This is a genomic window from Bifidobacterium sp. LH_558 (genome assembly GCF_056356295.1).
This window is the reverse complement of the sequence record NZ_JBKETZ010000001.1, coordinates 518,809-576,479: the sequence shown is the minus strand read 5'-3', so window position 1 is coordinate 576,479 and position 57,671 is coordinate 518,809. Positions and strand designations below refer to the sequence as shown.

At 63.1% G+C, this 57,671-nt stretch carries 48 protein-coding genes and 1 tRNA gene (2 of these 49 only partly in view); 41 read left to right on the top strand and 8 right to left on the bottom strand.

Annotated features, from left to right (window positions below; translation table 11 throughout):
• From AC1AV0_RS02715 to AC1AV0_RS02670, 10 genes are all read left to right on the top strand, one after another.
• Positions 1 to 108, top strand: partial view of a cystathionine gamma-synthase gene (locus AC1AV0_RS02715; RefSeq protein ID WP_476570860.1) — the final stretch only. 1,077 nt of this gene lie to the left of the window's left edge; 108 of the gene's 1,185 nt are visible here — the last part of the coding sequence; its start codon lies off the left edge, out of view; the stop codon is at positions 106 to 108.
• A 168-nt stretch (positions 109 to 276) separates the two neighbouring features.
• Positions 277 to 1,407 (top strand): LacI family DNA-binding transcriptional regulator, encoded by a 1,131-nt coding sequence (locus tag AC1AV0_RS02710; RefSeq protein WP_476570859.1) that lies wholly within the window; start codon positions 277 to 279, stop codon positions 1,405 to 1,407.
• A gap of 216 nt (positions 1,408 to 1,623) precedes the next feature.
• The gene (locus AC1AV0_RS02705) at positions 1,624 to 2,949 is read left to right on the top strand and encodes a gluconate:proton symporter (protein ID WP_476570858.1); all 1,326 of its coding nucleotides are present in this window, start codon (positions 1,624 to 1,626) and stop codon (positions 2,947 to 2,949) included.
• Between the two features lie 147 nt (positions 2,950 to 3,096).
• On the top strand, positions 3,097 to 3,846 hold the full coding sequence (locus AC1AV0_RS02700; RefSeq protein WP_476570857.1) for a sugar phosphate isomerase/epimerase family protein: 750 nt from the start codon (positions 3,097 to 3,099) through the stop codon (positions 3,844 to 3,846).
• A gap of 82 nt (positions 3,847 to 3,928) precedes the next feature.
• Positions 3,929 to 4,897 (top strand): sugar kinase, encoded by a 969-nt coding sequence (locus tag AC1AV0_RS02695; RefSeq protein WP_476570856.1) that lies wholly within the window; start codon positions 3,929 to 3,931, stop codon positions 4,895 to 4,897.
• Positions 4,894 to 5,505: an orotidine 5'-phosphate decarboxylase / HUMPS family protein gene (locus AC1AV0_RS02690; protein ID WP_476570855.1), complete on the top strand. Its 612-nt coding sequence runs from the start codon at positions 4,894 to 4,896 to the stop codon at positions 5,503 to 5,505. The genes AC1AV0_RS02695 and AC1AV0_RS02690 overlap by 4 nt, the downstream gene beginning before the upstream one ends.
• A complete protein-coding gene (hxlB, locus tag AC1AV0_RS02685; protein ID WP_476570854.1) occupies positions 5,502 to 6,089 on the top strand; it encodes a 6-phospho-3-hexuloisomerase in 588 nt (195 codons plus the stop codon). Before AC1AV0_RS02690 ends, hxlB begins: the two co-directional genes overlap by 4 nt.
• Positions 6,090 to 6,125: 36 nt before the next feature.
• On the top strand, positions 6,126 to 8,102 hold the full coding sequence (gene recQ, locus AC1AV0_RS02680) for a DNA helicase RecQ (protein ID WP_476570853.1): 1,977 nt from the start codon (positions 6,126 to 6,128) through the stop codon (positions 8,100 to 8,102).
• 237 nt (positions 8,103 to 8,339) lie between these two features.
• The gene (locus tag AC1AV0_RS02675) at positions 8,340 to 8,831 is read left to right on the top strand and encodes an S-ribosylhomocysteine lyase (protein WP_476570852.1); all 492 of its coding nucleotides are present in this window, start codon (positions 8,340 to 8,342) and stop codon (positions 8,829 to 8,831) included.
• A gap of 124 nt (positions 8,832 to 8,955) precedes the next feature.
• Entirely contained in the window at positions 8,956 to 9,459 is a 504-nt protein-coding gene (locus AC1AV0_RS02670; RefSeq protein ID WP_476570950.1) for a GNAT family N-acetyltransferase, read from the top strand.
• A gap of 239 nt (positions 9,460 to 9,698) precedes the next feature.
• Here AC1AV0_RS02670 and AC1AV0_RS02665 read toward each other — a convergent pair whose 3' ends face one another.
• Positions 9,699 to 10,406, bottom strand: a complete 708-nt coding sequence (locus AC1AV0_RS02665) for a FadR/GntR family transcriptional regulator (protein ID WP_476570851.1) — start codon at positions 10,404 to 10,406, stop codon at positions 9,699 to 9,701.
• A gap of 168 nt (positions 10,407 to 10,574) precedes the next feature.
• Here AC1AV0_RS02665 and AC1AV0_RS02660 point away from each other — a divergent pair, with 168 nt between their 5' ends.
• Positions 10,575 to 11,114, top strand: coding sequence for a gluconokinase (locus AC1AV0_RS02660; RefSeq protein ID WP_476570850.1), 540 nt, complete (start codon positions 10,575 to 10,577; stop codon positions 11,112 to 11,114).
• A 275-nt stretch (positions 11,115 to 11,389) separates the two neighbouring features.
• Here AC1AV0_RS02660 and AC1AV0_RS02655 read toward each other — a convergent pair whose 3' ends face one another.
• Positions 11,390 to 12,817: an amino acid permease gene (locus AC1AV0_RS02655; protein WP_476570849.1), complete on the bottom strand. Its 1,428-nt coding sequence runs from the start codon at positions 12,815 to 12,817 to the stop codon at positions 11,390 to 11,392.
• 197 nt (positions 12,818 to 13,014) lie between these two features.
• On the opposite strand from AC1AV0_RS02655, the gene alr reads away from it, so the two are divergent.
• The 14 genes from alr (at position 13,015) to AC1AV0_RS02585 (ending at position 32,491) form a co-directional block, all read left to right on the top strand.
• Entirely contained in the window at positions 13,015 to 14,373 is a 1,359-nt protein-coding gene (alr, locus tag AC1AV0_RS02650) for an alanine racemase (RefSeq protein WP_476570848.1), read from the top strand.
• Positions 14,374 to 14,734: 361 nt separating this feature from the next.
• The gene (locus AC1AV0_RS02645) at positions 14,735 to 16,936 is read left to right on the top strand and encodes a glycoside hydrolase family 127 protein (protein ID WP_476570847.1); all 2,202 of its coding nucleotides are present in this window, start codon (positions 14,735 to 14,737) and stop codon (positions 16,934 to 16,936) included.
• 159 nt (positions 16,937 to 17,095) lie between these two features.
• The gene (locus AC1AV0_RS02640; RefSeq protein ID WP_476570846.1) at positions 17,096 to 18,070 is read left to right on the top strand and encodes an AraC family transcriptional regulator; all 975 of its coding nucleotides are present in this window, start codon (positions 17,096 to 17,098) and stop codon (positions 18,068 to 18,070) included.
• A 151-nt stretch (positions 18,071 to 18,221) separates the two neighbouring features.
• Positions 18,222 to 18,929 carry a GntR family transcriptional regulator gene (locus AC1AV0_RS02635; RefSeq protein WP_476570845.1) on the top strand — a complete coding sequence of 236 codons (708 nt, stop codon included), beginning with the start codon at positions 18,222 to 18,224 and terminating at the stop codon, positions 18,927 to 18,929.
• Positions 18,929 to 19,960, top strand: a complete 1,032-nt coding sequence (locus AC1AV0_RS02630) for an ADP-ribosylglycohydrolase family protein (protein WP_476570844.1) — start codon at positions 18,929 to 18,931, stop codon at positions 19,958 to 19,960. Before AC1AV0_RS02635 ends, AC1AV0_RS02630 begins: the two co-directional genes overlap by 1 nt.
• The gene (locus tag AC1AV0_RS02625; RefSeq protein ID WP_476570843.1) at positions 19,960 to 20,946 is read left to right on the top strand and encodes a PfkB family carbohydrate kinase; all 987 of its coding nucleotides are present in this window, start codon (positions 19,960 to 19,962) and stop codon (positions 20,944 to 20,946) included. The genes AC1AV0_RS02630 and AC1AV0_RS02625 overlap by 1 nt, the downstream gene beginning before the upstream one ends.
• 71 nt (positions 20,947 to 21,017) lie before the next feature.
• On the top strand, positions 21,018 to 22,472 hold the full coding sequence (locus AC1AV0_RS02620; protein WP_476570842.1) for a purine-cytosine permease family protein: 1,455 nt from the start codon (positions 21,018 to 21,020) through the stop codon (positions 22,470 to 22,472).
• 40 nt (positions 22,473 to 22,512) lie between these two features.
• A complete protein-coding gene (locus tag AC1AV0_RS02615) occupies positions 22,513 to 23,073 on the top strand; it encodes a cysteine hydrolase family protein (RefSeq protein ID WP_476570841.1) in 561 nt (186 codons plus the stop codon).
• 141 nt (positions 23,074 to 23,214) lie between these two features.
• The gene (locus AC1AV0_RS02610; protein WP_476570840.1) at positions 23,215 to 24,486 is read left to right on the top strand and encodes a deoxyguanosinetriphosphate triphosphohydrolase; all 1,272 of its coding nucleotides are present in this window, start codon (positions 23,215 to 23,217) and stop codon (positions 24,484 to 24,486) included.
• A 16-nt stretch (positions 24,487 to 24,502) separates the two neighbouring features.
• Positions 24,503 to 26,623, top strand: a complete 2,121-nt coding sequence (gene dnaG, locus AC1AV0_RS02605; RefSeq protein WP_476570839.1) for a DNA primase — start codon at positions 24,503 to 24,505, stop codon at positions 26,621 to 26,623.
• Positions 26,624 to 26,654: 31 nt separating this feature from the next.
• Entirely contained in the window at positions 26,655 to 29,120 is a 2,466-nt protein-coding gene (locus AC1AV0_RS02600; protein WP_476570838.1) for an alpha-L-arabinofuranosidase C-terminal domain-containing protein, read from the top strand.
• 169 nt (positions 29,121 to 29,289) lie between these two features.
• Entirely contained in the window at positions 29,290 to 30,483 is a 1,194-nt protein-coding gene (locus AC1AV0_RS02595) for an SLC13 family permease (protein WP_476570837.1), read from the top strand.
• A 99-nt stretch (positions 30,484 to 30,582) separates the two neighbouring features.
• Positions 30,583 to 31,713 (top strand): LytR/AlgR family response regulator transcription factor, encoded by a 1,131-nt coding sequence (locus AC1AV0_RS02590; protein WP_476570836.1) that lies wholly within the window; start codon positions 30,583 to 30,585, stop codon positions 31,711 to 31,713.
• A gap of 229 nt (positions 31,714 to 31,942) precedes the next feature.
• On the top strand, positions 31,943 to 32,491 hold the full coding sequence (locus tag AC1AV0_RS02585; protein WP_476570835.1) for a DUF805 domain-containing protein: 549 nt from the start codon (positions 31,943 to 31,945) through the stop codon (positions 32,489 to 32,491).
• A gap of 24 nt (positions 32,492 to 32,515) precedes the next feature.
• On the opposite strand, the gene AC1AV0_RS02580 is transcribed toward AC1AV0_RS02585, so the two are convergent.
• Positions 32,516 to 33,232 (bottom strand): TetR/AcrR family transcriptional regulator, encoded by a 717-nt coding sequence (locus AC1AV0_RS02580; protein ID WP_476570834.1) that lies wholly within the window; start codon positions 33,230 to 33,232, stop codon positions 32,516 to 32,518.
• A 188-nt stretch (positions 33,233 to 33,420) separates the two neighbouring features.
• On the opposite strand from AC1AV0_RS02580, the gene AC1AV0_RS02575 reads away from it, so the two are divergent.
• The 3 genes from AC1AV0_RS02575 (at position 33,421) to AC1AV0_RS02565 (ending at position 35,500) form a co-directional block, all read left to right on the top strand.
• The gene (locus AC1AV0_RS02575) at positions 33,421 to 34,320 is read left to right on the top strand and encodes an MBL fold metallo-hydrolase (RefSeq protein WP_476570833.1); all 900 of its coding nucleotides are present in this window, start codon (positions 33,421 to 33,423) and stop codon (positions 34,318 to 34,320) included.
• Positions 34,321 to 34,376: 56 nt separating this feature from the next.
• Positions 34,377 to 35,153, top strand: a complete 777-nt coding sequence (locus AC1AV0_RS02570) for an SDR family NAD(P)-dependent oxidoreductase (protein WP_476570832.1) — start codon at positions 34,377 to 34,379, stop codon at positions 35,151 to 35,153.
• 273 nt (positions 35,154 to 35,426) lie between these two features.
• A tRNA-Arg gene (locus AC1AV0_RS02565) sits at positions 35,427 to 35,500 on the top strand.
• A 295-nt stretch (positions 35,501 to 35,795) separates the two neighbouring features.
• Here AC1AV0_RS02565 and AC1AV0_RS02560 read toward each other — a convergent pair.
• From AC1AV0_RS02560 to AC1AV0_RS02545, 4 genes are all read right to left on the bottom strand, one after another.
• A complete protein-coding gene (locus tag AC1AV0_RS02560; protein WP_476570831.1) occupies positions 35,796 to 36,425 on the bottom strand; it encodes a hypothetical protein in 630 nt (209 codons plus the stop codon).
• Between the two features lie 167 nt (positions 36,426 to 36,592).
• A complete protein-coding gene (locus AC1AV0_RS02555) occupies positions 36,593 to 37,606 on the bottom strand; it encodes an SIR2 family NAD-dependent protein deacylase (RefSeq protein WP_476570830.1) in 1,014 nt (337 codons plus the stop codon).
• Positions 37,587 to 38,390 (bottom strand): protein-ADP-ribose hydrolase, encoded by an 804-nt coding sequence (locus AC1AV0_RS02550; protein WP_476570829.1) that lies wholly within the window; start codon positions 38,388 to 38,390, stop codon positions 37,587 to 37,589. The genes AC1AV0_RS02555 and AC1AV0_RS02550 overlap by 20 nt, the downstream gene beginning before the upstream one ends.
• A gap of 291 nt (positions 38,391 to 38,681) precedes the next feature.
• On the bottom strand, positions 38,682 to 39,308 hold the full coding sequence (locus AC1AV0_RS02545) for an NAD(P)-dependent oxidoreductase (protein WP_476570828.1): 627 nt from the start codon (positions 39,306 to 39,308) through the stop codon (positions 38,682 to 38,684).
• 195 nt (positions 39,309 to 39,503) lie between these two features.
• Between AC1AV0_RS02545 and AC1AV0_RS02540 the strand changes: the two genes are divergently transcribed.
• The 4 genes from AC1AV0_RS02540 (at position 39,504) to AC1AV0_RS02525 (ending at position 43,556) form a co-directional block, all read left to right on the top strand.
• The gene (locus AC1AV0_RS02540; protein ID WP_476570948.1) at positions 39,504 to 39,788 is read left to right on the top strand and encodes a winged helix-turn-helix transcriptional regulator; all 285 of its coding nucleotides are present in this window, start codon (positions 39,504 to 39,506) and stop codon (positions 39,786 to 39,788) included.
• Positions 39,789 to 40,003: 215 nt separating this feature from the next.
• The gene (locus tag AC1AV0_RS02535) at positions 40,004 to 40,768 is read left to right on the top strand and encodes an ABC transporter ATP-binding protein (protein ID WP_476570946.1); all 765 of its coding nucleotides are present in this window, start codon (positions 40,004 to 40,006) and stop codon (positions 40,766 to 40,768) included.
• A 51-nt stretch (positions 40,769 to 40,819) separates the two neighbouring features.
• Positions 40,820 to 42,073 (top strand): COG1361 S-layer family protein, encoded by a 1,254-nt coding sequence (locus tag AC1AV0_RS02530; RefSeq protein ID WP_476570827.1) that lies wholly within the window; start codon positions 40,820 to 40,822, stop codon positions 42,071 to 42,073.
• Between the two features lies 1 nt (position 42,074).
• Positions 42,075 to 43,556 (top strand): ABC transporter permease, encoded by a 1,482-nt coding sequence (locus AC1AV0_RS02525; RefSeq protein ID WP_476570826.1) that lies wholly within the window; start codon positions 42,075 to 42,077, stop codon positions 43,554 to 43,556.
• A gap of 29 nt (positions 43,557 to 43,585) precedes the next feature.
• On the opposite strand, the gene AC1AV0_RS02520 is transcribed toward AC1AV0_RS02525, so the two are convergent.
• Positions 43,586 to 45,526: a 1-deoxy-D-xylulose-5-phosphate synthase gene (locus AC1AV0_RS02520; RefSeq protein WP_476570825.1), complete on the bottom strand. Its 1,941-nt coding sequence runs from the start codon at positions 45,524 to 45,526 to the stop codon at positions 43,586 to 43,588.
• 337 nt (positions 45,527 to 45,863) lie between these two features.
• On the opposite strand from AC1AV0_RS02520, the gene AC1AV0_RS02515 reads away from it, so the two are divergent.
• The 9 genes from AC1AV0_RS02515 to AC1AV0_RS02475 form a co-directional block, all read left to right on the top strand.
• Positions 45,864 to 46,859, top strand: a complete 996-nt coding sequence (locus AC1AV0_RS02515; protein ID WP_476570824.1) for a zinc-binding dehydrogenase — start codon at positions 45,864 to 45,866, stop codon at positions 46,857 to 46,859.
• Between the two features lie 113 nt (positions 46,860 to 46,972).
• On the top strand, positions 46,973 to 47,476 hold the full coding sequence (gene purE, locus AC1AV0_RS02510) for a 5-(carboxyamino)imidazole ribonucleotide mutase (protein ID WP_476570823.1): 504 nt from the start codon (positions 46,973 to 46,975) through the stop codon (positions 47,474 to 47,476).
• Positions 47,460 to 48,617: a 5-(carboxyamino)imidazole ribonucleotide synthase gene (purK, locus tag AC1AV0_RS02505; protein WP_476570822.1), complete on the top strand. Its 1,158-nt coding sequence runs from the start codon at positions 47,460 to 47,462 to the stop codon at positions 48,615 to 48,617. Before purE ends, purK begins: the two co-directional genes overlap by 17 nt.
• A 67-nt stretch (positions 48,618 to 48,684) precedes the next feature.
• Positions 48,685 to 49,071, top strand: a complete 387-nt coding sequence (locus AC1AV0_RS02500; RefSeq protein ID WP_476570821.1) for a Fur family transcriptional regulator — start codon at positions 48,685 to 48,687, stop codon at positions 49,069 to 49,071.
• Between the two features lie 276 nt (positions 49,072 to 49,347).
• Positions 49,348 to 50,253 (top strand): metal ABC transporter solute-binding protein, Zn/Mn family, encoded by a 906-nt coding sequence (locus tag AC1AV0_RS02495; RefSeq protein ID WP_476570820.1) that lies wholly within the window; start codon positions 49,348 to 49,350, stop codon positions 50,251 to 50,253.
• Positions 50,254 to 50,366: 113 nt separating this feature from the next.
• Complete coding sequence (locus tag AC1AV0_RS02490; protein WP_476570819.1) at positions 50,367 to 53,720, top strand: immunoglobulin-like domain-containing protein; 3,354 nt, start codon at positions 50,367 to 50,369, stop codon at positions 53,718 to 53,720.
• 198 nt (positions 53,721 to 53,918) lie between these two features.
• A complete protein-coding gene (locus AC1AV0_RS02485; protein WP_476570944.1) occupies positions 53,919 to 56,090 on the top strand; it encodes an LTA synthase family protein in 2,172 nt (723 codons plus the stop codon).
• Positions 56,091 to 56,343: 253 nt separating this feature from the next.
• Complete coding sequence (locus AC1AV0_RS02480) at positions 56,344 to 57,192, top strand: SDR family NAD(P)-dependent oxidoreductase (protein WP_476570818.1); 849 nt, start codon at positions 56,344 to 56,346, stop codon at positions 57,190 to 57,192.
• A 34-nt stretch (positions 57,193 to 57,226) separates the two neighbouring features.
• Positions 57,227 to 57,671, top strand: partial view of an aldehyde dehydrogenase family protein gene (locus AC1AV0_RS02475; protein WP_476570817.1) — the 5' end (the start) only. The gene runs 935 nt beyond the window's last position; 445 of the gene's 1,380 nt are visible here — the first part of the coding sequence; the start codon lies at positions 57,227 to 57,229; its stop codon lies beyond the right edge, outside the window.

Genomic DNA, 57,671 nt, shown 5'->3' with positions numbered 1-57,671 from the left:
TCCGGCACCACGCTCGAAGTGCCGGAGAATCTGGTGCGCCTGTCCGTCGGCATCGAAGGAGTCGACGATCTCATCGCCGATCTGGAGCAGGCATTGCGCGCCATCTGATATGCCTCGAAGGCGTACTTTGTGGATGTGAATTGATGTCGACCGTGGCGGATTTTCCGCATTTCGCTTGCGATTCGTCACGGCCGGCCGACATCTTGGCGGCGCGTTGCTTATGATGAGGAAACAGGAACCGTGCGGTTGACGTCATGTATGAGGGGAGCGCTGCAGATGAAACGAGGCACTGGCCGCAAACAGGCGAGCATGGGGGATGTGGCGGCCGCGGTCGGGGTGTCGAAAACCACGATTTCGCGCTACCTGCATGGCGAGTACGGGTATATGTCCGACGAGACGAAGGCCAAGATCGAGTCGGCCATCAAGGAACTCGGCTATCGGCCGAACCGGATGGCGCAGGGATTGAAATCGACCGTAAGCAACATGGTGGGCGTGACGATCGCCGACATCGGCAATCCGTTCAGCTCGCAGATGCTCAAAGGCATCCAGCAGGAGCTGCGTGCGCGCGACATCCAACTGTTGGTCAGCGACTCGAACAATGATCCGGCGATCGAGCGCGCGAACATCGAGGCGCTGCTCGACGCGCAGGTGGACGGGCTGATCGTGAACACGGTGGGCGGCAATGACGCATATCTCACGGCCTACTGCACCGGCGGCGAATCCAAGCCGATGGTGATGCTCGACCGTTTCGTGCGCCCCTTGGTGTGCGATTGCGTGGCGACCAACAACCATGAGGCCACGGTCGAGATGCTCGACCATGTGGCCGCGCAGGGCTTCTCATACGTGGTGTTCGTCACCCGTTCCGACCGGGGGGTCAGCACCCGTTCCATCCGACGCGATGCGGTGGAGCGGTATCTGGCCGAGCGTGGCGCGTCGGGTGATGGCAAGCTGGGTGATGGCGCGTCGGAGTCCAACGGACTGAACGGCGAGGTGCTGGTGTACGGGGGTGAGGTCGATGGCCTGCGCGCGCAACTGGCCGCCGTGGTGGGGGAGCATGGGGATGATCGCATCTGTCTGTTCGCCAACAATGAGGAAAGCATGCGCGATGTGATGGAGGCGATGCCCGAATCCACCGGCGAGCAGGATCGGATCGGCGTATGCGCCTTCGCCGACGAACGATGGGCGCGCTACAGCGGCGAGGGCATCACCTGCCTCGACCAGCAGCCGGTGCTGATGGGGCGCGCCGTGGCCCAAGCGTTGCTGGCGCGGGCCTATGGCGGAGCCGAGGATGCCGACGCCTCAGAAGCGGTCACCCTGGACGGAGTCGCGGTGGCCGCGCGAAGCGATGGCCACCGCCTGATCGAAGTGCCCGCGCAGCTTCACGTCCACGCCTCCACTATGAGGTAACGGTTCCGGCTTATGAACCCAACGCGCCTTCGGGCGCGTTTTTTGTTGCCGTTATTGGCGACACGCCGTGTGAATCCATGTCTTTTCGCTTCGTTGTATTCTATGTTTATCGGTTTACGAAACCGATAAACTAAATCGGTCAACACGACGGTCGACACAAGCCGACCGATCGGCACTGGAAAATAGAGACACCACCTGCTCAAGGAGGAGCGAGACATGATTATGTGGATCATGGGCATCCTGCTCATCGCATCATTCGCCTGCTTCGTGATCTACGCGATGCGCGGCGGCAACCTCACCGTCGGATTCTTCATCCTGACCATCGTCTGGACGCTGATCTACTTCCTGGGCGTGCCCTTCGGCATCGGCGAATCCTTCGACGTGATCGAGGAGACCTTCGCCCAGCCGGCCCTGACCTACGGTCCGACCATCATCCAGATCATCTGCGGCGCATGGTTCGGCCGCGTGCTCGTGGACACCGGCATCGCGGCCTCCATCTCGTACCGCACCGCCAAAGTCGGCGAGAAAAGCCCGCTGCTCGCCACCATCGCCGTGGCGCTCGTCACCTGCCTGATCTTCACCAGCGCCTACGGCGTCGGCTCCGCCATCGCCATCGGCGTGATCCTCTTCCCGATCCTCGGCCGTCTCGGCGTGCCCAAGCGCGTCTCCGTGCCTGTGTTCACCCTCTCCATCGGCGCGGCCATGTGGATCAACAATGTGATGTTCGTGCAGTTCGCCGCCTTCTACCAGGGCTACGAATCCCCGGACGGACAGGTGATCGAATGGGGCAACCACTACCTGAGCTTCGGCATCCCCGCCATGATCGTGCAGATGCTCGGCGTCATCATCTTCATCCTCCTCAACGCCAAAGCCATCAAGAACGGCACCCCGTACGAGGTGGGCGACCCCGCCGACCGCCCGACCGACATCCCCGACGTGCCGGTGTGGACCTACGTGCTGCCGGTCGTGCCCGTGGCCCTGAGCATCCTTTTCCAGTGGGATTCCGTGCCCGCCCTGTTCCTCGCCTCCATCATCGCCTTCCTCGGTACCGGCCACATGAAGACCTACAAGGGCTTCGTCGACATCCTCAACTCCACCGCCAAAACCGCCATCGGCGACATCGGCAGCCTGATCATCATGCTGCTCGTGCTGCGCTTCTTCCAGCAGACTGCCGTCACCGTTATGGAGGACTTCGGCCCGGCCCTCACCTCCATCGTGCCCAACAACGAGCTCATCCTCGCGCTCGCCGTGTGCATCCTCGCCCCGCTGGCTCTGTTCCGCGGCCCGCTGGAGCTCTACGGCGCGGGCTCCGCGGTGATCGGCATCCTCATGGGCATGGGCATCTTCAACGTCTGGTTCCTCTTCGCGATGCTCGTGGTGCCTTCGATGACCTGCATCTCCGCCTGCGTCACCCAGTCGTGGAACATGTGGGCCGTCGGCTACAACGAGCTCGAGCCGAAGACCTTCCTCAAGAACGGCGTGCCGGTCTACTGGCTGTGCAGCTTCCCGATTATGGGACTCGCCGCCCTGCTGCTGTTCTAAGCCATCCTCCTCTCGGGCGGCCGACATGAGGTCCGCCGCCCGCCATCCGGCCCAGTCGTCAATATCCTCCTCCCGAGCGGTCCCCGAACGCGCGCGGACCGTCGCCTCCACCAAACGAATCCTCTCAATCCATAAGGAGCCCCCATCATGACCACCATCGGCATCAACACCCTCGTCTACATGACCGAACTGCAGTCCGGCACCCCGCAGTCCGCCATCCTGCCCACCATCGCCGGCCACGGCGTCACGCTTGCCGAAGTGCGCCGCGAATATATCGCCGATGACGCCGAATTCGACGCCATCGCCGCAGCGGCCCGCGAACACGGTCTCGACTTGTTCTATTCCGTGCCCGAATCCATCACCATCGACGGAGCGGCGCACCCCGGATTCGTGGGATTCCTCGACGAGGCGAAGCGCATGGGCGTCAAGAACGTGAAGTTCAACCAAGGCGATGTCAAAGACGTGGACGCCGCCGTGATTGCCGGACTTGACGCCGAAGCCGCCGCGCACGGCGTGAGCCTGACCATCGAAAACGACCAGACCCCCGAAAACGGCACCTTCGCCTGCACCGCCGCCTCGCTCGCGCATATCAAGGAGGTGGGCGGTCGGATCGGTTACACCTTCGATCTGGGCAACTGGTTCTGGCGTGGCGAAAACGCCGACGAGGCGTTCACCCAACTGCGCGAGAGCATCACCGTGTTCCATCTGAAGAACGTGAACGGTGCCGCGGCCCGCGAGGAGCTGAGCACCACGATGCTCGAGAACGGCGTCATCGACTGGAAGTCGATGCTCCCGCAGCTGGATCCGGACGTTCCGGTGTTCCTCGAATTCCCCATCGAATCCGGCCGGGTGGCCGAACAAGTGGCCACGTTGCGCGCGGTCGTCGCCGCGAAGTGACGCCCGCCTTCCAATCCAATCATTCTTCCCATCCCAGCAATCGCACATACCAGGCAGAACATTTGAGAAAGAGGCAACAATCATGAGCGAAGTGATGACGATCGGTGAGCCGATGGTGAACCTCATCGCCGATTCCGACGAAACCTATATGGAAGCCCGCACCCTGCCCCGACAGATGGCCGGCGCCGAATTCAACGTGGCCATCGGCGTGAACCGTCAGGGCCATTCCATCAGCTACGTCACCCAGCTGGGCGACGACTGGCAGGGCGACCTGATCATCGACTATATGAACGAATCCGGCATCGACACGGCGAACATCCGCCGCGTCTCCGGCGCCGCCACCGGCTTCCAGCTCAAACTGCCCTCGGAAACCGACTCCAAGGTGATCTACTTTCGCGCAGGCTCCGCCGCCTCGCAGACCACCCCCGACATCGTGGAGAGCATCGACTTCGCAGGGCTCAAGATCCTGCACGTCACCGGCATCTTCTCCGCCCTGACCCCCAAAACCTACGACACGGTGAGCGCGCTCGTGGACGCGGCCCGCGAGCATGGCGTTCTGGTCACCTTCGATCCGAACCCGCGCCCCACCCTGTGGCCGAGCCAGGAGGCCATGATCGAGGCGACCAACCGACTCGCCGCCAAATGCGACGTGTTCATGCCCGGCCTGTCCGAGGGGCAGCTGTTCGCCGGTCTCGACGATCCGCGCGCCATCGCCGACTTCTACCTCGATATGGGCGTGAAGAAGGTTATCATCAAACTGGGCGACAGCGGCTCCGCATCCTTCGAGCGCGACACGAACGGCGACCGCGTCGAAACCGTGGTGCCGAGCTTCGAGGTCGAAGTGGTCGACACGGTGGGCGCTGGCGACGGCTTCGCCTCCGGTGTGATCACCGCGCTGCTCGAAGGTTTGGACGACGAACGTCTGCTGGAACGCGCCAACGCCGTCGGCGCCATCCAGGTCACCAGCGTCTCCGACTCCGAAGGCCTGCCCACGGCCGTGGAGCTGGAACGGTTCATCGCCACCACCGACCGCAAGGAGGTCACGCTGTGAAACTGCAAGTCGCCATCGACCGCGTGAGCTTGGAACGCGCGCGGGAACTCGTTGAACAGATCGCCGGCGAAGCCGACATCATCGAAATCGGCACCTCGCTCACCAAAGAGTTCGGCGTGCGCACCCTCGAACCGCTCACTCGTGAGGCCACGCTGCTGGGCGACATCAAAACCTGCGACGAAGGCAAATACGAATTCGACCTCGGTTTCCAGTGCGGATTCACATATCTGACCGTTATGGGCTCCTCGTCGATGGGCACGCTCGAGGCGTGCGCCGCCTCCGCCGCCGAGCACAACGGCGTGATGATGATCGACCTGCTCGAATGCGACGAGACGCGCATCGAGAAGATCGCCGTGTTCCCCGACGCCGTCTACTGCCTGCACACCTCGGTCGACTCCGGTGCCACCAAGGACCCCGTCGCCCAAGTGCGGGCCTTCAAACAGCGCTTCCCGCAGATCGCGCATATCGCCATCGCCGGAGGCATCAAACAAAACCAGCTTGCCGCGCTCGCCGCGGAAGGCCTCGACATCGTCATCATGGGATCGGCCATCACCAAAGCCGACGACATTCAAGCAGCATGCCGCGCATGCAAGGAGGAAATGCAATGACCGCCAACACCACCACCACCGCCGCCGACGCCAACGCCAGCGAGCCGCGCATCCTCGACCAAATCGTCGAGGAGATCCAAGGTGTCGTCGCGAAAATGGACGAAGCCGACCTCAAAGCCGCGACCGACGTCATCGGCAGGAACAGCCGCGTCTACGCCGCCGGCGAAGGCCGTTCCGGATTCCAGGCGCGTAGCTTCGCCATGCGCATGATGCACATCGGCTACACCAGCTACATGATGGGCGAAACCATCTGCCCCTCCATGCATGAGGGCGACGTGCTACTGGCCATCTCCGGCTCCGGCACCACCCGCCGCACCGTCGAAGACGCCGAAGCCGCCAAGAAGCTGGGAGTGAAGGTCATCGCCGTCACCTCCAAGCCCGAATCCCCGCTGGCCGCCGCGGCTGATGCCGTCATCATGGTGCCCGGCCGCGTCAAAGGCGAAGCCGGCGGCTCCATCCAGCTGCTGAGCTCCCTGTTCGACCAGAGCGTGCATATCGCGCTCGACGCGCTGTGCCTGATGCTGTCGCGCCGCGACAACGTCTCCGACGCCGACGCCGAAGCCCAGCACGCCAACGTGGAATAACGAGGAACGCACGCCGGCGCATTAGACTTGTCGGGTATGACTGACAACACGGCGGCGCTTGGCGCACTGAAACGTTTCTTCGGATACGACTCGTTCCGACCCGGCCAGGCGGGCATCGTGGACACGCTGCTCGCCGGCCGGGACGTGTTGGGCGTGATGCCCACAGGTGCCGGCAAATCCGTGTGCTATCAGATTCCCGCCATACTGATGCCCGGCATCACCATTGTGATCTCGCCGCTGATCTCGCTGATGCGCGACCAAGTCGACGGTCTGAATGACGCCGGCATTCCCGCGGCCTTCGTCAACGGCACGCAAAGCCCCGACGAACAGGGCATGGTGCTTGCGCAGGCCGCCGCCGGCCAGATCAAACTGCTGTATGTGGCGCCGGAACGTTTGGAGACCACGCGATTCAGTGACTTCGCCGCGCGTGTGCCCATCTCGTTGGTCGCCGTCGACGAGGCGCATTGCGTCTCGCAATGGGGACAGGATTTCCGTTCGTCCTATCTGGGCATCGGCGAGTTTATCGCCGGCCTGCCCACGCGCCCGGTCGTCGGCGCGTTCACCGCCACCGCCACCGAACGCGTGCGTCGCGACGTTGTGGGCCTGCTGGGACTGCGGAATCCGGCGGTGACCGTGACCGGCTTCGACCGGCCGAATCTGTACTTCGACGTGCTCAAGATGGAGACCAAACATAAGGCCGCGTGGGTGACGGATTATGTGGCCGAGCATGCGGAGGAATCCGGCATCATCTACTGCGCCACCCGCAAAGACACCGAAGCGCTCGCCGCCACGCTCAACCAAAGCGTGCCGCAGCTGCGGTTGGCCAAAGGCGAGCATGCTCCCGAAGGTCCCGTCGCCGTGGCCTACCACGGCGGTATGCTGGCCGACGAACGCAACCGGGCGCAGGTTGATTTCGTCGCCGACCGCGTGCCCGTGGTCGTGGCCACCAACGCCTTCGGCATGGGCATCGACAAGTCGAATGTGCGTTACGTGATCCACCACAATATGCCCGAAAGCATCGAGGCGTACTATCAGGAGGCCGGTCGCGCGGGCCGAGACGGCGAGCCCAGCCGATGCACGCTGTTGTGGAACGAATCCGATATCGTCACACGGCGGCGGTTGCTCGACAGCGACTATGAGAACGAGCGGCTCAGCCCCGAGGAGCAGGAGATTGTGCGCGCGGCCAAACGCCGCCTGCTCGACGGCATGATCGGCTACTGCCGCACCACCGACTGCCTGCACCGGTATATGACGCGGTATTTCGGGCAAGCGGGGGAGGACGGCGCGCAGTGCGTCGCCTGCTCGAATTGCGGGCAGACCTTTGAAACCATCGATGTGACGGCCGTCGCGCGGGCGATCAGCCAATGCGTGCATGATGTGGACCAGCGGGTCGGTTCCGGCAAAATCGTCAAAATCCTGCGCGGCTCCAAAGCCCAGGATCTCGCATGGCTCAATCCCGAGGCCATGCCCACTTTCGGTGTGCTTAAGAATGTGAACGAGGCGCGCATCCGTGATGTGCTCAGTCAGATGGCCACCGACGGTTTCCTGTTCATCGCGGAGGGTCGTTTGCCGATCGTGAAGTTCGGCGCGCGGGCCGGCGAGACCATCGCTTCTGATTTCCACTATGAGATCAAACGGGTGGAGCGTTCGTCCGCGTCCTCCGGCGGAACGGTTTCCGGTAGGGGAGCGGGCTCCACAGGCGGTGCGGACCGTCCGGCGGCGGGCGGTATCGGCGCATCGTCGGGCATCGCCTCGCCCAGTGACGAGGATGAGGCGCTGTTCGAACGCTTGCGCGCGGTGCGACGCGAAATCGCGCAGGAGATCGGCAAGCCGCCCTATATCGTCTTCTCTGACAAGACCCTGCGTGACATGGCCGCGATCCGTCCGCTCACCAATGCGCAGTTCCTGGCGGTGAACGGCGTGGGTGAGAACAAGCTCAAGCAGTACGGCAAGCGTTTCATGGAAGCCGTGGCCGCGTTCCAAGCCGAAGTCGCCGCGCCTCAAGCCGGCTGAAATGAGAGGGCTGCCTGCTGCCCGCGCGTGGCGGCGCGGTGCTGCACGAGTCGGATAGGTTTCCATCGCTAGGCGCTGAGGTTCGGGGTGCGCCTTGGATGGGTTGCGGAGTACGGCGTGCGGCCTGCGGCTGCGCATTGTGAACGGGCTATCGAAAACACGCATACGGGCGGGGTTGACGAGGCAGCGCGCTTCGGCGACAGTGGTATGCGGATGTTTTCGTTGAAAGGATGAGATATGACGCAGCCGCAGGAGAAACCGGTCGTTGAAAGCTTCCAGTTGGACCACACCAAGGTCAAGGCGCCGTATGTGCGCTACATCGACACCGAAACTGGCCCGCATGGCGATGTGATTTCGAATTACGACGTGCGTTTGGTCCAGCCGAACGAGGCGGCAATCCCCACCGGCGGCCTGCACACCATCGAGCACACCATCGCCGTGCTGCTGCGCGAACGCATCCCCGGCTATATCGACTGCTCGCCGTTCGGCTGCCGCACGGGCTTCCACCTGCTCACTTGGGGTGAGCACAGCACCGAGGATGTGGCGCGCGCGCTGAAGGAGTCGCTGGAATTCATCGCCAATGAAGCTACATGGAGCGACGTGCCCGCCACCACCGAGGAGAGCTGCGGCAACTACCGTGACCACAGCCTGTTCACCGCCAAAGAATGGTGCAAAGACATCCTCGCCAAGGGCATCAGCTCCGACCCCTTCGAACGTAAGGTCGTCTGAGTCTGGATTTGGGTGGCAGGCATGGTAGTTTTGCCGTCAGTTGATTGAGAGAGGACGGGTGAGCATGTCGGATGAGGTGAGTGCCAACGTGAGTGCGAATAGCGATGCTACCGCCGGTGCGCGGATGTTCCGCCATGCCACGGAGCAGGATCTTCCTCGGATGATGGAGATCTACGCGCATGCCCGCGAACTGATGGCGGCGGCCGGCAATCCCACGCAATGGGGTACCGAATTTCCCCGCGAGGCGGTGGTGCGTGAAGATGTCGCCGCCCAGCGCACCATGCTGTTGGTGGATCATCTGCATGGCGAGGAGCGTATTCTCGCGCAGTTCGCACTCTGCCCGGGTGAGGATCCGACCTATGGGACCATCGAAGGCGCGTGGTTGGATGACGACCCGTATGTGACGATTCACCGCATCGCCGCGTCCGGATTGGCGAAGCATGCGGCGCGCGACTGCATCAACTGGGCGTTGCAGCATTACGGCAATGTGCGTGCGGACACCCATCCGAATAACAAGGCCATGCAGCACGTGCTGGAGACCTCCGGTTTCGCCCGCTGCGGCCTGATCCAACTCATCGACCGCCCCACCGACACCACCCGCATCGCATATCAAAGACATGAATGGTGACCCGCCGCAATTCTGAAAGAATTGCATAAGCGGGTCACTCGAGCCAGAATTGAGGAAAGCCCAGTGGGCTTTCCGCTGGCGGAGACATCCTTATAACCCAACTGTTGCACATCGCAACCGCACTTTTGCTTGTCGGTAAAGAGTCCGTGCCGGCGGAGCCATCCTTATAGCCCAACCGTTACACGCACCAACCGTACTTCCACCTGTCGGTAAAGAACCCATGCCGGCACCCCAGCCGCCTACTGATTCCCCCCAGTAATCGCCGTCTCCACCTCATCCACAATATCGTGCATCGCCTGACGGGCCGCCTGCCCGTCGCCCTTCCAGATCGCGTCGGCCACGGCTTCGTGCGCGTCGAGCGCTGAGGGGGCGGGGCGCTGCGGGTACATGTCGATTTCCACGCGGCCGCGCAGGATCACGGCGACGATATCGGCCAGGGCGGCGAATATCTCATTGCCGCTGTTGCGCAGAAGTAGGCTGTGGAATTGGATGTCCAGCTCGTGGAAGGTGTCGAGGTCGCCGCTTTCGCCGTGTTTGCGTAGTTCCATCGCGAGTACGGGGAATTTGGCTTTCACGTCGATTGAGGCGTGCCGGGCGGCGCCGTCGGCCGCGGCCGGTTCGATGGCCAGACGCAGTTCGGTCAGCGAGAGCAGTTCCTGCGCGCGATGGTTGGAATGCAGTTTCCACTGGATGACCTGTGGGCTGAGGGCCGACCATTGGTCGGGGGATTGGGCGATCAGTCCGACTCTGCGGCGGATGGCGACCGCGTTCGCCGCTTCGAGGCTGCGTGCGGCCTCGCGGGCTACGGTGCGGGAGATGCCGAATTCCTCTTGGATGCTTTCGAGGGTTTTGTTGCTGCCGGGCTGCCAGTCGCCGTTGAGGATTGCGATGGCCAGGCTGTCGGTGACCGGCAGATGCATAAGCGAGGATTCGGTGCTGCTATTCATATGCTGATTATCGCTGTTGGAGATGACGAAAGAATTATAAGTGCGACACGCTATTCTAAAAAGTACTCTTTTTGATTTGACAAAGAATCAGATATTGATTTATCGTATTCTTCAACAGGAGACGCTGAGGTCTGGTCATCCTGGCAGCGAAGCAACAAGGAGCATGGTATGAATACTCACGTGGTGGTTATGGGAGTCGCGGGATGCGGCAAATCCACCGTGGCCGAGGCGATCCGCGACCGCCTGGGATTCGAGCTCGCCGAAGGCGACGACTTCCATCCGCAGGTCAATATCGACAAAATGTCCGCCGGCATTCCGCTTACCGACGAGGACCGCTGGCCGTGGCTGCGCGTCATCAACTCGTGGATGATCGCCCGTGACTCGCTCGACCAGTCCACCGTGGTCTCCAGCTCCGCGCTTAAGCGCGCCTACCGCGACGTGCTGCGCGAGAACGTGCCGGTGTTCTTCGTGCATCTCGTCGGCACGCAGGAACTGATCTCCGAGCGCCTCACCGCCCGCAAGGGCCACTTCATGCCGCCGGCGCTGCTGCCCAGCCAGTTCGCCATCCTCGAACCCCTCCAGGAGGACGAGCCCGGCATCGAAATCTCCATCGAAGGTTCGGTCGATGATATGGTCGAACGCGCCCTCGAGGCGGTCCGAGAACACGCGGCCAAAGAAGAGTCCGCGCTGGCTCCCGACGTTGCCTAGTCGGGCCTGCTCACTCACGACATTCACGTCAAAGGTTTTCGAACGGCCTCTTGCTGCTTCTGACGTCACTCCGACTGTTCCTGACGCCGCCCGTTTACTCCTGACGTCATCCCGAGCGAAGTCGAGGGATCCAATCCTCGATATGGGAGGGGAGATCCCTCGACTCCGCACTGTGTGCTCCGCTCGGGATGACGAGCAGGTGAGCATTTCAATACGAAGGCCGCCCGTCTCCTGTATGGAGCGGGCGGCCTTCCTATGAGCAGTGGACTGCAGGGTTACTCGGCAGTCACGGCGTTGAGCTTGGAGCGCTTGCGGCCGTACGCGAAGTACACCGCCAGGCCCAGCGCGAACCACACGGCGAAACGCACCCACGTCTCCCAGTTGAGTCCGGCGATCAGAATGAAGCAGAACACAATCGAAATGATCGGCGTGAACGGCACACCCGGCGCCTTAAAGCCGCGATGCGCGTCCGGCTGGGTTTTACGCATCCACAGAATACCGGCCGAAACGATGATGAACGCGCTCAGCGTGCCGATGTTCACCAGCTCGAACAGGATGTTGATGTTGATGAAGCCGCCCGCGAACGCGGTGAGCAGGCCGAAGAACCATGTGCCCTTGAACGGCGTGCGATGCTTGGGATGCACCTCGCCGAAGAACTTCGGGAATAGGCCGTCGCGGCTCATCGCATAGCAGATGCGGCTCTGGCCGTACAACTGCACGAGCATCACCGTGGTCATGCCGATCAGCGCGCCCAGATTCACGATGAACGCCAGCCAGTTGAGGCCGGTGGCGAGGATCACGCCGGCGACCGGCGCGTCGATGAAGTTAGCGAACTCCTGGTAGGGCACGATGCCGGTCATGATCAGCGTCATGATCACGTACAGCACGGTGGACACGGCCAGCGACCACAGGATGCCGCGCGGCAGCGTCTTGTTCGGGTTGATGGTTTCCTCGGCGGAGGAGCTGACCGCGTCGAAGCCGATGAAGCTGAAGAACACGATCGAAGCGGCCGGCACGATTCCGTACGGCTGGGTGGAGCCGGGCTGGAAGGTGTAGATGCCGTAGGGGGAGAAGGGCTTCCAATTGTCGGGATTCACGTACCAGACGGTGCACACGATGAACAGCACGATGATCGCGAGCTTGATGAGCACCATAACGTCGTTGGTGCGCTTCGTCTGGTTGATGCCGATGGACAGCACCCAGGTGATGATCAGCACGATCACGAAGCCCGGCAGGTTGAAGTAGGTGGTCACGCCCTCCGTGGTGCCGTACGCGGCGGTGAGCTCGACCGGCAGATGCAGGCCGAATCCCTCCAGCAGTTTGTTGAAATAGCCCGACCAGCCGGCGGAGACGGTGGCCGCCTGCAGCGCGTATTCCAAAATCAGATCCCAGCCGATCATAAAGGCGATGAGCTCGCCGAACGCCAGATAGGCGTAGGAGTAGGCCGAGCCGGAGACGGGCGCCATCGAGGCGAACTCGGCATAGCACAGGCCGGCGAAACCGCAGCAGATGGCCGCCAGCAGGAACGACACCGACAGCGCCGGGCCCGCGGTGAGCGCGCCCTTGCCGGTGAGCACGAAGATGCCGGTGCCGATGATCGCGCCGATGCCCAGCATCGTCAAGTCGAAGGTGCGCATGGTGCGCTTGAGCGGCGTGGATTCCGCCGTCAGTTGGTCCACGGTTTTCTTGCGAAACAGGTCCATGATCTTCTCTTACTATGATTCGTGTGGATTTTGGTGCGAACTGAGAACGCAGCACCCGAGGAACCATGATAAAAGGTGCGATGCCCCGCCCGCGTTTTTGCCCACAACATGGAATGCGGCGGCTGAAATGCCCCATTGGGGAAACGCCGGTGGCGCGCTCCGATGATTCGTCACATGTGCGAGACACAATGGCGGGTATGAGTTTGAACGCAGCACCCGAGATTTCGTTCTCATCCGAGCAGGGGAGGGCCAATTACGAGGCCGCCAAACGCCGGTATCCGGCGCAGGCCATCGTTGACTTGGCCGCCCTGCGCGACAATATGCGCCATCTGGTGGATGTCGTCGGCGGAGCGCATTCGGGCACTGCGGTGATGGGCGTGGTGAAAGCCGACGCCTACGGGCACGGTCTGTTGCCCAGCGCTCTGGCCGCGCTGGCGGGAGGCGCCACCTGGCTCGGCACCGCGCAGTCGCATGAGGCGCTGACGCTGCGCAAGCTGGGCATAGGTCCCGACCGTTGCCGCATATTGACCTGGGTGTACAACGGCGCGCAGGTTCCGTTCGACGAACTCATCGCCAACGACATCGACGTGTCCATCGGATCCCTCGCCGGCATCGAACGGCTGGCCCAAGCCGCGCGTGCGGTCGGCAAGCCGGCGCGTGTGCATATCAAAGTGGACTCCGGATTCGGGCGCAACGGCTTCACCGAAGAGAATTTCGACGAGGCGCTCGCCGCATTGGTACCGCTTGCGCACGAAGGCGTGCTCGACATCGTCGGACAATGGAGCCATCTGGCTGTGGCGGACAGTCCCGACGTGCCGGAATTCGTGGCATCCACCGATCGTCAGATCGAACATTTCAAAGACTTCACCCGCCGTATGGAAACCGCCGGCATCGCGCCGCGCATCCGCCACTTAGCGAACACCGCGGCCACGCTCGACCGCCCTGAAATCCATTTCGAACTCACTCGTCCGGGCATCGGACTGTACGGATACGAGCCGGATCCCGCCATGGGCACCCCGGCCAAATACGCGCTGCGTCCGGCCATGACCCTGCAGGCGCAGCTCGGCACCGTCAAGGACGTGGCCGCCGGGCACGGCATCTCCTACGGGCGCACCTATCTCACCCCCGACAACACCTCGACCGCAATCGTGCCGCTCGGATACGCCGACGGCATCCACCGCTCCGCCTCCGGATTCGACATGGCGGGTGCCAAGCATGTGGAGAAGCCGGGCGGACCGGTGCGTGTGATGACTGCCGAAGGGCCCAAGCTCTGCCATGTCTCGGGGCGCGTGTGTATGGACCAGTTCATCATCGACCTGCATGGCTCCGCCGCCAAGCTCGGCGTGCGCGAGGGCGATACGGTCGAACTGTTTGGCCCTGGGCGCGGCGAGCTGTTCTCGGAACCCACGGCGGATGATTGGGGTCGTGCGGCCGACACCATCAGCTATGAGATCTTCACCTGCCTGCGCAGCCGCATCCCGCGTCTGTACATGCACGCCGCCGACGTGCTCGCCCCCGCCGACCTCTCGCGACTCGATCCCGCCACCCTGCTGTAATCCCGCGCATGGTGCGCGGCGGTAGATGAGGCGCTCAGCGCTGCTGTATTGCTGTTCGACATGATCGGAACGCCTGAAAAGTGTGTTCGAAGGTAAGTTCTAACACCTGAAAAGTGTATTTCAGACTGAGTTTTAACACCTGAAAAGTGTAGTTATGCATCAGCTTAGGCGCGAACTTCCCGGCGACGATCTCGCTCCTTTAGGCCAGAGTGAGGATGGGGTTGCGAATCCGAGTCTGGGGCGAAATCCACTTGAGCAACGAAAAGTCCACCTGTGGGCGAGTGTGGAGATTCCTATGCTGGTGGTCGAGCGCGCACACCGCCGCAACCGTACCGACCGTCGCCCAGCGAAGGAGCCGAGGATGTCCGTCACACCGCAACACAGCACACCGTTGAACGTCGCCGACGTCACCGTCGACGATCCCTTCTGGTCCGCCGAGCAGAAGCTCGCCCGCACCGCCGTGATCCCCTACCAGTGGGAGGCGCTGAACGACCGCGTCCCCGGCGCGGACCCGAGCTACTGCATGCACAACTTCAAGGCCGCCGCCGCGCAGAACGCCAGCAAGCGCACCGCCGAAAGCTCCGGCAAGCAGTTCGTGCCGCCCACCTACACCGACCGCGGCTTCAATGCGTTGCCCGAAGACCCCGCCAACCCCGATGCGGACAAATTCTACGGCTTCGTGTTCCAGGACACCGATTTCTCCAAGTGGATCGAGGCCGTCGGCTACACGCTGGCCACCCACCCCGACCCCGAACTCGAGAAAACCGCCGACGAAGCCATCGATATCGTCTGCGCCGCCCAGCTCGACAACGGCTATCTCGACACCTACTACATCCTCAACGGCATGGACCGTCACTTCACCTACCTGAGGGACCACCACGAGCTGTACTGCCTGGGTCATCTGGTCGAAGGCGCGGTCGCCTACTATCAGGGCACCGGCAAAGACAAGCTGCTCAAGGCCGCCGCCCGCTTCGCCGACTATGTGGCCTCCTGCTTCGGCACCGAAGAGGGCAAGCTGCGCGGATACCCCGGCCATGAGATCGCCGAAATGGCGCTGATCCGGCTGGCCGAGGCCACGGGCGAGCGCAAATACGCCGATCTGGCCGAGTATTTCGTGCGCGAGCGTGGCGCGTCCCCGCTGTACTTCGAACAGGAGGACCAGGCGCGCGCCGCCCATGACGGCATCGCCTGCCAGCCGAACGAGGATATGCCGCTGCCCTACGCCTACTATCAGGCGCATCAGCCGGTGGTCGACCAGCATGAGGCCGTCGGCCACGCCGTGCGCGCCGCCTACTTCTACTCCGGCGTGGCCGACGTGGCGCGCCTGACCAACGCGAGCGACCTGACCGAAGCGGTCGACAAACTGTGGCGCAACATCGTCGACAAGAAGCTCTACATCACCGGCGGCATCGGCGGCACCCGCCATGGCGAGGCCTTCTCCTACGACTACGACCTGCCCAACGATCTGGCCTATTCGGAGACCTGTGCCGCGATCGCGCTGGCCTTCTTCGCGCGTCGCATGCTGCAGATTCGCGCCAAGGGCGAGTATGCGGACGTGATGGAACGCGCGCTGTACAACACCGTGCTCTCCGGCATGGCCCTCGACGGCAAAAGCTTCTTCTACGTGAACCCGCTGGAGATGCGTCCCGAAACCGCGCTCAACCGCGACCGCAACTTCGAACATGTCAAGCCGGTGCGCCAGAAGTGGTTCGGCTGTGCCTGCTGCCCACCGAACATCACCCGCATCGTCAGCTCGATCCAGCAGTACGCCTACACGTTGGGCGAGGACGGCGCCACGCTGTACACGCACCTGTATATGGGCGGCCGTGCGCGGTTCGACTTCGCCGGCACGGCGATGGAACTGGACGTCGAGGCCGCGATGCCATGGAGCGGCGCAGGCAAGGCGACCATCCGTCTGGACCGCGCGGCGAACGGTACGCTGGCCTTCCGTCTGCCCGCATGGGCCGGCGGTGAAACGGCCGTGGCCGCCGTGTTGACGGCGAGCGGCGAGAGCGAGGGGCGCGTCGGCCGCGAGATTCGCGACGGTTACCTCTACCTGACCGGCGAATGGCGTGACGGCGATGTGGTCGCCTTCGACTTCCCCATGCCGGTTGTGCCGGTGGCCGCCAACCCGCGCGTGGGCGAGAACATCGGCAAGGTCGCCTTCGTGCGTGGGCCGGTCACCTTCTGCGCCGAAGGCGTCGATAACGGCGAAGGATTGGGCCGTCTGCATGTGGACACGGCCCGTCTGGGCGAGGCCGTGGCCGAAGCGTTCACGATGCACGCCGGCTTCGACGAAAGCCGCACCGACGGCAGCGAGCGCACGGGCGTGGTGGAGCCGGTGGATTGGGATATGGTCAGGCTGACGGTTCCCGGTTGGCGCGAGCCCGTCGAGCCCGAAGCCGCGGACGATGCACCCGTCGACGCGCCGCGCACGCCCCTGTATCGCCGTTTCGAGCCAATCCGCACGCAGGATCGCGAACCGGTTAGCATCGCGCTGATTCCGTATTTCGCGTGGGCCAACCGCGGCCTGACCGAAATGCGTGTCTGGCTGAATCTCTAATCCCCGTCATTCCGAGGGAAACACCCCGCTTATCCGTCATCCCGAGCGGAGCGCAGCGGAGTCGAGGGATCTCCGACGCGCGTAAGAGATTCCTCGACTTCGCTCGGAATGACGAGTGGGGATGGTTCCGCTCGGGATGGCGGACGTTACCATGGAGGCATGGAATTCGTAACCGCCCGCGTCGACTCACCGGTGCAATTTCTGTCGATAGGACATTTTGTGTCGGGGCCTGGTTGGCGGCATATGCGGCGCACGATGGACAGCTTCGAGCTGATCGTCGTGCGCCGGGGCGTATTGCCGATTCGGGTGGGCGCGTCCGACCTGCTGATTCGCGAAGGCGAGATGGCGTTGATTCCCGCGGGCGTGGAGCATGTCGGCACCGAAGCCATCACCGCATATCTCGAATTCGTGTGGATGCATTTCCGTTTCCCCGATGCCGTCGATGGGGAGGCCGGCGCTTGGTCTCTCGCCTCCAAGCCGTCGCCCGACGACCGGTGCGTGTCATTGCCGTTGTATAGCGCGGTGGGGGACGCGGGGCGGCTTGCCGTGATGTCCAACCAGCTGCTCGACCTGTTCTCGCAGGCGGATTCCCGCCCCAACGCCTACTGCTCGTATTGCGCAACCGGCTTGCTGCTGGAGATCACCATGCAGATGCGTCAGCGTTACGCGACCTCGCAGAGCGATGGTTCGCAGTCCGCCGAGTCCGTCGATGATGGTGGCGACGGTGGCGAAGACGTTGCCGTTTCGACGGCGGCGGAGGGCGTTGCGGCCTTGGAATCCCGCGAACGACGTGTGCGTGGGTCGTTGCGGTCGGTGCATTCGTGGATTCGCGCCAACGCTTTCGACGATATCTCCGTGGCCGACGTGGCCGCGCGGTTCCACTATTCGCCGAGCTATCTGACGTCGCTGTACCATCAGGCCTTCGGTATCGGCATCGTGGAGCAGATCGTGGAATATCGGGTCGATCGCGCCCGCGAACTGCTCTCCACCACAGCGTCTCCGGTCGCCGCCATCGCCGCCGAAGTGGGGTATGAGGATCCCAAATACTTCATGCGGGTGTTCAAACGCCGTACCGGCCTGACTCCGACTCAGTACCGCGCCGCCTTCCCCGCACGCCTCTACAACACGGTGTAACTGGTCCGTCCGACGTATGCTTCGTCCGACGTATGCTTCGTCCGACGTATGCTTCGTCCGACGTATGCTTCGATTTGTGTTAACTTGTATATACAAGTATGATGTGCTTGTATCCAATGAGGGATGATGAGGCACGCACAAGGAGGTGGCCATGTCGGGTTACACGCGGACCGAGCAATTGGAACGCGAAATCGCTTCGCGAATCGCGGACGGCACCCTTAAACCGGGGGAGAAGATCATGTCGGAAACCGAACTGGCGGAACGGTTCAATGTTTCGAGAGGCACCGTGCGGCGTGCGTTGGAGATGCTCAAACAACGGCGACTGATCGAGACGCGGCCCGGTTCGGGCAGCTATGTGGCCTTCCACGGGCGCGACCTCGAAGACGGCGACGGGTGGACCAGCGCGTCCGTGTCATCCGGCGTGCCGACCTCGACGAAGGTGCTGTCCATCGCATTGGTCGAACGTCCCGTCGAACTCGCCGACGAACCCGCCGAATCCGACATGTTCTACAAAGTCGAACGCTGCCGCATGTTCCATTCGATGCCGATCTCGCATGAAACGTCGTATCTGCCCGCCACCCGCGCCATGCGCGAGGTGATGGACGGCGGACTGGTCGAGGGATCCGTCTCGCGCACGATGCGGGCCGCGGGCATGTCGCCGTTCAGCGGCAGCGTGGATGTCTCGGCGGAACGGCTCGGCGAGGAGGTCGGCGAGGCGATGGGGCAGTCGCCGCAGACCGTGTTTCTGATGTCGGAACGCAAAAGCTATGGAGCGGGCGGCACTCTGGTCGAATACGTGCGCTCCTATCTCGACCCCGGACATTTCACCATGCACATATCGATTGGAGGACGGCAATAATGGCCGACAACACTAGGTCTTATGACCTTATCGACCGCGCGCGCGGCGCACTCAGCGGACTGGCGATCGGAGACGCTTTGGGCATGCCCACGCAAAGCATGTCCGTGCAGGACATCACGCGGGCCTACGGCGGACCGATCGTCGATTTTCTCGATTCGGTGGACTGGCAGCCCATCGCCCCGAGCATGCGCGCCGGCTCCGTCACCGACGACACCGAACAGGCATTCCTGTTGGCGGAGCGTCTGATCGCCGACGGGGGCGAGCTCGATGTGCTCGCCTATGCGCGCGACTTGCTGCGTTGGGAGGATGGCATGAAAGCCAAAGGCTCCTTCGATCTGCTCGGCCCCTCCACCAAAGCCGCGCTGGAAGCGTTGGGACGTGGCGTGCCGCCCGAGGAAACCGGGCGGACGGGCACCACCAACGGAGGCGCGATGCGCGCCGCTCCGGTCGGCATCGCCTTCGCGCCTTCGGCCTCGCTGGCCGAAGCGGCGCGACGCTCCTGCATTGTGACGCATAACACCGTGCAAGGCATCGACGCCACGACGCTGGTCGCCGCGGCCGTCAGCCACGGCATGGAAGGCGCCGGCGTGCGCGAGGCGTTGCATGCGGCCGTCGACTTCACCGCGCGGCAGGAACGCGTCGGTTGCTGGTCGGCCAAAGCCTCGGTGCTGGAACGCACCCGTTATGTGTTGGATTGGGCTGAACATGCGGGTGCCGGACTCGATGATGAGGATTTCATGGAGACGCTGCGCGCGTTGAACGGCACCAGCGTCGAAGCCAATGAATCGGTGCCCGCCGCGTTCGCCATCACATGCCGTTACGCCGATGCCCCGTTCGCGGCGCTGTGCGCGTCCGTGTCCATCGGAGGAGACACCGACACCATCGCGGCGATGTCCGGCGCGATACTTGGCGCCTGTCTGGGACCCGATGCGTTCGGCGAGGCGCGTCGAACCTTGGTTGAGCAGGTCAACGCGTTGCCTACCGACACCGTGGCCGCCGGTCTTGTGTCGCTGCGTGAAAGGGGCGCGTGATGAGCGATCCCACCGTGATTTCCCTCGGGCAGATCATCGTCGATATGACGATGCGGGTCGAGCAGGTGCCGCGGGCCGGCGAGGATGTGTTCGCGCAGGATGTGTCCACCCAAGTCGGAGCCAGCTACAACATGCTGCATGCGGTGAGGCAGATGGGTGTTTCCGCGCGTCACGGCGCGGTGCTGGGCACCGGTGCTTGGAGCGACCTGATCGCACGGACGCTGCAGGCGGACGGCATCGACCATATCGGCGTGCGTGTGGAAGACGAGGATTGCGGATTCTGCATCGCGCTCACCGATGCGCAGGCCGAACGCACATTCGTCTCCACGAGGGGAGCCGAAGCGCACGCGCCCCTTGACGCGTTCGACCATATCGAACCGAACGACGGCGATGTCGTGTACATCAGCGGATACACGCTGATCCATCGTACCGCCCAGGCGTTGCTGCGATTCCTCACCCGTACGAGATCACACCGTTTCACCGCCATCTTCGACGTCTCTCCGGTGTTTGAGCAGGTCGATGACGCGCTGCTCGACGCACTGGTGGACTATCGGCCGATCTGGTCGTGCAACGAACGCGAGGCCGATATCGTCGCGCGCCGTCTGCGTCTGCCCGACTCCCCGCCAGACAGGCGGGAGCGGTACGCCCTGCTGGCGGACGTGCTCGACGCGATCGTGATCGTGCGTACCGGCGCCGAAGGCGCGTGGGTGTGCCGGCCGGGCGGCGAGTGCGAACTGGTGGGTGGATTCCCCGTCACCCCCGTGGACACCAACGGCGCGGGCGACTGCCACACCGGCGTGCTGTGCGCGCAGCTGGCGCAAGGCGAGTCCCTGTCCCATGCCGTGCGCATCGCCAACGCGGCCGCCTCCATCGCGGTCACGCGGCGAGGCCCGGCCACCTGCCCGACGCGCGACGAGGCGGAGCGACTCATGCGTTCGCCATACGACATGGCGAACCCGTCCGGACATATGAAAGGCGTTCAATAGCATCCGTCAGCCGGCGGATATCGCAATCAATACCCCCGATTAATCCAGATATAGAGAAAAAGGAGGCCATTGTGGCCAAGGAAACAGAGAAAAGCTCGGCTCTCGCCGTTGAGGAGCAGGGCATCGATATCATTGCCGAATCCGAGCGCAAAGGCAAACCGTCAAGCCTCTTCTGGCCGTGGTTCGCGGCGAATATCTCCGTGCTGGCGATGTCGTACGGCGCATGGGCGCTCGGTTTCGGCATCTCCTTCTGGCAGGCGGGCATCGCCGCCTGCATCGGCGTAGTCGCCTCGTTCCTGCTGGTCGGCATCATCTCGATCGCCGGCAAGCGTGGCAACGCGCCCACCATGGTCATCACCCGCGCCATCTTCGGCGTTGAAGGCGCCAAAGTGCCCGCGGCCATGTCATGGATCGCCACGCTCGGCTGGGAGATCTCGCTGACCACCACCGCCGTGCTGGCGATGTCGTCGACCATCGAGGCGATCGGCCTGGGATCGGGCGCCGCGCCGAAGATCGTCTCGACGATCATCGTCGTCGGATTGGTCGTCGTCGCCGGCGTGTTCGGCTACGACCTCATCATGCGCTGCCAGCAGGTCATCACCATCGTCACCGGCATCGTCACCGTCGGCTTCTTCATCCTGGCGTGGGGCAACATCGATTTCTCCGCCATCGGATCGGCGCCCGCCGGCAATCTGCCGGCCGTGCTCGGATGCTGCTTCTTTGTGATGACCGGATTCGGCCTCGGCTGGGTGAACATCGCCGCCGACTATTCGCGCTACCTGCCGCGCAAATCCTCCAACGGCGGCATCGTGTTCTGGACCACCTTCGGCGCTTCCATCGCCAACGTGTTCCTCATCTCCTATGGTCTGCTGCTCGCCATCTCGAACTCCGACCTCTCCGAGAAGGTCGGTCTCGACCCCGTGGGCGCCATGGCCTCCATCCTGCCGACCTGGTATCTCGTGCCGTTCACGCTGGTCGCCGTGCTGGGACTGATGTCCGGCGCCATCATGGACAACTACTCCAACGGTCTGGCCCTGCTGAGCTTCGGCGTCAAGCTGCCGCGCACCGCGGCCGCCGCCCTGACCGCCGTGCTCACCGTAATCGGCGTGGTGTACGTGACCTTCTTCTCCGACACGTTCATCGGACCGTTCCAAGGCTTCCTCATCACCCTCGGCGTACCCATGGCCGTCTGGGCCGGCATGTTCGTGGGCGACGTGCTCATGCGCAAGCGTGACTACGCTTCCGACGACCTCTACAACCCCTCGGGCCGCTATGGCGCGTGGAACGTCAAATCGCTCACCATCCTCGCGGTCGGCACCATCATCGGCTGGGGACTCGTGGTGAACACCGCCGCCAGCTGGCTGACCTGGCAGGGATACTTCCTGGCCCTGTTCGGCGGCAAGGACGGCGTGTGGGCCTCGGCCAACCTCGGCGTGATCGTGGCGCTGCTGATCGGCCTGCTGGGCGCGCTGATTCTTCAGCGTGGCGATGTGGCCAAGCAGGAGTCGATCGACGTCGACGCCTGACCGCAACGGGTTCGCATACACAACTCACCAAGGAGTGGAAATGATCGACAATGACGAATGGCTGGTGGTCATCGACCGCCAGAAGGTGTTCGCGCAAAGCGAATGGTCCACCTGGGCCTGCGCGGACGGCACCTACTACGACACCGACGAGGCCTTCCTCAAACTGGCCGAAGCCTACGGCGAACGCGTGGTCTACACGCGGTACGTGGCTCCGGACAAGCCTCAGGATGCGTGGGTGGAGTATTTCAAGGATTGGCCGCAGTTCCTCGTACCGCCCGACGATCCGATGTACGACTTCACCGACGAGACGGCCCTTCTGGCCAAAGGTCACCCGGTGGTGACGAAAACGACCTTCGGCAAGTGGGGAGAGGAACTCGCCCAGGCGATCGGCGGTGCCAAGAAGATCGCGCTGTGTGGTGTGGCCACCGACTGCTGCGTGATGCTCACGGCCCTGGCCGCCGCGGACGACGGCATTGCCGTGCGTCTGGTGGCCGACGCCTGCGCCGGCAGCACGCCGGATAACCAGCGGCTGGCCCTTGAGGCGATGGGCCTGTTCGCCCCGCTGATCACCGTGACCGATTCGGCCGCGATTCTCGGCTGATCCGTCCAAACGACCGCGGCGCCATGCCGCCGACCTCTCGCACCGTGCTTCACGAGGCGGGAAACCGGCGGCATGGCGCCGCGGTCGTGGGCGAACGCCTCCGGATGATAGGCTGAACACAGCGAAAGGGGAGTGATGCCCATGACTTCCGACGCTGGAACCATACGGGGCTATAGCGCGGCCGATGAGGAACGGTGGGCACAGGAGCCGCCGAAATCCAAAAGCCGCACCGCCTTCGAACGCGACCGTGCTCGGCTCATCCACTCATCCGCATTGCGCCGTCTGGGCGCGAAAAGCCAAGTCTTGGTCGCCGGAACCGACGACTTCGCCCGCACCCGCCTGACCCACACTCTGGAGGTCGCCCAAATCGGCCGCCAAATCGGCGCGATGCTCGGCTGCGACCCGGACGTGGTCGACACCGCCTGCCTGGCCCATGACCTGGGCCACCCACCCTTCGGGCACAACGGCGAGAAAGCGCTCGCCGGCATCGCCCGCAATATCGGAGGCTTCGAAGGCAACGCGCAGACCCTGCGCATCCTGACTCGGCTGGAACCCAAAGTCTTCCATGAGGACGGCCGTTCCGCCGGAGTGAACCTCACCCGCGCGGCGCTCGACGCGGCCGTCAAATACCCCTGGACCTACGCCGAAGCCATACAAGACAATCCCAGCGGCCGAGGCGTGAAGTTCTGCGTCTATCCGGACGACGAGCCCGTGTTCCGCTGGCTGAAAACCGGCGCTCCGCCACGCGTCAAACCCATGGAATGCCAGGTGATGGACCTGGCCGACGACATCGCCTACTCGGTGCATGATGTGGAGGATGCCATCGCCACAGGCGCGTTCAATCCGATCGTGCTGGCCGACCCGCGCGTGCTGGACCGCATCATCGAGGGAACCCGCCGATGGTATGGCGAGAAGTGGGACGGAGACAAACTGCTCGCCGCCTTCGAACGGTTGCAAAAGGAACGCATGTTCCCGGCGCATTTCAATGGTTCGCGTGCCGCCTTGGCGCAGCTGAAAAACATCACCAGCGACCTGATCGGACGGTTCTGCCATTCGGTGGAGGAGACCACCCGCGAGGTCTACGGCACGGGCCCGCTCACCCGCTATTCGGCGCGTGTGGTGATTCCCGAACGGACCAGTTACGAGATCACGGCGCTTAAAGGCATCGCCGTGCATTTCGTGATGGCGCCACGCGAACAGGAACCCTTCCACCAGCGTGAGCTGACCATCGTGGAGGATCTGGTCGACGTGCTGATGAGGGATGCCCCGCGCGCCTCGGACGTGCTGGAAAGCCAATTCCTCGCCGACTGGAACGAATCGACCAACGATGACGAGCGACTGCGTGTCGCCGTGGATCAAGTGGCTTCGCTGACCGACAGCTCCGCCCTCGCGCTCCATTCGATTCTGTGCTGACGGTAGTCTGGACGCTATGGCCGGAATGATTCTGAAAGAGGACGTGGAGAAGGTGCGCGCGACCGCGGACCTGTATGACATCGTATCCGCATCGGTCACCCTACGGCCTTCCGGAACCGGCACCTATGTGGGGTTGTGCCCCTTCCACGACGAGAAAACCGGCAGCTTCAACGTGCGCCCCAACCTCGGCGTCTGGCATTGCTTTGGCTGCGGACTCGGCGGCGACGTGTTCAAATACGTCGAACAGCAGGAGAACATCGACTTCCGCGGCGCGGTCGAACTGCTCGCCGACCGCTACCATATCGAACTGCATTACGAGCAGAACGGTCCGGCGCGCCCCGAACACGCCGGCTCGAAACGCACGCGCCTGCTGGAGGCGAACGAGGAGGCGCAACGCTTCTTCGTCTCGCAGATCATGAGCAAGGAGGCGCTCGCCGCGCGCAAACTCCTCGGCGGCCGCAACTTCACCCAAGCCGACTGCGAGCGTTTCGGCTGCGGCTACGCGCCCCAAGGCTGGGATAATCTCGTGCGCCACTTGGCCGGCAAAGGCTTCACCCATCAGGAGATGCTTGACGCGGGACTCGCGCGCCAAGGCCAGCGAGGCATCTACGACTACTTCCGCGGCCGCGTGACCTGGCCGATCCGCGACTCCACCGGGCGCACGCTCGGCTTCGGCGCGCGCAAACTGTATGACGACGATCAGATCGCCGCGAAATACATCAACACTCCGGACACGCAGCTGTACCGCAAAACGCAGGTGCTGTACGGCATCGACCTGGCCAAAGCCGCCATCGTGAAAAAACGTCAGGTGGTGATTGTCGAAGGCTATACCGATGTGATGGCCATGCATCTGGCCGGCATCGACACCGCCGTCGCCACCTGCGGCACCGCGTTCGGCATGGAGCATGCGAAAATCGTGCGTCGTCTGATCGCCGACGATTCGCTGGGCGGCATCCAGCTCATCGGCCCGCTGAAGGTCGAGGGGCAGGCGTTGAGCTCGCGCATCGTGTTCACCTTCGACGGCGACGCCGCCGGACAGAAGGCCGCCCTGCACGCCTTCGGACTCGACTCGGCGTTCCTTTCGCAGACTTTCGTGGCTGTGGCCGACGACAATCTCGACCCGTGCGACCTGCGCATCGAACGCGGCAATGAGGCGGTGCGCTCGCTGATCAGCCATGCCAAGCCCCTGTTCGATTTCGTGATCGACGCGGCGATCAACCGTTTCGACACCACGTACTCCACCGGCCAGATGGGCGCGGTGAAGGCGGCCGCCCCGCTGATCGCGCAGATCAGGGACCGGTCGCTGGTGGATCTGTACGCGCGAAAGGCCACGCGCCGCATCGGTGTGGATCTCGACATCATGCGTCGCGAGGTGAACGCCGCGCGCAGCCAGCTCAACGTGCGCGAGGACGACGCCTACGCTTCCAACAAACGACGTTTCGGTGCCGGCGCTGGCGGCGCGAACGGGGCGAACGGCGGGGCTGCGGGTGAGGCGCACCGCGGCGAGCAGGGGCGCAACCCCTACGACGATCCGGCGCGACGCCGGGCGTTGGAGCATCGCGACGCCACCGAACAGACGTATTTCCGCATCGACGATGCGGTGTTCATCGCCGAACAGCAGTTCATGGCCATGCTGATCCAAGTGCCGCGCGCCATCGACCGTGACATGTTCGGCCGTCTTACGCTCGCCGATTTCATGACTCCCGTGTTCCGCACGATGTTCCAGGCAATCGCCGCGGCTGGCGATCTGCCCGGCGACGATACCCCGCAGGGCCTGTGGATGCACAATCTCACCAAAGCCGGCGGGCCGATGTTGGAATCGACGATCAACGAGCTGGCCGTCATGCCGCTGCCACTGCCGGAATCCGACAAGCAGAACGCGCCCGCCGCGGCCGCCCAGCCGGGCGGTGCCGCCGCCGCGCAGCTGAAACCCGCCAGCAAAGAGGAGAGGCGCTACGCCGCCGAACTCATCGCCAAACTGCTCGACATGGGGCTGATGCGGCGGATCGGCGCGGCCAAGCGGAAGATGGCCGCGCTACCCGACGGCGGGGAGAAAATCGCCCTGCTCGGTGAGATCACCCGCATGGAGACCGATCGTAAAGACCTGCAATCGCAGATCTACAACAGCGCCGCCTGAGAAACGACTGAGCCGGCCCTACAATGGGCACATGGTGAGGATTTGTGTGGGAGCGGCGACGCATCCGGTCAGCGATCGACTTTTTGGCGTGTTCTTCGAAGACATCAACCTGTCCGCGGACGGCGGGCTGAACGCCAATATGGTGAACAACTACAGTTTCGACGGCGTGTATCTCAACCATCACACGTTGCGACTGGCCGGCGGCGAGCGCTGGCGGACCCAGCCCGATCCGCTGCGGTTCTGGCGGTTCGAAGGCTGCGCGGCGACCAGCTGCGGCAGCGAGATCCGCGGCGAACACGGCCAGCGCGTGCCCACCGACTGCCCGGCGCCGCCCCTGCACCGACACAGCCGGTACGCGCGCGTGAGTGTGCCCGCCGGCGCCAACGCGGCGACGGCCGCACGCATCGAAAACCTCGGTTACAACGGCGGCGGCGCCTACGCCGAGCGTTGCGCGATGCCGATCAAGACCGACCGGTTGTACGAATTCTCCATATGGGTGCGCTCTGTGGCGGGCGCGGCGACGCTGCGCATATGCGTGGTCGACCGCTATGGACTGCCGTTGACGGAATCGCGCGACATCCATTGCGGTGCGGGTGCCGAACAAGACGCGGGTGTGCGCGTGGACGTGAGCGTCGGCGAGTATGAGAATGCGCGCGCGGATGAACATGCGGCCGCGCGGCCCCAAGCCGACGCCCGCGTGGAGAATGGCCCCGACGGCTGGCGGCATGTGCGGCTCTTGCTGCGCGGGCGGGGCAGCGACTACGGCAAACTGCGCATCGACATCACGAACGGCCCGGCCTGCATGTTCGACCTTGACTGCGTCGAACTTATGGATGCGCAATACTGGGGCGCGGGCGACCCCAAGTGGCGGCACGGCAAATTGCGGCGCGATATGGTCGAATCGATCGCCGCGCTGAAACCGGCGTTCCTGCGCTTCCCCGGCGGCTGCATCGTCGAAGGCGTGACCCCGGGCAACGAATACCGTTGGAAAGACACCGTGGGCGCGCTGCCCGCCCGCCGCCAGCAATACTCCATCTGGGCGTTCAAAACACCGGACGGCTCCAGCTACTCGCAAAGCTATCAGATCGGCTTCTACGAATACTTCTGCCTGTGCGAGGACTTGGGTGCCAAACCGCTGCCCACCCTGTTCGCCGGCATCGCCTGCCAGTCGCCCGGCCGCGACCCCAGACACATGCCCACCGACGCCGAAGCCTTCCGGCGCAACGTGGTGCAGGACTACCTCGACCTGATCGAATTCGCCAATGGCGACCCCAGCACCAGCGCATGGGCCGCGGTCCGGCGCGATATGGGGCATCCCGAGCCATTCGGTCTCGATATGGTGGGTGTGGGCAACGAGAACTTCGGACCGGACTATCTGGAGAAATTCGACATCATCTCACGCGCCATCCACAAGCGATACCCCGACATGCTGTGCGTGATGAGCGCCGGATTGTTCCCCTTCAAGCCCGCGATGCGGCGCAGCTGGGAACATGCGCGGCTGATCGCCGACCAGCCGATTGTCGACCAGTCGACTGTTGGGCAGTCGACCGCGAATGCGGCGCGAATCGCGGGGGAGCGGCGCTCCAGCTCTGGCTCCAGTGCGGACGGCCTGCTGCCCGCCATCGGCTCAGCCACCGGCGACGCGGTGATCGTGGACGAACACTCCTACCATTCGCCCGAATGGTTCGCCGCGCAGGCCACGCGCTTCGACGACTATCCGCGCGACGGTGCCGGCGTCTACTTCGGCGAATACTCCGCCAACGGCTATTTCGCCGGTCAGCCGCAAAAACCCGAAACGGCGAACACCTGGCGGACCGCGCTCGCCGAAGCGGCCTTCCTCACCGGGTGCGAACGCAACTCGGATGTGGTGCGCATGACCTCATACGCACCGCTGTTCGCCCACGCCACCGCCAAAGGCTGGGAGCAGAACCTCATCGAATTCAACGCGGCGCATGTGATGCCGTCCGTGAACTACGAGGTGGCGCGGCTGTTCGCCGAGCATCTGGGCGGCACCGCCTATGCTTGCGAAATCGAGGATGGACGAGGTGTCGCAGACGATGCGGACGGCAATGCGGATGTCGCCGCCGGCGCTTCCCGGGCGCGACGCGACCTGTTCGTCTCGGCCACCGGCAACGACCCCTCGCCCCATGACGGCACTGGTTTCGTCCGCCATATCACCATGGTGAACACCGGGGCCCGACGCATCAAGGTGACGTTGGATGTGGCTCGCGGACTGCGTGCGCTGGCTTCGCTGGGAGCGACGGCGGGCGAGGTGGCGAATCCAACGAATCCGAAGGGCGGTTTCACCAACGGAACGCTGCTCCAGACCGATGTGTTGTATGCCGCTCCGCATGCGCGCAACACGTTGGGCTATGACGACGAGGGGCGCGATGTGCTTTCGCATGAACGGCTCGAATCGCGCCTGGCATCGAACGCCGGTGAGCTCGCGGTGACATTGCGGCCGCACAGCATCACCGTCATCACCCTGCGTACCTGAGGCCAAACGATGGAGATGGGCTTGCGGTCGGCGGCGAATGCCAGTGGGCAGAAGGGATAAGGCGCTGTTTTTCGTGCGAAACGTCGGAAAACAGCACGCCGAAACTACGTAGCTTGGCATCCGAACCCGTAAGATATGTAGTGCTTTACAGGCACTCCATGGAGGGTTCATGCGACAGCTGCTGCTCAAGGTGGTCAAGAACGAGACCATCCTCATTATCGCTGCCGTTCTAGCGTTGATTTCGTGCTTTATCGTGCCGCCGGACGCCGAATACGCGGACTACGTGCACGCCAGCACCATCCTGCAGCTCGTCTGCCTGATGCTGGTGGTGTGCGGTCTGCAGCGCATCGGCGTGTTCCGCATCATCGGCTCGAGACTGCTGCACAGGGTCAACACCGCGCGCGGACTGATCATCACATTGGTGTCGCTCACCTTCTTCTCCGCGATGCTGATCACCAACGACGTGGCGCTGGTCACCTTCGTGCCCTTCGCCATCGCCGTGCTCACCATGGCCGATATGGAGGACCGCGCGATCCTCGTGGCCACGCTGATGACCATCGGTGCGAACGTGGGCAGCATGCTCACCCCGATCGGCAACGCGCACAACCTGTATCTGAAGGCCCTCACCGGCATGCCCTCGCTGGAGATGATCGGCATCATGGCGCCCTACTCCGCCACAGCGGCGGCGCTGCTGCTCGTCGTGATCTTCTTCGCCTTCGGCCGCCAGCCGGTCGATGAGTTCCGTTCCCTCGACGGCGCGAGCATCGAACAGGGCGTGCTCGCTCCCGAGCATGACAAGCCCCAGCCTGACGAGATCCGCATCACCGGCTATGGTGCGGGCTACGGCGGTTGGCGCACCATTGTCTATGCGGTGCTGTTCCTCGTCTGCTTGCTGGCCGTCAGCGACATCATCCCGCTGTGGGTGATGTGCGTGATCGTGATCGTCACCTTCCTGTTCACCGACCGCCGCGCCTTCCGCCACGTCGACTGGGGTCTGCCGCTCACCTTCGTCATGTTCTTCATCTTCATCGGCAATATGAAGCGCGTGCCCGAGTTCTACACGCTCGCCGCCTCCCTGGTCAACGACCATCCGCTCGAGGTGGCCGTCGGCACCAGCCAGGTCATCAGCAACGTGCCCTCCACCCTGCTGCTCTCCGGCTTCTGCGACCAGTGGCGCGAGCTCATCATCGGCACGAACCTCGGCGGCATGGGCACACTGATCGCGTCCATGGCCTCTCTGGTCTCCTACAAGAACGTCACCAAGAAGTATCCGAACCGCAAGGGCCGCTACCTCGCCGTGTACTCGGCTGTGAACGTGCTGTTCCTCGTGGTGCTCGTGGGTTTGAGCTGGATCATCGAATAGATGTGATTTGCGTCACGTCCGCGTGCCGTGCCTCGGACGCGTCGATCGCTTCCGCATATGATTGGGGCCGGAACCGAGAAGTCACGGTGGTGGTGCGTCATGGAACAACAGCTGGTTGGGCAGCTGGAGCGTATGGAAGACAACGACGATTCTCCTTTGCGTCGCCCTGCTGACGGGCCTGTCGGCGTCGATCCCGTCATTGAGGCGGATGCCGTCGAGGCTGACCCTCTTTTCGATGTCGAGACGCTGACCCGACAGGTTATGCATGATTACCATCTACGCGGTCGCACCGATCTGTGGGATTCACTGCTCTGCCGGCAAACCGTCTGGCTGGGATCCGGCGCGTCGATGATGTTCGGCGGTGAGTCCATCCGGAACCATTTCCGTGAATTCGTCCACTTCGCCAAAGCCGACATCCTCATCGAGGAATACCATACGCTGCGCCACGGTGAGGAGACCGCACTGGTATTCGGCGACCTCATCACCCGTCTGAAAGAAGGGCCCCATACCGGCCGCAGCTTCCGCACCATGTTCTCCATCACCTATGGCGTGGTGGAAGGCGCCGTGAAAATCCTTATGCAGCACTACTCGTTCGAATGGCAGGGCGAGGGGCTGGGCGAGGCCGCGTCCATGATGGGTCTTGAGCAAGTGCCCGGGAATCCTGCCCGCGGGCGACGGGATCGCGGCGGGAACGTTGCGTTCGGCGGAAGGCGCAACGGTTTCGGCACGTATGACGCCATGGAAGACGACCTTGACATGCAGGATCTGGTCACGCAGCCCGACGACGGGTACGATGTGGACTCCTCGCTTCCCGCAGGACGCAAACCGGTGTGGCAGTCCCCGCAGATGAAGGCGGCCGCGTTCCTTATCGCACGCAACCTTTCCGTGGGGGACGCGCAATCGCAGCGTGTGGGGATAACCGACGGCGGCCGGACGTTGTACATCGACCCACGCACCTTGATATACGCGGAAAGCCGCAACCACGGATGCGAGGTGGTGACGCTGACCAAGGCGTTCTTCTGCCATATGCCGCTTGGTGAACTTGCGGAACGGCTGCCGAACTACTGCTGTCGCGTGCACCGCGGATATCTGGTCAACGCGCATTACATCACCGTCATCCGCCGCAGCGAGCTGGAACTGGCCTCCGGCGTGGTGGTGCCGATTCCCGTGTCGAAGTATGTGGGGACGCGCCGGATGTTGAACGCCATCATCGAGCGCTACCACCGCTGAACCCGCTGATTTCGCCGATCGAGTCAGGGGTGTTCCGGTCGTCTGTGATGTGCCATGCCTGCCGATTGTCGCTGATGATATATGGATATATACCCTTTTTGGGGTAGAGAACGTGTGATTTGCGGTGCCTTCATCGGTATTGACGGGCGTGCTGGACGGTTTTACACTGACATAATGGCCACAGGCCGTGCTTGGCGGCCATGCATACTGAGCTAGAAAGAAGGGTTCTATGACCGCTCCTGAATATTCGACTCCCCCCACAGCAGCCCCCGTGCCGACGCTGGGCGAGCCCGCGCTGGACAAGCCGTATTACGGCATCGGCTTCGGCGGTGCCGTGGCTCGTTTCTTCAAGAAGTACGCCACGTTCTCCGGCCGCGCCTCCCGCTCCGAATACTGGTGGGTGTACCTGTTCGCCGGCGTCATCGGCGCCGTGCTGAGCGCGCTCGGCCAGGTGACCTCCGTGGCCGCGGTTGCGGGCGTTCTGTCCGTGGTGTGGACGCTGGGCACCCTCATTCCGACCTTGTCCATCGCCGTGCGTCGTCTGCATGATACGAACAAGTCCGGCTGGTTCGTGCTGATTCCGGCCGTGTTCAGCTACGGCGGCCAGCTGATGGCCATCATCGCGATGAACAACTATGTGGGCAATTCGTCCGCCAGCGACTCCGGCACCACCGGCATGATCCTGGGCGGCGTCGCGATGATCGTCGTCGGCTTCATCCTCGCCGTCGTGCTGTACGCGGGCTCCAGCAAGCCCGAAGGCGCCCGCTTCGACAAGTAAGTAGCGCACAGGTCGCGCGTCACGTCACCAGATATCGTCGATGTCGGCGATTAGACGCGCGACCAAATCATCGATTTCGGCTGGCTCCACCTGATCCGGGTGAGCCAGCCAAAACGTAAACGCGCCAACGACGGCGCTGGCGATCATCTCCAACATAAGCGCGCGGTTCACTGTGGCGGGGCCGCGATGTCGACGCCCAAGCCCTGACTCATCGCCGGAACCATCGAATCCGTTTTTGTCACGGTCGATGTCGTGATGGGCTGTGGGTGTGGCCGCATCATAGGCCGGAGTAAATAGTCTCCGCCAGAAATGGTGAGATATCGCCTTTTTCCATTTATCAACGAACCGGGTGTCGGGCACATCCAGCAATAGCGTGCGAAACATCTGCTCCCGTTCGCGAATCAAAGCGAACACGTTGGAGCAAGAGGCCACAGCCGATTCCGGTCCGGCTCTCAAATCGACCATGGATTCGCTGCAGTCGAGAATGTCTCGCACCAGACGGTTCTCAATGGTCTCCAACACCTCATCGACGTTGCGATAATTCGCATAGAACGTGCTGCGTGCCACGAACGCCCGTCGACAGATCTCTGTGACGGACGCGGCCGCCGCGGGTTTGCAGGTCTGTCTCATATAGGCGAGTAATGCGGATTCTATGGATTCTCTCGCAGGTGTTGGTTCCGGCGCAGGATAATCATCAGACGTGGCTGCATAAGGGTGGATGGCGCTCATGCCGCCCAGCATAGTGGACACTTCCCGCGTTTGTGTAGTGTCGGAACCGGCTTTCCGGCGTATTTCGGTGTGTTCAATGGAAGTCGTGGCGTGGAACGCCGGTATGCCGACGATGATTCGTGAGAGTACACGCGCCGGCTTAAGGCGTTCCGGATCATACGCCAACGAACACGGACGATAACGCGCAGGAGGAAAAACCTATGGGCCAGACAGCAGATGACACCCGCCACGACGGCGACATGAACACGGGATTTTCAGTGCAGGTGTTCCAATGCGGACGCGTGCGCGTCTCACCGAATCTGCCGTTCGGCGGCGACCATTGCGGCATCATCAAAGGATCCGGCGTATTCGTGACGCCGAGCAAGCGTCTTTGGCTGCCTGTGTGCGCGTTCCTCATCACCACGCCCAAAGGCCGCGTGCTCATGGACGCCGGCTGGCATCGCGACATGAGTCCCAACGGTGTGTACGACAAGCGCGCGCAGATCAAGTCGCTCGGCTCGTGGGCGCTGTACAAGGTCAATCAAGGCGAGGTGGGTGCGGGCCAGACCATCGACGAACAGCTCGCCGCAGAAGGACTTCGCCCGAGTGACCTTGATTATGCGGTCGTCTCCCACCTCGACTGCGATCATGCGAACGGACTGAAGCTTGTCGCCGATGCCAAACGCATCATGATCGCGCGCGACGAGATGAACGGTGCGAGCGAGCCGGGGCTTATCAATCGAATCCGATTCTGCTCCCAATGGTGGAGCGGGTTGGACAACATCGACCTGTACGACTGGAACGATGACCAAGGACCATGCCGACGGTCGTTCGACCTGTTCGGCGACGGTAGCGTGCAGTTGGTGAACATCCCCGGCCATACTCGCGGTCAAGTGGCCATCAAAATCATCAATCCGAATGGTAAATACGTGCTCCTGTTCGCGGATGGTGGCTACGCCACTCGCTCATGGCGCGATATGGTCACCTCCGGCATCTCACTCGACAAGCCCACACAGCGGCGTTCCCTCGCCTGGATTCGCGAGCAGAGCATGAGCCCCGACTGCATCGCGTCCATGGCCTGCCATGACCCGGACAACACGCCAAGAACCATCGAATTCTAATGTGACACCGCGGAGAGTTCGCGGATATTCAAAGGATGAATACTATGACATACGCATTGGTCACCGGCGCTTCGAGCGGTATCGGACGCGAACTTGCGGCATTGCTCGCCGCGGACGGGCATGATCTCGTTCTCGTCGCGCGCGACAAGGAGAGACTGGAACAGGTGCGCTCGGTGTTGGAGGCGCGTCACGGCATCCATGTCGAGGTGTTCCCAATCGATCTCAGCAAAGCCGACGCGCCGCGACGGTTGCACGGTTTTACGCGCTCGCGCGGTCTGGTGATCGACACGCTGGTCAACAACGCGGGATTCGCGGAGTGGACGGGCTTCCTTGGTGCCGATTGGAACCGTCAGCACGAGATGATGGAGCTGAACATGGTCGCGCTCGCGGAGCTCACCTACCTTTACGGGCGTGATATGCGCAACGCCGGGCGCGGGCGCATCCTCAATATCGCATCGGTCGCCTCGATGATGTCGGGGCCGTGGATGGCGACGTATTTCGCGACCAAGGCGTTCGTGCGCTCGCTGTCGGAGGCGGTGGCCCATGAATTGCGCGGCACCGGTGTGAGCGTGACTTGCGTGTGTCCGGGGCCGACCTCGACCGGGTTCGCCAAGGCAGCCTCGATGGGCGGTCGTAATTTCTTCACTGTGATTCGGCCGGCCAGCGCCCGCCGGGTCGCCAAATACGCCTATCGTCGGATGCTACGCGGCGATGTCCTTGCCTATCACGGATATCTCACCAAAGCCGGAGCGGTCGGCGAACGCCTTCTGCCCCGTTCCGTCACCCACCGCATTGCCGCCGTCGCGAACGGTGGCAATCCCTTGCACCGATGATGTCGTTGCCGACGAATATCCGTCTTGACAGGCATTGTCGGAACGGATGCATTCGCCTCGACAACGACGAGTTGGCATTTGAGGCCTCCTGTTGGCACCCGGTCGAGAAACAATGTGAATCGCAGTGGCGGTATTCCTCCATAACGGAGTCAGTGGCTCGCTGACCGAGTGCCAACTGGAGCCGTCAAGTGCCAACTGGATCATTTCCGGCGCGGCATGTCAGGTTGTATCCGGAAGGGTACCGGTGTTGCTACAGTAAGTGACTGTTGTTTTGGCCCCGTAGCTCAGCTGGATAGAGCATGTGACTTCTAATCTCAAGGTCGCCGGTTCGAGCCCGGCCGGGGTCACTTCGTTGAGATTCTGCTTATTCGTGAGGACTTCTTTTGTTGCTCCATATGGCTGTTGATATCGTCGAGTGATGTTGTTTCGGTTCAAAGCGAACCAGTGCGGCCTCCGCTGCAGCCGCTGGTTGGCTGGCGTGCAGAAAGAGGGCCGCAAGAGGAAGCTCGCTATCTGTTTCGAAAAGTTGAATTGTTCACGCGGAACATCTATTATTGATAGGCGAGGCCAGCCGCCTGCGGGTGGGTTTGGAAGTGGAAGCCGGTGACCCTGTGACATGATAGGGCCCGGCTTCCGCGTTACTCAGCATCGAATTACCTCGTCAAGCACCCGCTCATTAAGAAAATCCGAAAAGTCCATCTCGCCAGTGTGGGTATCGCCATATGCTCCCAGAATCTGGTCTGGCAGCCATAGACAAGGCTCGTCCGCACCTCTGATGTGATTAAGTCTGATTGACGTGAGGATATGACTGGTGCGCATATACGACAACAGTTGACGATCTCGTTGGTCTTGTGCGTCGGTCCGGCTTTCCAAGATAAGAGTGTTCACACCGTGCTGTTCCAGTAGAGGCAGGAGCCTCTCCAAACATTTGCGCCGTGCTCGTTCCCCACTGGTTTGGTTGATTTGTTCTGAGGCAATGATGAACGATAGCGAATCCAAAGTTCCAATTGTCGCCATAGCTTTGCGCTTGTCTTTACTGGTCATCTGGCGCCAATGCAATTTGTTGGCTCCGGAAGGTTTGATCTTCTTCAACACTTCACGCGCATCATCTTCATCGGCGATAGTGCAGGCGCACATCACATACATTGGATGAGGGATTCCCTTGTGCCTCACGCTTTCGTCGCCCCAAGCCAAGCTTTTCACCATTTCATTCACCTCCCACCGAATGCAAGATGATGAATCCGTATGAGGCCACACGAATTCCTGCATCATCGCCAGAACATTGCTTGACGCCAATGTATCGTATGGCTATCACATAGGACGAGACGGAGGTCTTGAAACTGACGGTTCTTCAACGAATGGGCTGTGCGCGGAGGGATCGTCTGAGGCAAAAGGGCTTCACCTGTATGGAAGGCGTGGGTCAGGTGAGGCCGTGTCGTCTACAGGAGTTTGGGGAGGAGGGCGGCGATGTCGTCTTGGAGCTCGAAGCCTTGGTGCACATCCGCGGCATCGATGCGGGCGTCATCATAGTTGATGCGGATCAGCGGAATGTCGAACATCGCGGCGATCGCTTCGAAGGGGAATCGGATGATGCTGGGCGTGTTCCAACCCACGCCGAGCTCAAGCAGCACGGTCGGCACGTCGGGACGCTCCTGCATTCGCCGGATGAAATGGTTGTAGCGCCGCTGCGCCTCATACCACGCCTCGTCCTGCACGAAATACTGGTCGCAGCGCAAATGCACCATCATCTGCCCGCCGCACACTGGGCACAGCGGCACCAGGTCGCTGGGAATCGCGCAATCCACGGTCCTCTCGAGCATCCGCGGCACCAGGGCGTCCAACGGGTAGACGCGCTGATGGCAGCCGCGCATGCACTGCATGAACCCGTAATCGCCCTGCGTCGCGAAGATCTGGAACGGGTCGAAGCCCGCCTTGGCGAACTGTGCGTCCACATTCGTGGTGAGCACGAAATAGTCCTTGTCTCGCACACCGTCCAGCAGTTGGCGGTACAACGGCATCGCCGGCGGCTCGTAGCGGCTTAAATCCACATGCTTCGCCCAATACGCCCAGCGTTCCTCATGGGTGGGGTAGGGATAGAACGATGAGGAATACAGGTCGGTGATGCCGTACTTGTCGATCCACGGACCGAAATTGCGGGTGAACCGCTCTCCGGAGTACGTCAGTCCCGCCGCCGTGGACAGGCCCGAGCCCGCGCCGATAAGCACGCGCTCGCTGTTCGCGATCAGTTCGCGCGCCTCGGCGAGAATATCTTCCTCGCCAGCTTCGCCCGTGGACTCAGGTTGGGGATATACATCCGTGTCGGTATCGGAATGGCTGACGGTGGCGGCCAGGCTTTCGGTTTCGGTATTGCCGATGCAAGCGATGTTATGGTCGGATTGCGGTTCCGGTGTGCCGGCCTGTTCGGGTTGTCGATTATTCGTCCAGAAGGGCATGGTAGATCCTTTCGTCCTTTTCGCCGAACACGTTGAACACCACGTGGGTGAGGCCCGCGTCGGCATGTTCGTCGAGCCAGGCGCGCACTTCGCGCGCGGCGATGGCTGCGGCCTCGTGCTGAGGGAAGCCGAACACGCCGGTGCTGATGCAGCAGAAGGCGATGCTCGCGCAGCCCAGACGCGCCGCCTCACTCAGGCAGTGGCGATACGAGGAGGCGAGTTGGGCGCGATGCTCGTCGGTGGGATTGCCGCCCGCGATCGGTCCGACGGTGTGGATGACATGGTTCGCCGGCAGATTGTATGCGCCGGTGGATTTCGCTTGACCTGTGGGTTCCGCATGGCCTTGGGCGTCCATCAGCCGCGCGCATTCCAGGCGCAGCTGCACGCCGGCGAAGGTGTGAATCGCGTTGTCGATGCAGGAATGGTTCGGCGACCAGCAGCCGGTCATACCGGAATTGGCCGCGTTCACGATGGCGTCCGCGCGCAGGGTGGTGATGTCGCCGCGCCAAACGGACAGGTGTGGATCGGCGGCAGTTCGGGGCAGCGCGTCGGCATCGGTGATGCCACGGCGGGCGATCATCTCGCGCAGCAGTCGGTCCTGCTGTTCCAGAAAGTCGGGCGACGCCTCGATCGGAGCGCGGGTATTGGCCAGCGCGCGGAAGGAATGCCACAGCTGGTCGAAGTCTTGATCGTCCAGATTGTAGTCGGATGCCTCCATGCCGAGCTCCTCAAGCATGGTGCCGATGAGCGAGCGCAACGTTTCGCTGAGTTCGGTGTCAGTCATGGCCTCTCCTTGTCATGCATTCTGGGCGTACTGTGGCCGTTCTATACGTCATCCTAAGTGGGGAGAAGATGGCAGGCCCATACGTCATCCCGAGCGGAGCGTGAAGCGCGTAGTCGAGGGATCTCGTCCGGTTTAGCGTCAGGAGATCCTTCGACTCCGCTGCGCTCCGCTCAGGATGACGTTGATAATGGTTATTCGTCATGCTGAGCGGAGTGTAACGAAGTCGAAGCATCTCCACGCCGATGACGTTGGGTGGCTGGCTCCGCTCAGGATGACGGTGGGTGTGTCGGATTAGTAGCGGACGGAGACGCGCTCGCGCGTGTGGCCGCCGTTGATGGCGAGGTCCACCATGGCGACGGCGTAGTCCGCGTAGCTCAGCGCGCTCACGCCGTTGGCATCGGCGGTGAACTCCTCGCCAGCGAGCACGTACTCGCCCTTACGCTCGCCCTCGGCCTGGAAGTCGGCGGCCGGGCTCACGTAGGTCCAGTTCACGTCGTCGCGCTTGCGCAGTTCGACCAACTGGTCGCCTTGCGCGTTGGCGAGCGGCTTGAAGACCTCCGGGAAGGATTCGAGATCCTTGACCTGTGCGGTGTGGGTGGCGTCGAGGAACAGGCTGCCCGCGCCGCCGACCACCAGCAGACGGGTGTCGGTGCCGGAGAGGATGTCGGCCAGGTGCATCAGCGAGGTGGTGTGCTGCTGCAGGGTCTCCGGAGTCCAGGCGCCGAAGGCGTCCACCACCACGTCGAAACCGGCGAGGTCGGCGGCGGTCAGGTCGAAGAGGTCCTTGACCAGCGCGTTCTGGGCCACGGTTTTGTTTTCGCCGCGCACCACCGCGGTGACGTCGAGGCCGCGATCGGCGGCCTCCTTGACGATAAGCTGGCCGGCCTTGCCGTTCGCTGCGATGACTGCGATCTTCATGGGATATCTCCTTAACGGTTGTTGATTGCTTGATCGACATAATTCACAATAGGGAAGTACCGCACTTTAGGGAAGTAGGCACAATAAAGTGGTATACTTACCAAAAAGGAAGTATTGTGAGTTTTCAACGAAACGACGAGGTGAAAAGTGACAGCAACAACGAATCTTCCGGCGTGTCCTGTGGAGACAACCCTGATGCTGATCAGCGACCGATGGAAGGTGCTGATTCTGCGCGATCTGATGGAAGGCACGAAGCGTTTCGGCGAGCTGCAGCGCTCCGTCGGCAAAATCTCACAGAAGGTGCTCACCTCGAACCTGCGCGCCATGGAACAGGACGGCCTGGTCAGCCGCAAGGTGTACGCCGAGGTGCCGCCGCGCGTCGAATACTCGCTCACCGACACCGGCCGCAGCCTGCAACCCATCGTCGACGCGATGAAGGCGTGGGGCGAGCAGTACCAGAAGCTTCACGGTGTGCGCTGAGCCGCAGGATTGGCAGGCTGTCTTTCCGCCGACGGTCGACGTGCGTCCACAAATCCCTCGGGGAACACCCTTAAGGGATGCGCCGCCGAGTGGCGTTGCCTATACTGGCGCGTAGGCGAAGGGGAGTTGGAGAAAGGTCTCGGATGGCAGAGGTCGAGCGAGGACGCGATGGTGCCGGCGATGGTTCCGCCGGCGGTATGAGTGTTATGGATGGCATGGGTGCTGTGAAGCCCGCGGTTGTCGCGAGAGCCTCCTTATCCCGTCCGATTATCGAGGTCAAGAACCTGCGCAAGGAATACCCCGTGGACGACGAAACCGTCGTGGCTTTGGATCGCATCAACCTGAGTATCCCCCGCGGGCAGATCTGCTGCATTTTCGGCGAGTCCGGCTCCGGCAAATCCACCCTGCTCAACCAACTGGCCGGTATGGAGAAGCCCACGCGCGGCGGCGTGCGCATCGGCGGCGTGGTCGTCTCCGAGCTGGACGAACGCGAGCTGGCCGCCTTCCGACAGCGGCATCTCGGCTTCGTGTTCCAGTCCTATAATCTGCTGCCCAACCTCACCGCCGTCGAGAACGTGGCCATGCCGCTGATGTTCCGCGGCGTGCCCAAAGCCAAGCGCGAGGCGATCGCCCGAGGCGCGCTTAAACGGGTCGGACTGGGCCACAGGCTCGGGCATTTTCCCAAGCAGATGTCCGGCGGCCAACAGCAGCGCGTCGGCATCGCGCGCGCCTTCGTGGCGCGGCCCGAGGTGGTGTTCGCCGACGAGCCCACCGGCAACCTCGATTCCAAAACCAAAAACGATGTGATGGAGATGATCTGCTCCTTCGCCCGCGACTTCAACCAAACCATCGTGTTGGTCACGCATGACGCGCAGATGGCCGACTATGCCGACCGCATCGTCACCATCCTCGACGGACGCATCGTCGGCGATCAAATGAATGTTTCTCCCGGTCGAACCACTGAACCGCAAAACCACTGAACCAACCCAACGACTCAACGCCGATCCTCATCCGAAGAAGGGACAACCGCTATGCCGAACATCCACCGCAAAACAATCGCGCCGTTGTGCGCGCTGCTGGCCCCATTGCTGATGGCGGGCGCCTGCCTCGCCACGCCCGCCGCCGCGTTCGCCGAAGCCGGCGCGGACTCGCCCGAAGGCGCGAACGCCGCCGTACTAACCACCACCGGCGGAGACGCAGGCACCGTCGTGCCTGTGGTGGATGGATCCGACAGCTCCGGCATTGACGGCTCCGGTTCCGGCTCCATCGCAGGCCCGGTGCCGAACGTCATCATCACGAACTTCTCCTACGGCGACAATTCGGTGTCGGTCGGCAGCTCGTTCACCCTCGGATTCACCTTCCAGAACATGGGGCAGGTGGCCGTTTCGAATATGGTGGTGACCGTGGACGGCGGCGAAAGCTTCGCCATCGCCGGCGGCACGAACACTTTCTACGTCGACTCGCTGTGGGCCGGGTACACGATGACGCAAAGCCTGCCGATGCAGGTCGTCTCCAGCGCGCAAAGCGGCGCCCAACCCGTCACCGTGAGCTTCCGCTACGAGTATGTGGACGGCGGCGCGCGCTCCTCGAACTCCTCCGATATCAAGATCTCCGTGCCGGTGATTCAGCCGGACCGCTTCCAGATCAACGATCCGGTGGTGCCGGATATCGTCAACGCCGGCGAGGAGACCACCGTCACGATGGAATACGTGAACAAAGGCAAGGGCGACATCTCCAACGTCGAAGCCGCCATCGAAGGCGACGGGGTCGATACGTTGGTCCGCACCCAATATCTCGGCAATGTGGCCTCCGGTGCCACCGGCCAGATCGGATTCGCCTTCACCCCGCTGGCGGCAGGAAGCACCGACGTGAAGCTGCGCGTCACCTATGAGGATTCCAACGGCCAGTCGCAGACCAAGGAATTCCCGGTCACGCTCAGCGTGCAGGAATACACGCCCATCGACGACGGCATAATCGACGATGGCATGATCGACGATTCGCAGCAGGGCGTCGCCTGGTGGGTGTGGGCGATCGCCGCCGTTGTGGCGGCCGTTGTGGTCGTACTGGTGGTGGTGCTGACGCGTCTTAAGAAGCGCAAGGCCGGCAAGCACGCCGACATCGACGAGGAGTGGGATGACTGGGCGAGCGGCGATACGGCCGCCGGTGCCGCTGGCGCCGCAGCTCCCGCCGGTGCAGCCGTTCCCATGACGCAAGGCGTGTCGGACGAGGCTGCGACGCAGGTGCTCACCGATCTGCCCGCCGCTGGCGAGCCGGACCGGAGCTGACATGCGGTTCGGCGACATCCTGCGCCTGTGCCGGCAGAATCTGTTCCGACGCAAGTCGCGCACCATCCTCACCGTACTCGGCGTGGTCGTCGGCTGCTGTTCGATTGTGCTGATGGTCTCCATCGGCCAAGGCATCAACGAGCAGAACGAGCGGATGCTTGAATCCATGGGCGACCTGAGTATCATCACCGTCTACACCGGCGGCGGCTCGACGGGAGGCTACTCCAATTCGAGCGAGACGGGGGAGTCCGCCAAACTTGACGATGAGGCCGTGGAATCCTTCCGCTCCATCGCCGGCGTCTCCGGCGCGACGCCGATGGCGAACTATCTCTACAGTGCCAGCGCTTCCGCCGGGGCAGGTGGGCGATATGTGGGGCGCTACATCTCCGTGATGGGTATCGACACCACCCAGCTCGACCAGATGGGCTACGAACTGCTTGACGGGCGCGCGCCGTTGAAATCCGGCGAAGTGCTGGTCGGCCAATACACCGCCTACGATTTCATCGATCGTTTCGCCTCCGAAATGAACAACTGGCGCGACCGTCCGGGCGAATACATATGCGATGAGAACGGCTGCTCGGAGGGTGAAGGCGAGGACCCCTTCTTCGACCCGCTGACCACCAAGCTCCAGCTCACCACCGGCGTGGACTACGACGGCGGCATGAGCAGCACGATGAGCAGTATGGGCAGCAGCAGTAGCAGTATGGGTGTCAGCGTGAACGGCAGCGTGACGGGCGGCTCGTCCGGTACGTCGGCCACGCAAACCGTCGAATACACGCCGGTCGGCATACTCAAAGAGGACTACAACAAGGGTTACACCACCTCGTCCGGCATCATCATGAGCCTCGACGACCTCAAGAAGCTTAACGCCAAAGTGGATCCGTCGAATGCGAAGAAATCCGTGACCTACGACCAAGTTCTGGTCAAAACCGCCGGTCTGTCCGACGTGCCCGAAGTGGAGGCACAGATCAAAGCGATGGGCTTCAGCACGTCATCGTACGAGGAGATGCGCAAAAGCATCGAAGAGCAGTCGCGCGGCGTGCAGCTGGCGCTGGGCGGCATCGGCGCGGTGGCGTTTTTCGTGGCCGCGATTGGCATCGCGAACACGATGATCATGTCGGTGGCCGAACGCACGCGTGAGATCGGCATTATGAAAGCGCTCGGCTGCTATGTGCGCGACATTCGCGTGATGTTCCTCGGCGAAGCCGGTGCGATCGGTCTGTTCGGCGGGTTGATCGGCTGCGTGATCTCCGGACTGGTTTCGTGGGGCATCAACATCTTCGCATTGGGGGGTCCAAGTTCCGACAATCTTTGGCATGCGATCGTCGGCGGTGAGGACGTGACCCGCATTTCGGTGATTCCTTGGTGGCTGTTCCTCGCGGCGGTCCTGTTCTCGATGATGGTCGGTGTGCTCGCCGGATTCGGCCCGGCCAACAAGGCCGTGCGCATCCCAGCTTTGGACGCCATCAAAAACAACGAGTGACGCGTGTGCGGGTCGGCGGTTTCCGGGCGTCAGAGCGCGTCGAGCACGGCCGCGACGATATCGCCTTCGGTCAGCCCATAGCGGGCGTTGAGCTGAGCCAACGGCACACGGTCGGTGAACTCCTTGAGCGCTCCGAAATTGCGCACGCGCATCGCGGGAGCGTCGCCGTCATGCGGCGCGCGCGTGGCCGCATCCGTGTTCGCGTAATAGGCGGCGATTTTCTCGCCCCAGCCGCCCTCAAGCTGCCCGTCCTCCAAGGTGACGATCAGCCGATGGGCGTCGCGCAACCCATCCAGCGTGCGCGTGTCCAGCGTTGAACACTGCCGGGGATTGACCACCGTCGCGTCGATGGCGTGCTGTTCCCGCAGCACGGTCGCGGCCCGCTCGGCCAGCGGATATGTGTTGCCCAAGCCTAGAATCGCAACGTCCTTGCCGGCATGTGTGATTCGATAGGTGGAGTAATCATCCGGCTCGGACATGTCGGCTTCGGCCGTGAACAACGGGTATGAACCCGCGCGTTCGGCCGCGAGAATCGGTTCGCCGGGCACGCGGATCACCACCGGGCCGCGGTTCGCCGGGCTGGTGGACCATGCGAGCATATCGAGGAATTCGCGCTCGCCGGTGGGAACCAGGCAGGTCAGTCCCGGAATATTGGCGAACATGGTGATGTCGAACGCGCCGGAATGCGTGTTGTCGGATCCGGACAGTCCGCCGAGGAAGTCCAGCAGCGTCACGCGCGTGCCGTTCAACGCCAGCTCCTGCTGCAGCTGGTCCCAGGCGCGCTGGAAGAACGATGCCGTGGTGGCCAGCACCGGCGTGCCGCCCGCCTTGGCGATGCCGGAGGCGAACGCCACCGCATGGCTTTCGGTGATGCCCGTATCTACGTAATGGCGGCCGGCGCGCTCGCGGAACGCGTGGGTGATGCCGTTCGAGCCCGGGGTCGCGGGGGAGATGACCACCAATCCCGGCTCGCGCTCGAATCTGGCCTCCAATGCGGCCATGGCGAGTTTGCCGTAATGCTTGCGCGGGTCGTCCGGGCGGTTCGCGGAGGAGTCCGGCGACTGCCAATGCGAGGCCTCGCACTGGCCGGCATGCAGGTCGCGGTCGGAAAGATCGCATAGATCGGAATGCCAGGGCGCGCCCTCGCGCAGGGCGGTCGCGGACTGGCGGGTGGTAGTCAGTCCCAGCCCCTTCGTCGTGTGGATATGCACCACGATGGGGTGGTCGATATCCTTGACCTTCTCGAAGGCATCGACCAGTGCGGCCACGTCGTTGCCCGCCTCGACGTAACGGTAATCCAATCCGAAGGCTTGGAAGATATTGGGTTGGGCGGTGCCTCTGGACGCGCGCAGTCGTGCCAGAGGGCCGTACATGCCGCCGAAATCGCCCGCGATGGACATCTCGTTGTCGTTGACGATGACGATCAGATTGCCGCCCTGCTCGGCCGCGTTGTTCAATCCCTCGAAGGCGATGCCGGAGCTGAGCGAACCGTCGCCGATCACGGCGATCACATTGCCGATGGGGGAGCGGCCGTGTTCGCCCTCGGCGGGCGACGCCGCCTGCGCCGCCATATCGCGCGTTTTCGCCAGACCGCAGGCTAGCGAGATGGACGTGCCGGTATGCCCCAGCACGAAGTGGTCGTGCTCGCTTTCGAGCGGATTGGTGAATCCCGTCACCTCGTCGTAGCGTGCCGCGTCAAGATAGGAGGCGGCACGTCCGGTGAGCATCTTATGCACATAGCTTTGGTGCGACACGTCGAAGACGATGCGGTCGCGGGGTGAGTCGAACACGCGATGCAGAGCGACCGTCGCCTCGACCATGCCGAGGTTCGATCCGATATGGCCCCCATGCTCCTTGCCATAGTCGAGCAGCGCGCCGCGGATCTCCGCGCATAATTGGGGCAGCTGGTCGGCCGCAAGCGCCTTCACGTCGGCTGGACCGGCGATGTTCCCCAACAATGCGCCATTCATACCCGCGGCTCCTTTCCATTCTCTGTGACGAAAGTGCATGATATGGCCGCGGGTGGTCGAACGGAGGCATTTTGGACGAATGCCCCCAACATCTCCTAATGTCCGAACGCACGAACCGCCGGCTCAAGCTCGCCCGTGCGACCCTTTTGCGCTTCGAAAACGAACATGAAATCGTCAAAAACCTTGAATTTCCGCCATTGTGTGTGATGTTGCATTGTTCGAACCGTGTGCGGAAAGGTCGCACGGACGTTTGGGATGTGGGCGGCCATGCGACCTTGGTCGTAATATGGGGCAAGCGGACGGCCATGGGGGCCGGCCTGGATTGCAAGGAGCGCACATGAAGGCCGTATACGCGTCAGGAGTCGACTACAACAACCCGCTGGACATGCTCGAAGTGGGCGAACGCCCCGAACCCGAACCCCGCCCGTACTGGTCCACCATCTCCGTCAAGGCGGCCACCGTCAACCACCACGACGTGTGGAGTCTCAAAGGCGTGGGGCTTTCCTCCGAGCAGACGCCGATGATTCTAGGCACCGACGCGGCCGGCATCCTCGACGAGGACATCCCCGTGCGCAAAGGTCTCAAAGCCGGTGATGAGGTCGTGCTCTACACCTTCGTGGGCAACGACGGCAACGGCGTGCTGCCGGGCGAACGCCGCACCATCCTCTCCGAATACTATCCCGGCACCATGGCCGAGAAAACCTCCGTGCCCAGCGCGAACGTGTTCGCCAAACCCAAGAACCTGAGCCTGGTCGAGGCAGCCGCGCTCGGCACGAGCTGGCTGACCGCCTATTCGCTGGTGTTCACCGCCGCGAACGTGAAACCTGGCGACACGATTCTTATCCAAGGCGCGGGCGGCGGCGTCTCCACCGCGGCCATCCAACTCGCCCACGCGGCCGGACTCGAGGTGTTCGTCACCTCGCGCGACGAAGCCAAGCGCGCCAAGGCGCTGGAGCTTGGCGCGGACGCCGTGTTCGAGGCCGGCGCGCGACTGCCGAAAAAGGTCGACGCGGTGATTGAATCGGTGGGCGCGGCCACCTGGAGCCATTCCATCAAGTCGGTGCGCCCCGGCGGCACCATCGCCATCTGCGGCGCCACCACCGGCGACCAGCCCGGCGCGGAACTCACCCGCGTGTTCTTCCAAGACATCCGCGTGCAGGGCAACACCATGGGCTCGCGCGAGGACTTCGCCCGCCTGCTGCGCTTCGTCGAACACGCGGACCTGCATCCCGTGATCGACTCGACCTACGCGCTTGCCGACGCGGCCGCCGCGTTCAGGAAAGTCGCCGACGGCGACGTGTTCGGCAAGGTCGCCATCGAGATCGCCGACTAAGCGGCCCCTCGCGCCGTCGCGGTGACTGGATACGGGAACCGCGGCGGGCTATGATTCTTCGCCCTTGCGGCGTACAGTGGAGTCGGATTCTCAATAACCGGAGGTAAATGATAATGGCGGACAATGCAACCACGCCCGAAGTGGCGGTGATTATGGGCTCGTCCAGCGACTGGGAGACCATGAAACGCGCCTGCGATGTGCTCGACCAGTTCGAAGTGCCCTACCACAAGCAGGTCATCTCCGCGCACCGCACGCCCGAACTGATGGGTCAGTTCGCGCATGAGGCCCGCGCCAAGGGATTCAAGGTCATCATCGCCGGTGCCGGCGGTGCCGCCCATCTGCCCGGCATGGTCGCCGCGCAGACCACGCTGCCGGTGATTGGTGTTCCGGTGCGTTCCCATGCGCTTTCCGGCTGGGATTCGCTGCTGTCCATCGTGCAGATGCCCGGCGGCATCCCCGTGGCCACCACCGCGGTCGGCAATTCGGGCGCGACCAACGCCGGTCTGCTGGCGGTGAGCATCCTGTCGACCACCGACGAGCGTCTGGCCCAGGCCCTGCAGGAATACCGCGACGGGCTGAAGGAGAAGGTGGAGGAATCCAATGCCCAGCTTGTCTGAGGAAACCGAAGGACGCGTGTCCACACTGATGCCCGGTGCCACCATCGGCATCGTCGGCGGCGGCCAGCTTGGCCGCATGATGGCCATAAGCGCCCGTTATATGGGATTCAAGGTGGGTGTGCTTGACCCTACGGAGAACTGCCCGACCGCGCAGGTCGCCGATTTTCAGGTGACCGCCGCCTACGACGACACCGCCGCCATCCGCGAGCTGGCGGAACGCTGCGACGTACTCACCTACGAATTCGAGAACGTGAACGCGGACGCCATCGACGAGGTGCGCCATCTGGCCGCAGCGCCGCAGGGCACTGACCTGCTGCGCGTGACGCAGGACCGCGTCAACGAAAAACAGTTCATCAACGACCACGGCACCGACACCGCGCCCTGGCGTGCGGTGAACTCCATCGACGAGCTGGAAACGGCGCTCGGAGAGATCGGCTACCCGGCCGTGCTCAAAACCCGCTCCGGCGGCTACGACGGCCATGGTCAGACCGTGCTGCGTTCCGAAGCCGATCTGGATGAGGTGCGCGGATTCGCGGATTTCGCACCGAGCATCCTCGAAGGCTTCGTCGACTTCGCGTTCGAGGCGAGTATCCTCGTGGCCGGCAACGGCAAGGATTTCGTCACGTTCCCGATTGTGCGCAACGAGCATCGCAACAACATCCTGCATACGACCGTCGCCCCGGCCGAGGTGAGCGAGGATGTGGCCCAGGCCGCCCATGAGCTGGCGTTGCGTCTGGCGGGCGGATTCGCGCTCGCAGGCACGCTCGCCATCGAGCTGTTTGTGACCGCGGACGGCCGTGTGGTCGTCAACGAGCTCGCCCCCCGCCCGCACAATTCCGGGCATTACACGATCGAGGCGTGCTCCATCGACCAGTTCGACGCGCATGTGCGCGGCATCGCCGGCTGGCCCATGCCGCAGCCGAAGCTGCTCAGCCCGGCCGTGATGGTCAATGTGCTCGGCCAGCATGTCGAACCGACGCGCGCTCTGATCGGCGAGCATCCGGAATGGAACGTGCACGACTACGGCAAGGCCGAAAGCCGTCATGACCGCAAGATGGGCCACATCACCGTGCTCACCGACGACACCGCCGCGACCGTGGCGGCGCTCGAGGGCACTGGCTGCTGGGACGATCTGCGATAACGACGATGGCGGGCGTCCGGGCTTTGACGCGCCCGGCCGACCGTCGGACGAAAAGGACCGAGATTTCATGGTCGAGCGTATGGAACGCAATACCAAACAGAAAGACGCCATCCACGCGGCGTTGCAGGAATGCGACGAGTTCATGTCGGCGCAGGAGCTGCATCGCAAGCTGGAGGATGACGGACTGAAGGTGGGGCTCGCCACCGTGTACCGCCAGCTCAACGCCTTGGCGGACGCCGGCGTGGCGGACACCGTGCGGCTGGACGGCCAGCAGTTGTTCCGTCTGTGCGGGGACGACGGGCACCACCATCATCTGGTGTGCAAGCGATGCGGCAAAACCGTTCAGGTGGATCCGCCCAGCGAAAGCTGGTTGCGCAAGGTGGCTTCGGCCCACGGGTTCACCGTGGAATCGCACACTCTGGAGGTGTTCGGGCTGTGCCCGGATTGCCAGTGACGTGGGCTATCGGTGACGTGGACTGGCGGCGGAGACGTGGACGTAGACGCGATGTGATCCGCCGGATCCGCCGGGCCGCCGCTTGAGGTCGACGATCCGGAATCGTATGAGAACCGCTCGAGACAATCGAGCGGTTCTCGCATATCAGGGGTTATTCGATGCGGCCATGAGCGGTGTCCCGTGGACCGAGACACTCAGGCGGTTTTCTCGTAGCTGGGGATAGTGTATGGTTGTTAATGAAAATGAATCTCATTAACAAATGGAGAGGCTGAGGATATGCGTAAGAACCTGTGGAAGCGGGCGCTGGCGGGCGCGGCGGCGATTTCGATGATGGCGGTGGTGACGGCCTGCGGCACGAGCGAAGGCGGGTCGGCCGATACCACCGGTGGTGAGGGAATCGCCGTGGTCGCTTCCATCAACCAGTGGGGGTCGGTGGCGCGCGAGCTCGGCGGTGATCTGGTCGACGTGACCACCATCATGAGCAACACCGGCGTGGAAGCCCACGACTACGAGCCGACCACCCAGGACGTGGGTCGGTTCGCTTCGGCGCAGGTCGCCGTGGTGAACGGCGCCGACTACGACTCCTGGGCCGTCAAAGCCGCCGAATCCACGCAGGCCACGCTGGTGGACGCCGCCGAGGCCGCGGGCAAGACCTCCGGCGACAACCCGCATGTGTGGTTCTCCGCCGACGCCCGCTCCGCCACGGCCGACGCGATCACCGCGGCCTACGTCGAGGCCGACCCGGAGAACCAGGCCACATTCGAACGTCTTAACGAAGCCTGGCATGAGCGCGAAGCCGCTCTGGAATCGGCGATCGAGACGGCCGCCGCCGAGACGGGCGGACTGAACTACGCCGCCACCGAATCCGTCGCCGCCTATCTGGCCGACGATCTGGAACTCAACGACGCCACGCCCACCGGCTACGCGCAGGCCACGGCCAACGAAAGCGAACCCACCCCATCCGACCTCAAGGAATTCATCGACGCGTTCGCTGGCGGCGACATCGCCATGCTGGTGGTGAACACGCAGGAATCGAACGCCACCACCGACCAGATCGTCCAATCCGCCGAACAGGCCGATGTGCCGACCGTTGAAATCACCGAACAGATGCCGGCCGAATACGACGACCTCATCGCATGGTTGGAGGCGCTGGTCCAGCAGTTCAGCGCCGCTGTGGCGTAGCCCAACGCACTGATGGCGGGACTGTGCGCCGCGACGCGGGGTGAAGCCGGTTTTCTTGGGTGCGATGCTACGCTTAAGGCTTTTCGCACATATGACGAATACAAGGAGACTGCATGCGCGCGAAAGTCATTGCCGCAATCGTAACCGCGGCGATACTGGCTTCCACGTACACTCCCGCGGCCGCCGCGGCAGACACGCAACAGTGGGATGAGCGGCAGGCGCCCGTTCTCTACGGCGCCAAAGAACTGGTATTGAAAGTGGGCGACCCGTACGCGCCGAACGAGGCCGCCTACCGCGTGTACGCCAAAGACATCGAGGACGGCGACCTGACGGGCGCCGTCGAAACCACAGGCGATGAGATTCCCCTCGCGAACGGCGCGGTGGACGCGGCGGCGGCCGGCAACACGTACACGTTGACCTCGGTTGCGACGGATTCGGACGGCAACACCGCAACCATGACGACCACGGTGCGCGTGCTGCCCGCCGATTCGACCGAACGTCGTTCCATCGTGCGCAAGGTCTACAACAACGCGAGCGCCTGGAATACGCAGCTGCAAGGCATCCTGCGTATGGACGCCCACGACCGTCAGGCCGTGGGACTGAGCGTGCCCGCGGGCGGCAGCGTCGAGGCGGAGGTCCTCACCGGCGGTGTCGACGTCAAATTCACCTGGCCAACGAACGACACACATACCGACGGCGCAACCACCACCGTGAAGCCGGGGCAGAGCGCCACCCTGACCGGCTCGGCCTCCGGCGCATCCCCGCTGACCGTATACACGCCCATGAACTCGCGTGACGAAGGCTCGGTCGATAAAGACATCACCGTGCGCTTCACCTACGGCGACGACGCCCACCTGACCCCCTACTACTATCTGGGCGACGACCAAAGCGGATTTTTCTCCCAATGGGACGAGACCTACACGCAAGACGGCGACCCGTACGCGCTGGTCGAAAGCGGCCGGTCGATGACACTGATACGCAACGACATCGATAAAGCCAAACTGTTCCGCCTGTTCCCGACGCTCGACAAGGCGCTCACCTACTTCGACGACGTCATCCAACGCGACGACGAGCTCATCGGACTGGACGCGCGCGCCACCGACCCCCTCGACCAGCAGGTGCGCAGTAAGGAATTCTTCCGCGCCAACATCCACGGAGCCGGCGGCGCATACTACAGCGGCGACCACGTCGGCGTGCACGCGGAATACGTATGGTCCCTTTTCGACCGAGGATGGGGACTGCTGCACGAGATTGCGCACGGCTACCAAGGAACGCTGGGACGCAACAGCGGCAGCTTCAACGGCGGCGAGACGAGCAACAATGTGCTGGCCTACTATGTTCAGCACAATGCCGACATCCTCGATGTGAGAGCCGTCGGCTGGGACTACTGGTGGGACAGACAAAGCGGGGAGCTTGCGGTGAACCGCGACTACCGACTGAAGCCGGACTCGCCGAACTTCGAATGGAATTATCCGCTGCTCAACGCCTATATCAGCATGCTGGACGCCATGGGCCAATCGGCCTACCGCGACCAGTCCGCCAAAGACGCCAACGGCCGCGAACCGCTCGGCGTGGTCAACCACTGGTACCGCGCCTACCTGAACGCCGGCGGATCGATCACCAACGAATCCGCGTGGCTGCTGGCGCTCGCGGACAATTACGGCGTGGATTTCGCACCGTTCCTCGATGTGTGGGGCGTCGAAATCCCATCCGCCACCCGCCGCCAGTTGCAGGATCGCCCTGATCTTGATCGGATGACGATTCTCGCGGACGCGATCGGCGTCGACGAGAACGGCGTCAGCGCGAATCCGGAGCTGGAATCCGCGGTGATGGCCTCGATGGGCACGGGCTACCGGTTCCAAGTCGTCAAAACCAGTCTGCTCACCCAAAGTCTGAGCGAGGTGGGGGCGAATCTCACCGGCACCGTGGAGGTTTCCGTCTCCGGCGTCGATCTGGATGGGCGTAACATCCATGTCGTCAACAACGGGGAAACCGTCGCCGTGCTGCCGATCGCAGACGGCAAGGCGATCGGAACGCTGCCGACCGGCTCCTACCGGCTGCAGGTGCCGCTGGTCGACGGATATTCGCAGCCGATCCTCTCCGATATCACGGTTCTTCCGGAATCGACCGCGCAGGCGACCGCGCACTACCAATCCGACGGCCTGCTGACCGGAGGTGGATTCCGTCTGCTCGGCCAGTGGTATGGCACGCTCGCCTTCCAAGCGACGCTGGATTCCAACGACCATATACTGAAGGTCACGTTGGGGCAGAGTGACACCGGATGCGGCGGCTATACGGGCGCGGAGGACTGCGCGGCCATCACCGTCATCGACGGCGCGGGAACAACCAAAACCACCACGTCGGGCAAAACCGCGCAATGGGTGCTGTCTGGCGGAACGGCGCATTTCTCCGACATCGGCGGCGGCGACAACAATCCGAGCGTGCCGCTCGTCATCGGCGACAGAATCGTTGTGCGCTGGCATCTGTGGAACCGCAACGACCGCACCCAATTCACCGACGAGAACGGCGCTGAGCAGGCCGCCAACCGTATGACGGCCATGGAGGAGACCTATGAGGTGACGGCGGCCGGGCTCGTTCGCGCCGGCATGGACTCCGCCGAGCGCGACGCGATGATTGGTGACATGGCGAAGCAGCGGCTGAACGAAGCACGCGCCGACTGGGACGAGTCCCGACTGGCCAACCTCCGGTACGACCTCGGCCGCCGCGCCAGCGTAGCCTCGTGGTACGCCTTGCTGCCGGAAAGCGAGCAGGGGGAGTACGCGCAGTTCATGGATATGGTGCTGCATGGTTCCAAGCCGATGATCCAGCTGAAGGCCGCCGAAGTGACCGTCCGCGAAGGCGACACATTCGATCCCATCGAATATCTGGCCTCAGCCACCGATGTGGAGGATGGCGACGTCGCCGGGCAGGTGACGACGAATGTGCCGAACGATATCGCCGAGGTCGGCGAGCATGCCGTCACCTACTCGGTGACCGACAGTGACGGCAATACCACTGCGGTTCAGCTGAACGTCACGGTGGAGGCCGGGGCGGATCCCGATCCGGAACCAACACCTGATCCTGATCCGGAACCGACTCCCGATCCCGAACCGACTCCCGATCCCGAACCAACGCCTGATCCTGATCCTGAACCGACTCCTGATCCGGATCCCGACCCGGACCCGACTCCCGATCCCGAACCTGAGCCGACTCCTGACCCCGATCCGGCACCGGAACCTGAAACCCCGGACGACGGTGACGGCGCTTCCACCGACGACGAGAACGGCGGGCGGGATGACGCGAACGGCGGACAGGACGCCGAAAACAGCGGGCAGGATGGCGCGGATCAAGACGAGGACCGCGTTTTGGCCCGCGGCGGCGCCTCTGTGTGGTGGCCGGCCGCCATCGCACTGATGGCGGGGCTGTGCGCCGCGACGCTGGCGATGTTGCGCCTGAGCCGGCGATAAGGGAAAGTCAGGGAACGTTCAGGGAAAGTCGGGGAGATGTCGAGCGTGGCGTGCGGTTAGGCTGGCAATCGTCAGAGAAGCGTGACGATACGCGAATCGGCATTGCGCTTGTCAACCTTGGCAAGGACAATGAAGATTTGTATGTCTGAACAGAACGAACGAACCAACCAACGAAACGCGAGCCGTGAAGTGCAGGCCATGAACAACGAGAACATCTCCGAACAGACGCAGCAGCCGGACGATATCGAGGAACTGACCATCGCCCGGGTCGGAACCTCCAGCAAGGGGTCCGGCCCGCGCAAGTCGAGGGGATTCGCGGGATTCGGCCGATCCCATGCCAAGCGAGGCAGCGATCGCGGCGAAACCGCACGCAAACCCTTCCCGGGTTGGCTGTACGCCGTGCTGTTCCTCGTGTTCGATGCCATCGCCGTGGGCATCCTGGAGGTGGGCGTGAGCCAGACCTCGGCGCGAGTTCAACTGTCGAACAACATGAACGTCACCGGTTGGGGCTTCGTGGCCAAGATGTGGACCGACCTCAACTTCGTGGCCGTGCTCAACCTCATTCTGGCGGGCATCATCTACCTCATCCTGCTGATGCTGTTCAACCGCTTCTGGATCGCCACTCCGGTGTTCCTCGCGTTGGCGATCATCGTCGCGGTGATCGAGTATTTCAAAATCTCCATCCGCTATGAGGCGATTCTTCCCTCCGACCTGAGTTTCCTTGGATCCAACACCGGCAATCTCATGAGCTTCATGCCCGCCGGCGCGCATGTGACCGTGCTGATCGCGATCGGTGTGTTCGCCGCTTTCGTGGCGCTGTTCGTCACGCTCAACCGCCTCGACGGCCGCCATGGCCGCCTGTTCCGCGGGTCGGATGCGAAAAGCCGCTCGCTCAACGCCGTCGCGCGTCTGCTGCTTATTCTGATGCCGGGCCTGTTCTTCGCTTTGTATGCCATGCAGGTGAGCACGGTCGGTTCGTGGGCCAAGAATTTCTCCTCGGTGATGGGGGATAAGCCCTCGATGTGGGATTCCGTCTACGATGCGCAGCGCAACGGCCCGCTGGTCGCCTTCGTGCGCCAGCTCAATCCCAAAGTGATGGAGGAGCCGGAGGAATACTCCGAGGAGACCATGCAGGAGCTTCTCGCGCGCTACACGCAGGCCGCCGAAGAGATCAACGAGACCCGTTCCTCGAACATGACCGACAGCACCGTGGTCTACATCCTCTCCGAATCCTTCTCCGACCCCGAGCGCGTGCCCGGGCTGAAGGTGAACAAGGACTCGATGCCGAATATCCGCGAGGTCAAGGCGAACACCACCTCCGGCCTGATGCTCTCCTCCGGCTACGGCGGCGGCACCGCGAACCTCGAATACATGGGGCTGACCGGCCTGTCGATGGCGAATTTCGACTCGTCGCTGACCAGTCCCTACCAGCAGCTCGTGCCGACCCAGCATTGGACGCCGACCATCAACCAGATGTGGGGCGCGCCCGCCAACTCGCTGGGATTCCACCCATACGAGTCGTCCATGTACTCGCGTGCCACGAATTACGAGAAGTTCGGCTTCTCGCACTTCTACACGCTGACCGGCGACGACCAGATCAAGTATCAGGACACGATCGACGATTCGCCGTACGTCTCCGACGAGGCGACCTACAAAAGCGCGCTGGAGAAAATCGCCGAGAACGACGGCGACCAGTTCATCCAGATCATCACCATGCAGAACCACATGCCCTACCACAATTGGTATGCGGACAATGACTTCACGGCGGAATCCACCGACCCCTCCCAGCCGTTGGAGGAGGACGAGAAGGAGTCCATCGAGACGTATCAGAAGGGCGCGTCGCTCACCGACGAGGCCACGCAGGAGTTCCTCGACCAGTTGGATGAGCTCGACAAGCCGGTGACGGTCGTGTTCTACGGCGACCACCTGCCGGGCATCTACTCCACGGCCAGTGAGGACGAGAACAATTCGCTCGCCCTGCATCTGACCGACTACTTCATCTGGTCGAACAAGGCCTCCGGCACGCAGGGCAACGACATCGACAACGATGAGTACTCGTCTCCGAACTATTTCGTGGCGCAGGCCGCCGAGCATATGGACGCGAAGGTCTCGCCCTATCTGGCGTTCCTGACGCTGATGCACGAGAAGATCTCCGCGATGGAGCCGCCGGTGGTCAACAGCATCCAAGGCTGGGACCGCATCCCCGAAGGCCAGAACATCTATCTGGACGCCGACGGCAATCCGATGGCGGAAAGCGACTTTGACGAGGAGACGCAGCAGCTGTTGGAGGATTACCGGCTGATCCAATACGACATCACCGCCGGTGCCGGCTATCTGGAAGACACCGACTTCATAACGCTGCCCAGATAACGCGGCACGCGCGGCGTATGGCCCGCGTGACAAGCGGCGCGTGGATATCGATGGGGGTCCGTGGACGGAATGGTTCGCGGGCCCCCATTCGTGATGCCAGGGCGCATTGCGATGCCAAGCCCCATTGTGAGGCCGGTGACGCCTGCAATGTCGTGCCTAGTGTGATTGACGGAGTGAACACACCCGTCAATATTCTCGTGTCGCGGCGTTAGACTGGAACGCACGGTGAAACGCACGGCGAAAGGAGCGTTCCATGTCCATACATCAGTATTATGAGGGCGCAAGCGTGGTGGTCACCGGTGCCGGTTCCGGCATCGGCCGTCTGATGGCGCTGAAAATCGTTCAGGAAGGCGGCCGGGTGGCGGTGTGGGACATCAAGGCCGCCGCGGCCGAGGAAACCGTGCGCCTGGCGGAGGAACAAGCGGCGGCACTTGGCCCGAAAACCGGAGCGTGGCCGCGTGCCGCGGCGTTCGCCGTGGACGTCACCGATTCGGCGGCCGTGCGCCGCGCCGCCGCCGCGACCATCGACACGCTCGGCAAGGTGAACGTGCTGATCAACAACGCTGGCATCGTGTCCGGCGCGCCCTTCGAGGAGCTTTCCGAAGCGCAGATCCGCCGCACCTTCGAGGTCAACACGCTGAGCCTGTTCTGGACCACCAAGGCCTTCCTGCCCGAACTCAAACGGCATCGCCGCGCCGCGGTCGTCACCGTGGCCTCCGCCGCCGGCATCGTCGCCGTGGCGAAGCAGACCGACTACGCCGCCAGCAAATTCGCTGCGGTCGGCTTCACCAACTCGCTGCGCAGCGAACTGAAAAAGGCCGGCTCGCATATCAAAACGTTGACCGTCTGCCCGTACTACATCGATACCGGCATGTTCGACGGCGTATCCACCAAATTCCCGCTGCTGCTGCCGATCCTCAAGGAGCAGGCGGTGGCCGACCGCATCGTCGAGGCCGTGGCCAAGGGGCGCGAGCGGCTCATCATGCCGCCGTTCGCCGCCGTGGCCGGCGTGGTGGCCGCGCTGCCGCCGAAAATCGCCGACCCGATCTACGGCATCTTCGGACTCAACGAAGGCATGGACCACTTCACCGGACGTCGCTGAATTCCAAACGCCGGCAGCCAGCAAAGGAGCCATTATGACCCACGACACCTTCTCCCGCCTCCAGCGCACGTTCCGCTCCGGACGCACCAAACCGTTGTCGTGGCGGCGCTCCCAGCTCGACGCGATACGTCGCATGCTCGCCGAGAACAAGCAGGCGATTATCGAGGCGGTGCGCGCCGACCTCGGCAAGCCGGCATCCGAAACGCTGCTGATGGAGATCGATCTGGTGATGGACGAGGCGCGATTCGTGCGCCGCCGCATAGGCCTGTGGTCCGCCCGCCATCCCAAGCCCATGCATTGGCTGCTGCAACCGGCCTTCGGCTGGACGCTCACCGAGCCGAAAGGCGTGGTGCTGGTCATCTCCCCATGGAACTACCCGCTGCTGCTGAGCTTGGAGCCGATGGTCGACGCGATTGCGGCGGGCAACGCCGTGTGCCTCAAGCCCTCGGAACTCTCTCCCACCATCTCCCATCTGCTGG

Coding starts and splice junctions, on each gene's coding strand:
- AC1AV0_RS02710 (WP_476570859.1), top strand. CDS start 277: ATGAAACGAGGCACTGGCCGCAAACAGGCGAGCATGGGGGATGTGGCG.
- AC1AV0_RS02705 (WP_476570858.1), top strand. CDS start 1,624: ATGATTATGTGGATCATGGGCATCCTGCTCATCGCATCATTCGCCTGC.
- AC1AV0_RS02700 (WP_476570857.1), top strand. CDS start 3,097: ATGACCACCATCGGCATCAACACCCTCGTCTACATGACCGAACTGCAG.
- AC1AV0_RS02695 (WP_476570856.1), top strand. CDS start 3,929: ATGAGCGAAGTGATGACGATCGGTGAGCCGATGGTGAACCTCATCGCC.
- hxlB (WP_476570854.1), top strand. CDS start 5,502: ATGACCGCCAACACCACCACCACCGCCGCCGACGCCAACGCCAGCGAG.
- recQ (WP_476570853.1), top strand. CDS start 6,126: ATGACTGACAACACGGCGGCGCTTGGCGCACTGAAACGTTTCTTCGGA.
- AC1AV0_RS02675 (WP_476570852.1), top strand. CDS start 8,340: ATGACGCAGCCGCAGGAGAAACCGGTCGTTGAAAGCTTCCAGTTGGAC.
- AC1AV0_RS02670 (WP_476570950.1), top strand. CDS start 8,956: ATGTTCCGCCATGCCACGGAGCAGGATCTTCCTCGGATGATGGAGATC.
- AC1AV0_RS02665 (WP_476570851.1), bottom strand. CDS start 10,406: ATGAATAGCAGCACCGAATCCTCGCTTATGCATCTGCCGGTCACCGAC.
- AC1AV0_RS02660 (WP_476570850.1), top strand. CDS start 10,575: ATGAATACTCACGTGGTGGTTATGGGAGTCGCGGGATGCGGCAAATCC.
- AC1AV0_RS02655 (WP_476570849.1), bottom strand. CDS start 12,817: ATGGACCTGTTTCGCAAGAAAACCGTGGACCAACTGACGGCGGAATCC.
- alr (WP_476570848.1), top strand. CDS start 13,015: ATGAGTTTGAACGCAGCACCCGAGATTTCGTTCTCATCCGAGCAGGGG.
- AC1AV0_RS02645 (WP_476570847.1), top strand. CDS start 14,735: ATGTCCGTCACACCGCAACACAGCACACCGTTGAACGTCGCCGACGTC.
- AC1AV0_RS02640 (WP_476570846.1), top strand. CDS start 17,096: ATGGAATTCGTAACCGCCCGCGTCGACTCACCGGTGCAATTTCTGTCG.
- AC1AV0_RS02635 (WP_476570845.1), top strand. CDS start 18,222: ATGTCGGGTTACACGCGGACCGAGCAATTGGAACGCGAAATCGCTTCG.
- AC1AV0_RS02630 (WP_476570844.1), top strand. CDS start 18,929: ATGGCCGACAACACTAGGTCTTATGACCTTATCGACCGCGCGCGCGGC.
- AC1AV0_RS02625 (WP_476570843.1), top strand. CDS start 19,960: ATGAGCGATCCCACCGTGATTTCCCTCGGGCAGATCATCGTCGATATG.
- AC1AV0_RS02615 (WP_476570841.1), top strand. CDS start 22,513: ATGATCGACAATGACGAATGGCTGGTGGTCATCGACCGCCAGAAGGTG.
- AC1AV0_RS02610 (WP_476570840.1), top strand. CDS start 23,215: ATGACTTCCGACGCTGGAACCATACGGGGCTATAGCGCGGCCGATGAG.
- dnaG (WP_476570839.1), top strand. CDS start 24,503: ATGGCCGGAATGATTCTGAAAGAGGACGTGGAGAAGGTGCGCGCGACC.
- AC1AV0_RS02600 (WP_476570838.1), top strand. CDS start 26,655: ATGGTGAGGATTTGTGTGGGAGCGGCGACGCATCCGGTCAGCGATCGA.
- AC1AV0_RS02595 (WP_476570837.1), top strand. CDS start 29,290: ATGCGACAGCTGCTGCTCAAGGTGGTCAAGAACGAGACCATCCTCATT.
- AC1AV0_RS02590 (WP_476570836.1), top strand. CDS start 30,583: ATGGAACAACAGCTGGTTGGGCAGCTGGAGCGTATGGAAGACAACGAC.
- AC1AV0_RS02585 (WP_476570835.1), top strand. CDS start 31,943: ATGACCGCTCCTGAATATTCGACTCCCCCCACAGCAGCCCCCGTGCCG.
- AC1AV0_RS02580 (WP_476570834.1), bottom strand. CDS start 33,232: ATGCTGGGCGGCATGAGCGCCATCCACCCTTATGCAGCCACGTCTGAT.
- AC1AV0_RS02575 (WP_476570833.1), top strand. CDS start 33,421: ATGGGCCAGACAGCAGATGACACCCGCCACGACGGCGACATGAACACG.
- AC1AV0_RS02560 (WP_476570831.1), bottom strand. CDS start 36,425: ATGATGCAGGAATTCGTGTGGCCTCATACGGATTCATCATCTTGCATT.
- AC1AV0_RS02555 (WP_476570830.1), bottom strand. CDS start 37,606: ATGCCCTTCTGGACGAATAATCGACAACCCGAACAGGCCGGCACACCG.
- AC1AV0_RS02550 (WP_476570829.1), bottom strand. CDS start 38,390: ATGACTGACACCGAACTCAGCGAAACGTTGCGCTCGCTCATCGGCACC.
- AC1AV0_RS02545 (WP_476570828.1), bottom strand. CDS start 39,308: ATGAAGATCGCAGTCATCGCAGCGAACGGCAAGGCCGGCCAGCTTATC.
- AC1AV0_RS02540 (WP_476570948.1), top strand. CDS start 39,504: ATGCTGATCAGCGACCGATGGAAGGTGCTGATTCTGCGCGATCTGATG.
- AC1AV0_RS02535 (WP_476570946.1), top strand. CDS start 40,004: ATGGGTGCTGTGAAGCCCGCGGTTGTCGCGAGAGCCTCCTTATCCCGT.
- AC1AV0_RS02530 (WP_476570827.1), top strand. CDS start 40,820: ATGCCGAACATCCACCGCAAAACAATCGCGCCGTTGTGCGCGCTGCTG.
- AC1AV0_RS02525 (WP_476570826.1), top strand. CDS start 42,075: ATGCGGTTCGGCGACATCCTGCGCCTGTGCCGGCAGAATCTGTTCCGA.
- AC1AV0_RS02520 (WP_476570825.1), bottom strand. CDS start 45,526: ATGAATGGCGCATTGTTGGGGAACATCGCCGGTCCAGCCGACGTGAAG.
- AC1AV0_RS02515 (WP_476570824.1), top strand. CDS start 45,864: ATGAAGGCCGTATACGCGTCAGGAGTCGACTACAACAACCCGCTGGAC.
- purE (WP_476570823.1), top strand. CDS start 46,973: ATGGCGGACAATGCAACCACGCCCGAAGTGGCGGTGATTATGGGCTCG.
- purK (WP_476570822.1), top strand. CDS start 47,460: ATGCCCAGCTTGTCTGAGGAAACCGAAGGACGCGTGTCCACACTGATG.
- AC1AV0_RS02500 (WP_476570821.1), top strand. CDS start 48,685: ATGGTCGAGCGTATGGAACGCAATACCAAACAGAAAGACGCCATCCAC.
- AC1AV0_RS02495 (WP_476570820.1), top strand. CDS start 49,348: ATGCGTAAGAACCTGTGGAAGCGGGCGCTGGCGGGCGCGGCGGCGATT.
- AC1AV0_RS02490 (WP_476570819.1), top strand. CDS start 50,367: ATGCGCGCGAAAGTCATTGCCGCAATCGTAACCGCGGCGATACTGGCT.
- AC1AV0_RS02485 (WP_476570944.1), top strand. CDS start 53,919: ATGAACAACGAGAACATCTCCGAACAGACGCAGCAGCCGGACGATATC.
- AC1AV0_RS02480 (WP_476570818.1), top strand. CDS start 56,344: ATGTCCATACATCAGTATTATGAGGGCGCAAGCGTGGTGGTCACCGGT.